Source organism: Chloroflexota bacterium (assembly GCA_034717495.1).
Taxonomy (GTDB): Bacteria; Chloroflexota; Anaerolineae; order JAAEKA01; family JAAEKA01; genus JAYELL01.
Map to the genome: position 1 here is coordinate 1 of JAYELL010000047.1, position 41,143 is coordinate 41,143.

Here is a 41,143-nt window from a genome sequence, read left to right on the forward strand (position 1 = left end):
TCATCAAAAAGGTGGCCCAGGTCTGACCTGAAGGGCTTGGCGTATCATTACGTGCCATATACTTCTGGACCGTGCGTTTGCTGACTTTGATGCCCGGTTTGAGGAGTTCGCCCCGAATGCGTTCCGCTCCCCAGGTCAGGTTGTCCGCGGCCATTTGCCGGATGAGTGAAATGGTCTCAGCAGGGATTCTCGGTGATTGTGACTTGGGATTGGACTTACGCCGCCAGATGATGCGGAACAGTTCACGGTGCCAACGCAGAAGGGTACCGGGTTGGACAATGAGCAGCGCTTGCTTCCAGAATGGAGTGGCTCGGGCGAGCAACAGCAGTTTGATGCGATCGAAGTTATTGAGTTGCGGATGCTTGCTCTGGCGTTGAAGGATAATGAGTTGCTGACGCAGGAGGGCGTTTTCGGCGACGAGATCGGCTTTGCCGCGCGTCAAGTCGGCGGTAGTACCACGCACAAGGGAAAGGGTGTTGGGTTTGAGCCAGCGTTTGAAGTGATATTGCGCGGCAACGAAGAATCGACGGCGGGATTGACGGACGTTTGATAGCATGTCGCTGCTGCTCCCGTTTTGGAGATGTGAAAGCGGGAGGATAGCAGTTTGTCGCCTGCAAATCAAGCGACTCAAGTGCTCAAACCGGAACGGATGTGCTAAGCAGCCAGCACGGCCGTCTTCGCACCGGACTAGGATCGAGTTGCGCTGTGATGGCCGGCATCAACCCTGTACACTTTTACAGAAACGAATTTGCATTATCCTTGATCTTCTTTGCACACGCCGTGGGCGTCCCGCGCAGGCCTCTAGCCAATTGTGTCCTGTTTGGATATAATAGGGACACTATGCTGCTCTTGCCCGACGCATCATTCCGTATCATTGCAGCCATCGCCGGGCCATTTTCCTTCTTCCAAAATCGCCCATCCCATTGCTGCGGATACACAGGAGAAACGCCATGACCATTGTCGAGCGTTTGGGCTCGTTTTACCTTGGCAAGGCCTACGATCTGGCGAATCAAACCCTGCTCGATTCCCAGATCATGTACGATGCACGCGACCTGACCACTCACGCGGTCTGTGTGGGCATGACAGGCAGCGGCAAGACAGGCCTCTGTATCGACCTGCTGGAGGACGCAGCGATCGATAAGGTGCCCGCCATCATCATCGACCCCAAGGGAGACATCACCAACCTTCTGCTGACATTCCCTGATCTCCTCCCTGAGGACTTCCAGCCCTGGGTCAATGTGGATGATGCCCGGCGCAAAGAGATGACGGTTGAGGAATATGCCGGGGCAGAGGCCGAAAAATGGCGCAACGGATTGGCGGACTGGGATCAAGGGTCCGAGCGAATTCGTTTACTCAAGGAAAGCGCTGACTTCGTGATCTACACCCCAGGTTCCAATGCTGGTGTGCCGGTCAGCATTTTAAGTTCGCTGGCTGCCCCTGATCTGGATTGGGAGGACTCTCAGGAAGTCCTGCGGGAGCGGATCAATGGCACCGTCAGCGCGCTGCTGGGCCTGGCAGGCATCCAGGCCGACCCTGTCACCAGCCGCGACCACATTCTGCTTTCCAATATCTTCGAGCATGCCTGGCGCAACGGTGAGGACCTGGATTTGCCCAAGTTGATCATGGCCATCCAGGATCCACCTGTGCGTACGCTTGGCGTCTTCGACGTGGACACCTTCTTCCCCCAGAAGGAACGCTTCACCCTGGCTATGGCCCTCAACAACATCATCGCATCGCCGGCCTTCGCCAGCTGGCTGGAAGGTGTACCGCTGGACATCGATTTGATGCTTTACGGGAGCGATGCCAGGCCCAACCACAGTATTTTTTACATTGCCCACCTGAGTGACGCCGAGCGCATGTTCTTCGTCACCCTGTTGCTGGAGCAGATGATCACCTGGATGCGGACCCAACCAGGCACCACCAGCCTGCGGGCGCTGGTCTATATGGACGAGGTCTTCGGCTTCTTTCCGCCCGTAAGTGAGCCGCCCAGCAAGCGCCCCATGTTGACCCTGTTGAAACAGGCGAGAGCTTACGGATTGGGCATGGTTTTGACCACTCAGAATCCAGCTGACCTGGACTACAAGGGGTTAACCAACGCCGGCACCTGGTTCATCGGCAAACTTCAAGCCGAGAGGGACAAAGAGAGGGTCCTTGAGGGACTGGAAAGTGTCTCGGCCGAAGCAGGTTCCAGCCTGGATCACCGGGCGCTGGACAAGATGATTTCCAGCCTGGGCTCGCGCGTCTTTTTATTGCACAATGTTCACGAGGATGGTCCGGCGACCTTCATGACCCGCTGGGCCATGAGCTATCTGCGCGGCCCATTGACTCGCACCCAGGTGCGAGAGCTGATGGCAGACGAGAAAAAAAAGCTGGATGTTCAACCAGCGGTCGGCCCGCCGGCTGAAGCGGGAATCGTTTCCTCAAAACCGGTGCATGTTGGGGCCAAAACCATCGACAGGCCCGACGGCATGATAACGATCCCGGAAGGCTTGCTGACGACCCCGCCGGCGTTGCCTCACGATCTGACCCGGGTCTACCTGCCTGTGACCCGTTCCAGGCGAGATGCCCTGCGCGAATTGCAGGATGAGTTGGACGCTACCCTGGAACCCGACGACCTCCTGCTGATCTATGAACCACAGCTTCTGGGAGCAGGTACGTTGCGCTTCGTCAATGAAAAACGAGGGGTCAACGAACGAAAAGAGATCATGGTGCTGGCGCAACCACCCAGAAGTGCCGGTTTTGTGGATTGGGAAGAGGGGGAACCTGTCGATCTGGATTTCGATGACCTGCAGGATCGGCCTGAGCCAGGCAGCCTGTTTGTTGCAGAAGTGCCTGATGCGGCCGATAGCGCCAGAGAACTCTCCCGAATCTCCAAGGACTTTTCCGACTATCTCTACCGCAATTTCAGCTTTCCACTGATGTACAGCCCGGCGTTCAAGCTCTACTCGACTCCCGATGAGAATGAACGGGCCTTCAAGATCCGTGTTCAGCAGGCCGCGCGCGAGAAACGAGATGCCCAGGTCGACAAGCTCGCGGCAAGATTCGAAAAAGAATCCTACAGGGTCACCACACGCTTGAAACGGGAAGAGCGTGAACTGGCGGAAGACCAGGAAGACCACGAGGCCCGAAAAAGAGATGAGTGGTTAGGTGCCGGCGAGTCGATATTCAACACCCTCTTTGGAAAACGTCGCTCAAGCACAATTTTCAGTTCCGCTTCCCGCCGCCGGCGCATGACGGCATCGGCGAAACAAGACATCCTGGAATCGCAAGAGGAGATTGAACGCCTGAAAGAGCAGTTGGCGGAGAACCGGGAAGACCTGGAAGAACAAATCGAGGAAATCCGTAACCTTTGGCAAGATGCGGTTGACGAGTTCGAGGAATATCACGTCAAACCGCGACGCGTTGACGTCGATGTCCACACAGTCGCCCTGGCCTGGGTACCTATGTGGGAAGCGTCCATAGAGAACCATCGCGGCCGATTGCACACGGAGACCGCAAGAGCCTTCTAAGAGACAATCATCGCCCGACATTGCGCTGACAAAATCAGGTCACGCGCATCCCGATTATGTAGCCTGACTAACTTTCAGAAACAGCGAGTTATGTTACGATACCATTGAAATCCAGGCTTTCGGACTCGCTTGAGAGCCGAATCCCGTGATCTTCACGAATCATCTAAAGGAGCCTTGCGTCCAACAACAGTGGACACTGGAGTATTTTTATGGCGACGACCCATCATACCCCGGGTGCATCAGCACCTGACCGCAGCAAACTGTCGTTGCTCCTGCGCACCCTATTGCTGGTCCTGGTAGCCGGCGTCTGGCTGGTGGCTATTGCCATGGTGGGTGGGATCATTGGCTCGCGGCTCATGTACGAGAACAGCATCTACCCCGGAGCGTCGGTTCGGGGAATCGACCTGAGCGGACTGAGTTTGCAGGAATCCATTGACCGGCTGCAGATCGAATTCGACCCCTATCCCCTGGCCCCTGTGACGGTTGCCCATGGCGACCAGTCGTGGACCTTGACCGCAGAAGACCTGGGTGTCGACTTCGACGCCTATTCAGCAGCCAGAGCGGCCTACGATGTCGGGCGACAGCCTATCCCGGTAGGAGACATTATGACACAAGTCTCCCAGATACAGACCAATCTCCAGGACACACTGTCTGCCTACCAATCCGGACACGAGGTATTGGCCCTGGAGACAGTGGACAAATCGGCTGGCCTTGATTGGCTGCGCGAAAGGGCCTACGAAATCGACAGTCCGGCCATCGAAGCGGCCCTGCGAATGGATGGCACGGAGATCATGTCGACTGAGAGTCAAACCGGTTATTCACTGGATATCGACGCCTCCCACCGGGCAATCTATGAAGCACTGCTGGCAAACCAGGGCGAGAGGGTAGAACTGATCATCAACGAACGCAAACCCCTCCTGTCCGATGTTTCACAGGCCGAGGTTTTTGTCCGGCAGGTCCTCAACGGTCCGATAACGCTGACCGCCTCCGATTCCGATCTGGACACCCAATCGCCCGCTCCTGCCTACACCATTCCCGTCGGTGATTTAGCATCACTATTGACGCTGGATATCGTCCCCCAGTTGGATGGCAGCAAGGAACTGATGGCAAGCCTGGACGTTCAGCCATTGCGGGAACAGGTTCAGCTCTGGGCTTTGGAACTGGCCAGAGAGCCACGCGAAGCCCGTCTGGATTTTGATCCCTCCAATGGTGAGATCAGTGTAGTAACACCCAGCCAGATTGGTCGTATGCTGGACATCGACGCTTCGATGGAGGCAATTCGGTCGGCAGCGCTAAGTTCGTCCCGGGAAGCCGAACTGCCCCTACGCCTGGTCGAACCATCGATCAATATGCACAAGATCGACGAAATGGGAGTTGTGGAACTGGTTGCCAAAGGAACCACCGATTTCGCCGGCTCAAGTGCCGATCGTATCCATAACATCAAGACAGCGGCAGCGGCTGTGGATAACACCGTCGTGCCACCAGGAGAAGTCTTCTCCTTCAACGCCGCCATCGGCGATGTCGATGCCGAGCATGGATACAAGGACTCGCTGATCATTTGGGGAGACCGCACAGCCGTAGGCATTGGCGGCGGAGTCTGCCAGGTGAGCACAACAGCATTCCGGGCCGCTTTCTACGGTGGTTTCCCCATCGAGGAGCGATGGAACCACGGCTACGTAGTCGGATGGTATGGCAAACCGGGGCTCGATGCGACCATCTACACCCCCGATGTCGATTTTAAGTTCCGCAATACCACCGACAACTTCCTGATCATCAAATCCGAGGTCAACGACGTCAAGGGCAAATTGACCTTCAACTTCTACGGAACCAAGCCCGACTGGAATGTGCAGGTCGTCGGCCCTGAGGTCATTGCCGAGAAACGGGCAGGAACCCCTGTTTACCAGGAGGACGCCAATTTGACAATCGGTCAGGTTCAACAGGTGGAGTGGGCCAAAAAAGGGGTAGATGTCCAGTGGAATCGTTTGGTCAAGGGTGCGAACGGGGAGATCATCAGTGACGAGACTCTGGAAAGCAGCTACACGCCCTGGCCTGCCTATTATCTGGTTGGGCCGGGGACAGCGGTTCCCAGTGGCGTGGACTTCCGCCCATTGAGAGACTCGCAATCGGGAGGATAATCGCTCAGAAGATCAGGGATTATGCCCTTTGTGACGGAGCGCTGGCATGGCCTGACAGGATGCGGAGCTTTTCAATAGCCGGTTGTCATGGCCCGCAGAGAAATGAAAAAGAGCCACAGGCTGACGATAGCAAACAAAATGGCCTCCCGGCGGGTATCCTTGCCGTCGATGTAGAGGAAAAGGGCGGGCAATGAGATGATAGCTGTGATCCCATAAAGCAGATGAACGCCGCCACGGCCGGGCCGGCCACCGCCTGCCCAAAGCACGACACCGATGACCATCTGAGCGATCATCAGTAGCTCGGCGATAGCCAGGGTCCCCCAATAGCTGCCGGATATATTGCCCTTGCGAAGAAAGATGATCAAGCCCCATATGGCGCATATGGCGGTGAAAATCACGGCAGTTATGGCCAGGCGATCGTGGATGATAGTCAATGTCATAGCTTGGCTCCTGTTCGTGGGCTATCCCGAGCAGTTTAGCCCACCGGGAAAAGGCTGTCAAGTCGCCCCTCCATTCAAACAACCACACACTTTCCCATTCCCCATTTGCCTTCCCCCATCTCCTGAGATAAGATAGCCATGGCTCGCGTTCCAGAGCTGCGAAGCAAGAAATAATACTCAAGTTTGGAGAATACAATGGCGAAAACCAAAGAGGTCACCGTGACCTGGGTCCAGAAGCAACAGTTCGTTGGTACCGACAGCTCGAAGCATTCCGTGGTGATTTCGAGTCAAAGTGAAGAAAATGGCACAGGGATGTCGCCTTCGCAGCTTTTATTGCTCAGCCTGGCATCCTGCTCTGCATATGATGTAGTGAACATCCTTGAGAAAAAGCGTCAGAAGCTATCAGACCTCGTTGTCAAGGTCGCGGGCGTAAACGCTCCTGAGCCACCGTGGCCGTACACGCACATCACAATGGAATATCAGGTGCGTGGTACAGGCCTCAAGGAAAAAGCGGTAGCTGACGCCATCCATCTATCCCACACCAGGTATTGTTCGGTAGCGGCAACCCTGCGCCCCGCTGTCGAAATCGTTACAAGCTACGAGATCATCGAGGATTCGTGATCCCTTCCTTACGCATTGCACTGGCTCAAATCAACGCTACCGTCGGCGATCTCGACGGCAACGCCGCTCGCATCCTCGATTTTGCCCAACAGGCGCGCGCCCGAGAGGCGCAGATCGTCGCCTTTCCGGAACTGGCTGTCACCGGCTACCCGCCTGAGGACCTGCTGCTAAAACCCGGTTTTGTTGCCGCAAATCTGGAGAGCCTTCACGACATTGCCCGCAATATCCAGGGAATCACTGCGATCGTCGGCTTTGTTGATCAGGACAGCGACATCTACAACGCTGCTGCCGTCATCAACGACGAAGAGGTTGTGGCTGTCTATCGAAAGATGTTCCTGCCCAACTACGGTGTTTTCGATGAGCAACGCTATTTCGGGATGGGCACCGTACCTGTCAATTTGCGCCAGGCAGGAGAGGAACAACTTGCCTCGGCATCGACGCCCCTCATCGGCATCAATATCTGCGAAGACATCTGGAACCCGGCTGGGCCGACCGAAGCCCAGGCCCTGGCTGGCGCTCAGGTTGTGATCAACATCTCCGCCTCACCCTACTATGCCGGCAAAGTACGAAACCGTGAGCGCATGATAGCCACCCGCGCCGCCGACAGTGTGGTTATCGTGGCCTTCTGCAACATGGCGGGAGGGCAGGACGAGTTGGTTTTCGACGGGGCCAGCAGCATCTTCAACCAGGAAGGGGACCTGATCGCTCGTGCCCGGCAATTTGAAGAGGACTTGCTGGTTGCCGACCTGGACCTGACAGCCGTTTTCCGGCAGCGCCTGCATGATCCCCGCGGCAGGCAGGAGCGCTCTCGCCAGGTGAACCTGACGGTTCACGAGTGTGTCCTACCTGTTGGCGAAAACACTGAGACCAGCGGCATCGCTACGGACACCGCAGAGTCGCAAACTGCGCAGCCAGCGACTCTGCCGCCGACCATCACCCCGCTACTCGATTCCCGCGAGGAAGTCTACCGGGCTCTGGTCCTGGGCACGGCCGACTATCTGCACAAGAATGGCTTCAACAAGGTTGTCATCGGCCTCAGCGGCGGCGTCGATTCCACGCTGGTGGCAGCCATCGCAGTCGATGCGCTGGGACCGGAAAACGTCACCGGGGTTTCCATGCCCTCCCGCTACTCCTCCAGTCATAGTCTGGAAGATGCCGAAACCCTGGCCACGAACTTCGGCTTTCGTTACATGACGATTCCCATCGACGATACCTTCCAGGCCTATCTGGAGATGCTCGCCCCCTCCTTTGAGAACAGCGAACCCGATGTGACCGAGGAAAACATCCAGGCCAGAATCCGGGGCAACATCCTGATGGCTCTGAGCAATAAATTCGGATGGCTGGTACTGACAACCGGCAACAAGAGCGAGATGAGCGTAGGCTATGCCACGCTCTATGGCGACATGGCCGGTGGCTACGCCGTGATCAAGGATGTACCAAAGATGCTCGTCTACGATCTGTGCCGCTGGCGCAACGATCAGGCCGGCTATGCCATCATCCCGGAACGGGTATTGAGCAAGGCACCCAGCGCAGAGCTGCGACCCGACCAGAAGGATGAGGACTCCTTGCCTCCCTACCATGTTCTCGATCCTATCCTGGAGGCTTATGTCGAAGACGACCGTAGCGTCAGCGAGATCATCGATATGGGCTTCGATCCCAAAACGGTCAGTGAGGTCGTCCGGCTGGTAGATCGCAACGAATACAAGCGGCGGCAGGCGGCGGTAGGTGTCAAGATTACCGAACGAGCCTTTGGCAGGGACCGGCGTTTGCCGATCACCAACCGATTCCGGGACCAGGGATGAGAGTGGTCGTCGTTTTCGACATATTCGGCGTCCTGCTCTCCCGCAGCTTTGCATCGTCGGCCGACAGCTTATCCCTCCTCCTGAATCGATCTGCCGCGGAAATCAAGACGGCCTACGTTCGCTGGGAGCACCCGTGGGACCGCGGGCAGATCACTGCGGTGGACTTTTGGAGCGAGGTTCAAGCCGAGTTGGGCACCGGTGTCGATTGGCAAGTCCTGGACAACGCGGTGCTGAACAGCATCCATCCCCTGCCAGGCAGCCTTCAACTCCTGGCCCGATGTGGCGAGAATACCGATACCTACCTGCTGAGCGACACCCGTCGCGAATGGTTTCAGACCCTTGACGACAGGTTCGGCTTGCGCCGCAGGGTGCGGCGTGCGTTTCTCTCCTTTGAGATGGGATTGGGCAAGTCGGACCCCGGCTGCTTCGAGTTCGTGCTGGCCGAAATCGGCTGCCAACCGGGCGACGTCACTTTTCTGGACGACCGGGCAACCAACATCACCGCGGCGCGGCGCCTTGGAATCAAGGCGATCAAATTCAGCACCGCAGCAGCAGTCGAAGAAGAACTTTGTTCGTGATTTTTCCAACCCACCGAAAGGTTCGCCTACATCACCAGCGATGACTATCTGCTGGTCTTCAAGCATACGAATTTTCCCGAGGCCTGCATCCAGGTGCCTGCCGGCACCCTTGAGCCTGGCGAAACAGCGGAGGCCGGCGTGCTGAGAGAGGCGTACGAAGAGAGCGGCAATGATTATCCGAAGACGCCGTTGAAAAACGCTACATCCCTTCCTTCTTCACCCGATGCCATCATCATCGGTGGTGGCATCAGTGGTACCGCAGCGGCCTTCTTTTTGACTCAGGCTGGCCTGAAGTCAACCATCATCGAGCGTCTGCCTGCCCTGGCAGCGTTGACAACCGCCCGCTCCATGGAGTCCGTGCGCGCCCAGTTTGTCGAGCCTGAGACTCTCCTGATGATGCGTGAGAGCATCACCTTCTACGAAGATTTCGCCGAAAACATCGGACTGTCAGATGTCGATATCGGATTGCACCAGGCTGGCTATCTGTTTTTGACGACGGAAGCTGCTGGCGCTGAGCGATTCCGCCAGAGGGTCAGGCGCCAGCACGCTTTCGGCCTGACAGATGTGGTCCTGTTGACCGGGGAGCAGATTCGCCAGCGCTTTCCCTTCGTCTCGGAGAAGGTTGTGGCGGGCACCTTTCGCCCGGGGGATGGCTGGCTGGCGGCCCACGAGGCTGCTTTTGGCTTCGCGCGCTCATCGGGCGCAAAGGTCCTGACCGGCACGGTTGTTTCCGGCATCCTCCAGGAGAGCGGGCGTGTAACAGGGGTTGAAACGGACCAGGGTAGAATAGCAGCACCGGTGGTGATCGTGGCCGCCGGCCCCTATTCGGGCAATGTCGCCAGCCTCGCCGGCCTGGATCTGCCATTGACCATCGTGCGCCGGCACCGGGTGACTATCGGCCAACACCCATTGATTCCCCAGGATGCACCCATGGTAATCGACGGGGATACCGGTGCCCACTGGCGTCCCGAGAGTCCCGGCGCAGCCTTGGCCTGGGCCCAGGCCCATGAGCCACCGGGAGAACCGTTGGATGATGTCCGTGCAAATCCCATGTTTGTCTTTGATGTGATGGAGGGGGTCTATAGACTCTGCCCCTTCTGGCTGGAGGTGGCCGAGTCCCTGAAGCGTGACCAGGTGTTTCTCCTGGCTGGACAGTACACCGTTACCCCTGACCACAAGCCCATCATTGGGCCCCACCCTGAGCTCGCCGGTTTATACGTCAGCGCCGGTTACAATGGCCATGGCATCATGGCCGCACCAGGTGCCGCACGTCTGCTGGCAGACCTGGTGACAGGAAAGGTGAACGACTCGGGCAACCCTTTTGGCGTCGCCAGGCTGTCAGCATTGGCCGGGGACTCTGAAAATCATGAACTCATGCTGTAAAGCTTTCTAAAACAGGCCCACTGTGGCAGGGTGCACAGTGCCGTTCGCCTGCTCTTTTCATTCACCAGTCATCCTCGTAGTCATCCTCGTCAAAGGGACTGCCCATCACAAGGATTTCCTTACCCTCCCCAAGGCGTACCCGGCGTCCAACCGTCTGTTCGAAGAACATGATCGATTCCGCGGTTTCTCCTGTACGACTGAGCTCTTTGAAATCCCCGGCTGTGAACGATGGGGTGTCTGGCTTGTCTGGCAAACAGAGTATATTTTCGACAAATTGGCTGCCAGCGCCAGCCAGTTCCTGTGGCAGCCAATTTTCTCGCGCCGATTGGCTTCCAGACTCTTCAGAACTTCCCTCTTGGCTTCAGCTGCTCCTGCTGACTCCAGGGGCATGCCCCGCTGGGCCCACACATCCACATAGTCTCGCATCGCCCGTCGTGGCGAGCGCGGCGGTAAAAGCATGATGTCTTTCACCGCTCCTTCCCATGGTGGGTTGAAGTCGATGAGAAAATTCATGCCCCGAATCTTACGCCGCCACCTTCCGGTATACCACAAGACAATGATCACTCCCTGTGAGTCGTCTGAGTACCTGAAAGCCTGGTAGAAAGACGTTTGTTCCTGGAGTTCCTCAAGGTCCGAAATGTCGACCCCTGCACCTTCCAGCCAGGTGTGGGCACTTTTCTGCTCCTCGCGGTCAATGCCTTGCTGCTTCAACATTTCGAGCAGTGCCCTTATGCTTCTCCGCTGCTCTAACCACTCGGGAACCACTTCGTCCAGACGAGCCTGAACCTGCGCAGGAGCATTCTGATAGGCCTTGAGCAAAATGGGCAGGATATCGGTCGCTTCAAGCCCCGTCACCAAAGCGTCCAGGTCTGCTTTGATTACTTGTGTCTCTTTCTCAACCAGGGACTCCTCTGCCAGCAGTTTGTCCAGGCGCGGGCGCAGCAAAGTAAGAGCTGAGATGTTCTGCCTGAAAGGCCTCCGTTTGCTCTTTTTTCGAGATTTACTCATGGATTGCTCTTCTACTCATCTGGCTCTCGATGCGCTGTTTGATCTTCATCCACCCAATCCTCTTCCTCCCACACCATACCACTCCGGCCTGGTACCTTCCGTACCGGCCCTGCCTTGTAATAGCTACACGACTTGGGTCCATAGCAAAACGTCTCAAATCGATACCTCTTCTTCCCCGGGTTCCAGTGGTCCACTATGATCTCCACCGGCATTCGGCATCCCCATACACAACTCCTGCACTTACTTTCATATGTGCGTGCCGACAATCGCCGATGCCCTCGCCATCTATACAGGTCAAGCTCGATAGCCACTCCATGCCAGGGCGGTGGTTCCTTTACTTCACCCTCAAAACGTCTTAACACCTTCAGCTTACTCGTTTTATAGAATTCCACCGGTTCTTTGCGCTCATCGGCAACAGGCAGAGATTCTCCACTGATCTCATCGCCAACTTGAAACTCGTGCTTTCTATATGCCGTCTTTCCAATACCAACCGAGTACTCGCGCATTTCATCCTTGATGATACCATGGATGAATAGACAATATCCCAAGTAGCTATGAGAGCGTTGATCGAACGAGCGGGTCAATCGGATTCGAGGCTGCACAGAAATAACCTGGCCAGACCAAACAATTTTCTCCATTTTCTGTCCCCTTTGACCAATTGTCACCGCTGCCCAACATTTGCATAATCAGCCGAGCGTATTGGCTCCGGGCGCCACTTACCCTCGGGCGAAGCCCGGTCTGGTGCATATGGGGTTGTGCAGCCTATCGTGTCGCCTTACTTGTCATCCAGGGCAGCGACCCCGGGTAACACCTTGCCCTCCAGGTATTCCAGGCTCGCGCCGCCGCCGGTGCTGATGTGGGACATCTGGCCTGCCAGGCCAGCCTGCTTCACTGCAGCGGCAGAGTCGCCGCCACCAATGATGGTCGTCGCGTCCAGATCGGCGAGCACCCCCGCGACGCTAACCGTTCCCTGGGCAAAAGAAGGAAACTCAAAAACACCCATGGGGCCATTCCAGACCACCGTCCTGGCGCCGGCCAGGTGGTTTGCGAAATGGGCAATGGTGGAGGGTCCGATGTCCAGGATGCGCCAGCCGGGCTCGACTTCGTCCACCCCGACCACCTTATGCTGAGCGTCGGCGTCAAAGGCATCGGCCACCACGACATCCACCGGCAGCACCAACTTGTCGCTGCCCTCCACAAGCAATTCCCGGGCTGTCTCAAGGCTGTCCACCTCCACCAGTGAATCGCCCATCTCCAATCCCTGGCCCTTCAGGAAGGTATTGGCCATACCCCCGCCGATCAGCAAGGTATCTACTTTTTCAAACAGGTTGCGGATGACATTGATTTTGTCCGACACCTTGGCGCCACCCAGGATAGCGACAAAAGGCCGCTCCGGGTCCTCAACCGCACGACCCAGGAAAGCGATCTCCTTTTCCAGCAGGAATCCCGCGGCTGACTCTCTCCCCTCCTCGCGCATGATGGTGGGCACACCCACCACACTGGCATGGGCCCGGTGGGCGGTGCCAAAGGCATCGTTAACATAAGCTTCGGCATGGACGGCCAACGCCGCTGCAAAGTCGGGATCGTTGCTTTTCTCACCAGGGTGAAACCGAAGATTCTCAAGAACGACGATATCGCCCGGCCTCAACGTCTTGACAAGCACGTCCACCTCCGGCCCGATGCAGTCGGTCGCCATTACCACACGGTTGTCCGGTAGCAGCTCCTGCAGTCGATGGGCAGTGGGCGCCAGGCTATAACTGGCCTCGATCCCCTTGGGGCGCCCCAGGTGGGAAGCCAGAATCAAAGCCGACCCTTGCTCCAGCAGATACTGAATCGTCGGCAGAGCAGCCTGGATGCGGGTGTCATCGGTGATCTGGCGATGCGCATCCAGTGGCACGTTGAAATCGACCCTCACAAAAACACGCATTCCTGCTACGTCGATATCCCGAACTGTTTTTTTGTTCATGTCCTTCTCCTGAACAAGAAATGCGTGATACGATTCCCGTGAAACCACGTGCGTTGATGCACCTCGCTTCACTTTTCACGTATCACGCATTTGTTTCGCGTCTCTCTTTGCCGAATTGCCTTCTGGAATCAACAATTCACAATTGGCAATTCACCAATTAACAATTAAAGCCCTTTGTCCGTCATCAACTTGCAGAGGTCGGCAACGCGAACGGAGTAGGCCCATTCATTGTCGTACCAGGTAACAACCTTGGCCAACTTGCCGTCAAGCACCTGGCAGAATTCCAGATCGACGATGCTGGAGCGGTCATCGCCCTTGAAATCCATGCTGACCATGGGACCGACGACCACTCCCAGGATACCTTCCAGGTCGCCTTCAGCGGCATCCAGGAAAGCTTGGCGGAGTTCCTCGGTATTCGTTTCCTTTTCCAACTCGGCCACAAAGTCCACCACTGAAACCGTGGGAGTGGGAACCCTCATGGCCATGCCATCGAACTTGCCTTCCAGAGAGGGGATCACCAGGGCAACAGCCTTGGCAGCGCCCGTGCTGGTCGGGATGATGTTCAGAGCTGCCGCGCGAGCCCGGCGCATGTCCTTGTGGGGCAGATCCAGGATCTTTTGATCGTTGGTGTAGGAATGGATGGTGGTCATCAGACCCTTGACAATGCCAAAATTATCGTTGACAACCTTGGCTGCCGGGGCCAGACAGTTGGTGGTGCATGAGGCGTTGGAGACGATGTGATGCCTGGCCGGATCGTATTCGTCATCGTTGACGCCCAGTACCAGAGTCAAGTCCTCGCCCTTGGCGGGAGCAGTGATAATAACCTTCTTGGCGCCAGCCTCGATGTGCTTGCCGGCCGTCTCACCCGTGCGGAACACGCCGGTAGACTCGACCACGATATCCACGCCCAGCTCGCCCCAGGGCAAGTTGGCAGGATCGCGCTCGGCAAAAACCTTGACAGTTTCGCCATCGACGACGATGTTGCCATCCTTGACTTCGATCTCGCCAGGATACTTGCCGTAGTTGCTGTCATACTGGAGTAGCTGTGCGTTGGTTTCGGCATCGAAAAGATCATTGATGGCAACAACTTCGATTTCGCCGTCGTATTTTTCCTGGATGGCTTTGAAGACCTGGCGGCCAATACGGCCAAATCCGTTGATACCAACTTTAACTGACATTGTATTTTTCCTCCTCGATGGAAAGGGTGGTTCGTAGCGCCTTTCGGCGCTGAATTATCGGACTGACAGAACTGCCAGCTAATCGCTTTTTGCTATCCAATCTACAAGTATACCATACTCTTGGAATCAGGAATATGACGCAGCGCATGTTACAGAGCAGGTTCTGCGTGAATATCCATGATGACTCGGGCCAATTTGGCCGGATCGTGACGCCATGGATGGGATTCATCGATTACGTCGGCCGTAAGCAGCAGGTACTCCTCGGGTGATGTGGCCGGCAATGCAACGGGCTCCAGGTGCGATTGATCTCCCGTGCTGGCGACGAGATGATCGTTGGCCAGGACAACAGGCAACAGGTCACCCACATGGCGGCGCAAGGCTTCGACGTGGGCCTCCGTATCGAAATCAGCGGTCTCACCCGGCTGGGTAGCGACATTGACCACGTATATCCTGGTCGCCGACGACGCCTGTATGGCTGCCGCGATGCTGGGAACCAGCAGATTGGGCAATACACTGGTGAAGAGGCTGCCCGGGCCGGCGACAATGATCTCCGCTTCCAGGATCGCCCGAATCGCTTCGGGATAGGCTGTTACCTTCTCCGGTTGCAAAAAGATCCGCTCGATCTGCTGACGGGCCGCCGGAATGGCCGATTCTCCCACAACACGACGCCAACCATGCCCATTGCTGCCATCGGCTACCCGCAAGTCGGCAGCCAATGTCACTTGCTGGAGAGTGGAAGGAATCACCCGGCCACGTACCGCCAGCACACGGCTCGATTCCATCACACCTGCCTCAAAACTGCCGGTTACGTCGCTCATGGCGGCTATGAAGAGATTGCCGAAATTGTGCCCCTCCAGTCCATAGTCATCGGTGAACCGGTATTCGAACAGGTTCCCCGTCAGCCCTTCCGCCTCGGAGAGAGCAACGATGCACTGGCGGATGTCGCCAGGGGGTAACATCCCGGTGGCCTGCCGCAACAGACCGGAACTGCCTCCATCATCGGCAACAGAGACGATGGCTGTGATGTTATCCGAGTATTCCTTGAGTCCCCGCAGCAGGGTTGACAGGCCAGTGCCACCGCCCAACGCAACGATGCGCGGGCCTCGCCGGCGCTGATGGTGTCGAATCATTCGCCGTGCCACATCCGAGTCACCAGGCCTGACAAAGGGGTTCAACAGGGAGCGACCAAGTTGGTAAAGAGACAGAACAGTCAGGCCAATCCCCAGGCCTCCCAGGAGCAGCGCACGTGCCGAACGGGGAAGAAACTGCAGGGTCAGGTAATAGACGACCGAAGGCAAGCTGACATCAGCGTACAAATAGCGCAGAAGATATGCCAGGCCCAGCGCCAGCAACACGATGCCCAGCACCAGCAAGATGAGCCAGCGCTTGATATGCATTCCCGGACGTAACCAAATCAGGGTCGAGTCGTGCTCGATATTAGGCATCTAAACTGTTTCCGCCGTAAACACACCGATGCTGCCGGCGACATACTTGCCGGCAGCACAAGGATTGACCAATCATGATTATAATCGAACCAATCGGGGAAGTCAAAGAAAATTGGCTCAATCTCGCAACCCCGCTATAATCGAACTATGAGAGTCATTGCAGGTATTGCCAAAGGACGCAGGCTTCAGAGTGTGCCAGGAGAGGGCACACGTCCCATATCCGATCGTGTGAAATCAGCTCTGTTCAGCATTCTGGTGTCTCAGGATGCGATCAGGGACAGCCGCTGGTTGGATCTGTTCGGAGGCACGGGCGCAGTTGGCATCGAAGCGCTCAGCCGCGGTGCGGGAACTGTCGTATTCGTCGAACGGTCGGGAAAAGCACTCGAGGTAATTGGACAGAACCTTAGCAGTACCGGACTGGGTGACCTGGGCAAATCCCATGTGGTTCGAGGCGATGCATTCACCTACGTGGACCGTCCTGATCTGGAAGCTTTCGACATTATCTACGTGGCGCCACCCCAATATCACGACCTCTGGAAAAAGGTGCTAACCATCATCGACCGGCGCCCCGACCTGTTGAGCGAATTGGGGCAGGTCATCGTCCAGATCCATCCCAAGGAAGATGATGAGGGTCTTCCTCTGGCCAATCTGGAACGCTACGACCAGAGGCAGTACGGCAGCACCCGCCTGATTTTCTTCGAGTTGAGCGGTGATTGAGTCAAACGATTGGTAAGATAGACCACCACCTCTTTATCCTCATATTCACCTGGTTTCGAGCCCAAAATGCTCGCAGTAGCGGTTGAAGAGGTTATGCGCCTGCAGGTAGCAGGAGTTTGGACTGAGGAAGTGAGAAAATTCAAATGTGATGGCCTTTTCCAACTGCGCTTGTCGGGCAGCCTCCAGTTTGAGAAGCAGTTTTTCCCATTTGATGGGAAGGAACTTGATCGGCATATCCCGGTCAAAGGTTTCGATGTTGGTCCAACAGTGTAACCGGTTCTTTTCTGCCAGGATTTTGTTGATGGCCAAATATTCCGGCAATTCGTGGAAATCGACATGTCCGTCTTGAAAGGCAACAATATCAACGGCCCCGGCAATACCGGCCATGATTTCGTTCCATTCTTGCTCATGTTGTCTGGGGGTGATGCGGTCTGTTTTTTCAATGGATGCATCAAAGCTCCAGACGGCCTTGACTCCATCAATCCAGGGCGAGATCAGTACCGGCAACCCCCCTGAGACCTGTTTGCACTGATGGCCCATTTTTGCGTAAATGTCGATGATTCCGCCGGTGCGGCGGCTTACTTCTTGCGAGAGATACCAGCCTTTGAATGCTGCGCGTTGGCCGTATTTTGCCCACACTTCATCAATGACAGCCAGGTTGATGTCCACCTCCTTTCGGTAGTCGCCCTGATGCCAGTACTGGCCAGAATCGTACAGGCCAAAATAGAAGGCCATGCCGTGCTTTTCGCTTAACCTCAAAAACAAGTCAACCAGATCAATGGGCGGGCGATAACAATTTTCCTTTTTTTTGCAATACTTCGGAGGAATAGGTTAGCCACCGTTTATGTCCGCAACGAATTAAGATGACTGTATCAATGCCAATCATTTTCATCGTCTGGAAATCACGATCCCACTCATCAGGCCCCCAATTTTGGTGGACAATGTCGTGGCTGATTTCATCCAGAAACGTTCCCGTCAATTTCATTTGTGATTTATCCTTTAACCCCGGTCAGGGCGATGCCTTCGGTAAACGTGCGTTGGGTGAAAAAGAAAAGGATCAAGATGGGCAGCATAGTTAGGGTATTATCACGGCTTTTCCCTGTTGTCAAGACTCTTTGTGAAAATGGCAGCACTTTTGAATGTGAGTCCCGCCTCCGTTGACGCCTGCGCAACGGCGTGGTACGATGATGCAGTCACTGAATCCTGTCTAGTTTCCGACCTGCCCGAAAGGACGCCCCATGAACGCCGATCTTCTCATTCTGAATGCTCATCAACTTCTGACCTGTGCCAGCCCCGCCGGACCCAAAAGGGGCCACGATCTGGCCGACCCAGGGCTGGTCGAAAATGGGGCGATCGCCGTTCTTGAGGGCCAGATTGTTGCCGCCGGCACGACGCCCGAGGTGCTGAAACAGGTCGACGATCCGGAAGCAGCCATCATCGTCGACGCCGCCGACCGAGTCGTTTTGCCGGGCTTTGTCGATCCCCATACCCATCTCCTGTGGGCCGGCGACCGGGCCGGCGAGTTCGAGATGCGTATCGCCGGTGCAAGCTATATGGAAATCATGGACGCAGGCGGGGGAATCATGAACACCGTGCGGGCCACCCGTGCCGCCACTATCGATCAACTGATAGAGGAAACCCTTCCCCGATTGGACAGCATGATCATGCACGGCACCACCACTGCTGAAGTCAAGACAGGCTACGGGCTGGATACCGAGACGGAGATCAAGATGCTGGATGCCATTCGCCTCCTGGACGAGCAGCACCCGCTAGACCTTATTCCCACATTCCTTGGCGCTCACGCTGTCCCCCCGGACTACGCGGATACCCCGGACAGGTTCGTCGATTTGCTGGTTGAAGAGATGTTGCCTGCGGTCGCCGAATTGCGGTACCGGGTCGAAACGCCCGATGGCGGTTATTATGTGCGGGCAGCCGATTTCTGTGACGTGTTCTGTGAGGTCGGGGCCTTCGATGTGGCCCAGAGTCGGAGGATACTGGAAACCGCCAGAGACCTGGGCCTGGGGCTGAAGATCCACGCGGACGAATTCGAACCCCTGGGCGGCTCGACACTGGCCGTGGAACTGGGCGCCATCAGCGCCGATCACCTGGTATGCACCACCGACGAACAACTGAGGGTCCTGGCGACTTCCGACACGGTCGCCGTGTCGCTGCCCGGCACCCCCTTTGGGCTTGGACATGATCGTTACACACGCGCCCGCACCCTGATCGATCAGGGTGCAGCCCTGGCCCTGGCGACCGACCTGAACCCGGGCACCTGTTGGGGAGAGTCGATGCAGTTCATCATCTCCCTGGCATGCCGCTCCATGCAATTGACCCCGGCCGAGGCAATCTGCGCAACCACCATCAACGGCGCGCACGCCCTGGGGCTCGGTGACTACCTGGGCAGCCTGGAGGTGGGCAAACAGGCCGATATCCTGGTCCTCGACATTCCCGATTTCCGCCACCTGGGCTATCGTTTCGGCACCAACCTGGTGGAGACCGTCATCAAACGGGGGGCTGTGATCTAAAATAAAAACGAGGATGCTTCCGGAAAGGGGCATCCTCGTTGCCGATGCTGAATATCGATCAGGCTATCGGGTATGGACTTTCACGTTACCAGCGTACACATCGTACGTACCTGAAGGATCGGACGGGTTGCTGCACCAGGTATCGAATTCTGACTGCGTCATGTTTTGAACGTAGACCATTTCGTCCACGCTGGGCTCCCCGTTATCGATTACCTTGATGGCGCGCCAGGACCAATCGCCTGATAGGCCGGTATCGCCGCCGAAATACGCCACGTTTCCCTCAATCAGTACGCATTCAACATCCTCGATCGTCCAGGGTGTTCCTCCCGGAGGATCTACCTGGTAAGTGGATACATACCCTTTTTCAGGCCGGTTCCCCTTGGCCTCATGAGCATTGAAGGACATTTCCCACTGCGAGCCATATACCGTCCGCCAGACCGTGCCCGTGGCCTTGTCTGCAGGACCGCCGGCGAAGGCTGCCGTTGACAGAACCAGCATGATCGCCATGGCAAGCATGGCCACCTGAAAAGCCTTTTTCATCGTTTCACCTCCTGAAACTAGACCTAAATGGAATTCTTTTGGAGCAAATCGCCCCGGGTCTCTTGACCCTATTCAAACATTCGCGCCGGGAAAAAGCAACAATTATGACAAAACTTACATCAAGAATCGGCTTTTCCAGATTTGGCGCTCCCTGGATGAACAGCCTTCAATACCAGGATTGCTGCTGTCGTCGGTTTGAACCGTTGGCGTGGGTCTGCACCTGTGCTATAATCGAAACTCTGTCATTAACCTTCACAATTGACAATTTGAAAGAGGTATCCCTTGATCAACACAGATCGACTCGTTGACACTTTTTTGGAGTTGGTTAGAATCGATAGCCCCAGCGGACAGGAAGAAACCATCGGCAAATACCTGGCCCAACGACTGCAAGGCCTGGGGCTGACAACCGGGAGGGACGAGCTTGGCAACCTCATCGGTCGATTGGAGGAGGGCACAGGCGAAACTCTGCTGCTCAGCGCTCACATGGACACGGTGGGCACCGACACAGGCATCGAACCAGTCATACGGGACGGAGTGATCTACAGCTCCGGCGACACCATCCTGGGCGGCGATGACAAATCGGGGGTCGCGGCAATTCTTGAAGTCTTGACCCTTCTGAAGGAAAAAGGGCTTGCTCACCCTCCTTTGGAGGTTGTTTTCAGCGTGGGCGAGGAGTTGGGTCTTTACGGCGCCCGAAACCTGGATACGAAGATACTTTCGGCAAAACAGGGGCTGATCATGGACTCCGGCGGGCCGACCGGTCATATCGTCGTCTGCGCTCCCGGCCAGGATAGCCTGGTCTTCACAGTGCATGGTGTGACTGCCCATGCCGGTGCTGAGCCCGAGAAGGGCATCAACGCGATCCGCGTAGCGTCCGAAGCTATCGCTGCCATGCCCATGGGACGGATAGATACCGAAACCACCTGCAACATCGGTATCATCTCAGGCGGCACGGCGCGCAATATCGTCCCGGCAAGTACGCGCGTGGTTGGTGAAGCCAGAAGTCGTGACCCAAAGAAACTGAAAGCCCTGACCGAAGAAATCGTCTTGTCCTTCCAACAGGCGGCAGAAAACCACGACGCCAGCGTTGAGATGGAGATCACCCGCGCCTATGACGCCTACCGGGTGCCCGAGAACACCCCTATTGTCCAGATCGTAAGCCAGGCAGCGCGGGAGTTGGGGCACGAGGTCATGCTGAGCGACAGCGGTGGCGGTACCGATGGCAACATCTACAACGCTGCCGGCATCCAATGCATTGTCTTGAGTACAGGAATGAAAGAGGTGCACACGGCCAACGAACATATCGCCATAGCGGACATGGCAGCGGGCACCGCATTGCTGCTTGAAGCAGTAACTCGACTGGCTTCGTAACGGAAGGAACCAGCCCACATGGACGACCTTCTCGGTCTCGACACCTGGGGCACCGATCTAATTTTGGCAGTCCAGTCGATCAGTAATGACACCCTGGATTCCTTTTTTCTGGCAATCACAGAACTGGGAAATGCTGAAGCCTTCCTTGTTATCATGGCATTGGTCTACTGGAGCATCAATCGTCAATGGGGGCTACGTCTGACGGTACTGGCGATGCTGTCTACCTGGACCAACGAGTTTTTCAAGGTTATCTTCAGGCTGCCACGCCCCAATCCAGCTATCGTACGCCAGCTGGTCCACGAGCAGACCTACGGCTTCCCCAGCGGACATGCCCAAACTGGTGCGGTAATCGTGTGGGGTTACCTGGCCGCCAAGGTTCGAAAAGGGTGGTTCACCGCGCTGGCAGTCCTGCTCATCTTCCTGATCGGGTTCTCCCGAGTCTACCTGGGTGTCCATTATCCCCAGGATGTGCTGGCAGGCTGGATTCTTGGAAGCCTGATTCTGGTGATCTGGCTGCACTACGAGGAAAGCCTCGCTGCCTGGTGGAAACAGCTGGAAGTCCGATCCCAAGTCATGGTCATCATCGCCGGTATATCGGCGATGCTCTTCCTGATGCCTACCGACGCGACAGGCCATTACCCGAACGAAACCGCTGCCACCCTTGCAGGCACGCTTCTCGGCGTTGGCATCGGCACGATCCTGGAAAACAAGATGGTTCAATTCCGCGTGGATGGTTCCGTGGGACGCCGCCTGCTTCGTTATCTGGTAGGCATCATTTTTGTTGGTTCCATCTATGTGGCGGGCTCCCTGCTGCCCGAGTTTGAACCCTGGGCGCTGGATATCGTAGTCCGGGTAACTCGCTACAGCCTGGTCGGGCTCACTGTGGCCTGGTTGGCACCCCTGCTATTCATCCGCCTTCGATTGGCTGACAGCGACCTTAACCTTAGTTGAAAGAGCATAGATTGACCTTGCCATGCGCTCCCTGAAAGTTATCTGGTCCAGCTTTCGCTCACTTTACGATGAGCTTTTTCTCATGATTGGCCTCAGCCTGCTCTGGTGGCTGGCCGTCGTCACGATTGTGGCAGGGCCTCCCGCAACTACGGCACTGGCATCCATTGGCTACCGACTGGGAAATGGTCAACGAGTCGGTCTGGATCACGCCAAGGAATCTTTTCTTGGCCATTTCTGGCTTAGCTGGAAGCTGGGTTTGGCAGGATTGGTGGGCATGGCGGTAATTTTCGGCAATATCTTCTTCTACAACAGTCTGGACAACTGGCTGCGAACCCTGGTCATCCTCTTCCTTTATCTGGCGATTGCCTGGATCGCCATCCTGTTGTATGTGTTCCCCATGCCAGAAGCCATGGAAACGCCTGGAGCGCTGGATATCCTGCGAAATGCAGCCATCATGGCCCTTGCCAGCCCGGGATTCACGTTTCTAATCCTGCTCGGCCTGGCAATCGTGTTAGCAATTTGTCTTGCCCTGCCGTTTCTTCTATTGTTGATCGCCCCGGGGATCATAGCGATCATCAGCGGTACGGCACTTGCCGACCGGATCGCAGTAGCCGAAGAGAAGCAGAATAGCTAGCTGCTGAAAAGTGAGTAACAGACATGCTTGAGAGTTTACGAATCATTCCGCTGGGTGGCCTGGGTGAAATCGGCAAAAACATGATGGTCTTTGAATATGGCGATGACATCATGATCGTCGACGCAGGAATCATGTTTCCCTCCAACGATATGCTGGGGGTGGACCTGGTCCTGCCGGACTGGAGCTATCTGAGAGACAAGGTTGATCAGATTCGCGGAATCGTCATCACCCACGGCCACGAGGATCATTTGGGGGCGCTGCCCTATTTTCTCCACGACCTTGAATTGGATGTTCCCATCTATGCCACTCGCCTGGTACAGGGTCTCATCGACCGGAAGTTACGCGATGCCAAGCTTCAAAAGCAGTGTGAGCGGGTAGAAATCAAGGCGGGCGAGCCCTTCCTCCTCGGCCCATTCGAGATAGAGGGAATCTCCTTCAATCATTCCATTCCCGACGGCGTTGCGCTGGCAATCCGCACCCCGGCTGGCATGGTTCTGCATTCGGGTGATTTCAAATTCGACTATTCACCGGTACATGGCACAAGCCCCGATTTCGGTCGCCTGGCCCAGTTGGGCGCTGAAGGCGTCATGGTACTGCTGGCAGACTCGACCGGCGCCGAGCGCCCTGGCTGGACTCCGTCGGAAGCTATCATCGCCGATGCATTCGATCGCATCTTCCGGGACGCACCTGGCCGCATTATCGTTTCTACCTTCGCCTCCCTGCTCAGCCGGGTTCAACAGATTCTTGACGCAGCCCACGCGCACCGGAAAAAGGTTGCCCTTGCAGGCTACAGCATGCTACAGAATGTCAAGATCGCTCGCAAGCTGGGCTACCTGAACGTGCCCCGCGGTACACTGATAGAGCTGGAGAAGATCAAGTCCCTGGATCCAAAAAAGACGGTAATCATTACCACAGGGGCCCAGGGACAACCGGAAGCCGCTCTGGCACGGATCGCAACCAACAAGCACAGGGATATCAAGATCATTCCCGGAGACACCGTCATTCTCAGTTCGCACCCGATTCCCGGTAACGAAGAGATGATCTCCGAGATGATCAACCGCCTCTTTCGACGCGGTGCAGAAGTCATTTATCCACCCCTGGCGCCAGTGCACGTGAGCGGACATGCGGCACAGGAAGAAATGAAGCTGCTGTTGACCCTGACCAGTCCGGAGTACTTTGTGCCGGTACACGGCGAATTACGCCATTTGAAGGCCCATGCCAGACTGGCGAAAGAGGTCGGCGTTCCTGAAGATTACATCCTGACGGTGGAGAACGGCACCGTACTCGAATTTGACGAAGATGGCGCCCTGATCAGGGAGCGAATTCCTGGCGGCTACATCTTTGTGGACGGTAGCCGGGTCGGGGATATTGGGCCCTCAGTACTGCGCGACCGCGACGTTCTGGGATCCCACGGATTCGTTATGGTGGCTTTCGTATGGAACAGCGAAACGCGCAAGGTCGAGGGCCAGCCCGAGATTATCTCCAGAGGATTCATTTACGAAAAAGAGTCCCAGGACCTTCTTTCCGGCGCCCGCGATCACCTGATCGAAACATTGGATGACACATCTCGTGTCAGCAAACGAGGCATCGAGGAGGCTTCCCGCCTGGCTCTTTCCCGCTACTTCTACGAGCAGACCGGCCGCAGGCCACTTGTGGTTCCCATGGTCGTGATTGTCTAATCCACTCCCTCCACCTTAGCTCGATTCCCGCCGCGGCATTCCACATTCGCGACAGAACCGGTCATTACTAGCATACTTGGCTCCGCAGGTGGGACAGAATTTATCGATGCCCGGACCGACAGATATCGACCGATCCACAGGTTGGGTGGATTGAGGTCCTGCTTCTCTTGCCATTCGCCGCCGAGCCTGTCTCGATGTAGGTTGCCGACGACTTCGCAGGAAGTTCAGAGCGAGGAACAATAGTCCCAACAGCGAGGCAACGCCAATAGCTCCAACGGCGTATGGCAGCCACTCCGGCGAGGAAGCCGCGTCGGTCGTTACTTCACCTTCCCGATCAACAGGAATCGCCGAACGTATCGTGGGATCCGAATCCGACTTGACGTAGCTGACAGAAACTGGCACCTCTGCCCCTGCCACCTGCGACCCAAGACTCTTGATGAATTCAGGATTGCCTGAAGAGTCGCTGCCTGGCTCCAGTGAAGGAGATAGCGTCAAATCGCTGGATCGGGCAGGTTGGCGAAATCTGAGGATCGTTTCCTGGCTATCCAGGGGAACAACAAGGGAAAGATCGAACTGGCGATCGGGAGGTGAGGAGAGCACATCTGCATAAAATTCGACCACAAATTGGGCAGAGTCTACATTGAAGGAAAGCAGTTGCCCTTGACCTGTCTCTTCGCTCTGCCAAGGCAGGTTCAAGAGATTTCCGTCCTCAGCCCGAAAGGCCACAGCATTGACGATAGCATCCTCCGGTACCGGAATACGAAGCGACTGAGGGAATACCGTCCCCTCGTCAAGAATCCCCTCATAAATGACAAGCACCGACGGCTGGTCATGCTCGGGCCAAACGGACATCTGCCAGAGTTGGAGCTCAGCATCCAGGGGTTGTGCTGTAACTGGGATCACAAGAAGGATCAAGGCAAGGATTAGCCCCAGGGATTTCAATCCCTGTTGCCTGCGATCAACGATCCTGGTTGCCATACTTTTTTCCTCTCAAAATGAAGTCTTGTTCTACTGCAACGACCATTGTACTCGTAGAGAGGATCATCTGCAACCTTTTCTGCCCTGAACATGGCTCATCCTGACGGGGACCCCCGAGGACAGAAGCGGTTCCGGCGGAAGCCGTCGCTTCGGTCTTTCAGAGCCTTTTTACTTTACCCTTTCTCTTTATTAATTGAATCCAGTAGCAGCAGTAGGGGCTGTGGAAATGTGCAAAAGAGGGAAACCGGGTTTTCGTGGCACAACATGTCGGCCCGCTGAGACGTAAGGACACGAGAGATGGATATCTCTCAAGGGAGCGTTATCCCGTATCTCTGTTAACAGACAGGGGAAAGCGTTGCTGGTCATCCACAGGTCTTCCAGTCTCCGATTCCGGCATTTTTTGTGCGATGAGAAATCTATTTAGTTGTTGCCTTCATCGGCGTAACTAGATAGCGCTGAACTCGGGCGAATCGATCCGACAGATGAATTTTATTGGGAGGATTCTTTTCCACCACGCGCATCGGGTTGTTCCCTGCCGCCTGGTGGATAACCGGGTGAGCTGCCTGGAGCTTTCTGGATGGCGCTTCTCTGCAAGCCTCAACCTCTCCCCTTCCCAACCTGGGAAGCCCATCGCTTCGTTCTGGGGGCTGCGCACGGGGCTGGGGGGTGGGTAAAAAGCATCAAAAAGAGAAGTGAAAGCTCTTCCCTGGAGTGGTTGACAAGACTTGCTCTTCTGAATTACAATGCCACCGCTGCGTAGTCCACCCATCTTATTGAATTGAGAGAGTGACAGGTGAAGGTTCTGACGTATAATGTTCATATGTGGGAGGGGATGGATGGACGGATGGATGTTGAGCGCCTGGCCGTCATCATCGAGGAGAGTGGCGCCGACATCGTTTCCCTGAACGAGGTATTGCATCCGGTCTATTCCCACTCTCAGGAACGTTGGCTTCTGGCCGAGCTTGCCGAATTGCTGCGAATGAAATGGGCGTTCGGTGAGAGTGGTCGCATTGTGCAGACTCCTGGCTGGTGGGGTCCGATAGGCAATGCCGTTCTGAGCCGCCAACCCATCGAGTCTGGTGATAACTATTCTCTTCCCTCCTTTCCCTTAACTCAGAATAGAAACCTGCTCATTACCCGAACGACCGCCGACTCTGGGAGAGCCTTTACCATTTACTCGACCCACCTCGACCATGCCTTTGAGGGAACGCGCCTCTGGCAGATTCGAGGTGTCCTGGATCAACTGCGATCAATGGTCGATACCAATCATTTGTTGATGGGAGATTTCAATACCCCGGGGCCAACGGGCCCAAATATGCGTCGTTTTGCGCCTCCCCTCATCAGAGTTCTTCGAAGAGAAGGCTATGTGGATGCGTTCCTGGCGGCTGGTCGTGGCGATGCAAGTACGTTTTATTACGGATGGCCCTTTCGGATCGATTATATTTTCGTTCCTCAGCCCATTGCCGGGAAGCTTGTATCCTGCCGGACATTGAGTGGTCCCCTTGTCGACCTGGCTTCTGACCACCGGCCGCTTCTGGCTGAATTCGATTGGTCGATTGGCCATTAGTCATGCGACTACTTACCTACAACATCCACGGCTGGCGAGGCGGTGATGGCGCCTTGAACCTGGATCGATTGCTTCGGATCATTGAGGCCAGTGATGCCGATATTGTGGCATTGAACGAGGTTTTCCATCCATTCTCGCTGCCCGACTCGGACCGGACAGCATTGGATATTCTTGCCGATGCTTTGGGTATGAGCTACGCCTTCGGAGTTGCTCTCACTCCTCAATTTGCATTTTCACCTCTATCCTCTTACGGCAATGCATTGCTTTCCCGTTTCGACATTCTGGCCCATGCGGGACATCACCTGACGCCAATTGGAGGGCACGAGCAGCGAGGCCTGCTGGAAGCCCGGTTGCTTCTGCCTGATAGCCCTTCTCCCCTGTCCGTTTATGTTACCCACCTGGACCATCGAAGCGAAGCTGTCCGGCTCCGGCAATTGAACTCAGTACTGCAGTGGACGAACCGGGATAGGGAACGCCGACATCTGTTGTTAGGCGATTTTAATGCGCTGGCGCCGCAGGATTACGAGGGCCGGGCCGGTGATCTGGATGATCTGAGGGACCGTCAGGAAACAGCGCATATGGTCGCTGACGGCCTGCAGGTCGTTCCCCATATTCTGAGCCGGGGCTATAGCGACGCTGGCGCCTCTGGCGAGGAGGGACGCCAGCCGACCTTCCCTGCTGAAAGACCGGTGATACGGATCGACTATGTTTGGGTCTCTCCGGCAATGGCTGGAGCGATTCGTTCCTGCGGACGATGGAGGACCGATGAAACGGCGATAGCGTCCGATCACCTGCCCGTCTTCGCTGATTTCGAAGGCTGGCGCTGACGAGGAAAAGTCCAGAGGGTGGAGAATTCTATGGCATCGACGAATCCGCAAGAGCATGTAGATCGTCTCAAACGGGTCACCAGGCGCCCCGACCACGATCTCGGTGGGCGCGTTCCTCCCGGTCAGTTTCTGACCGAACGCTTTCCCGTTTTGCACTACGGAGAGGTGCCTGAGATCAACCTTGAAACATGGGATTTCCATGTTTCCGGGCTGGTCAAAAAACCGCTTCGGCTGACATGGCAGGAGTTTCGTTCGTTGCCCGAGACGACCCTCACAACAGACATTCACTGTGTGACCCGGTGGAGCAAATTGGATACCACCTGGAGTGGCGTTCGCTGGCAAGATTTTCTGTCTGCCCTGGGGATCAGGTTTTCTCTCGATGCCAGCCATGTAATGGTTCATTGCGAGCATGGTTTCACGACAAATCTGTCCCTGGAAGCGCTGAACGATGATGAAACTATGTTTGCCTGGTCATATGAGGGCCAGCCGATCACGCCAGAACATGGATGGCCCTTGCGGCTGCTTGTCCCGAAACGGTATTTCTGGAAAAGCGCGAAGTGGATTCGGGGCATCGAGTTCATGGCAGCGGACCAGCCAGGGTTCTGGGAACGCAATGGCTATCACATGGAGGGTGATTACTGGAGGGAAGAGCGCTTCGGTTGGTAGATCGACAGAATTGATCTCTGAGTCAGACTGCAAGGAGGACCAACATGGCCAAAGGCAAAAAGAGATCGAACACCAAGGTGGAGCAAGACAAGTACCTGTTAGGATTGGATCTGGGCGGCACGAAGATTCTGGCCGCAGTTGTGGATTCCGACGGCAAGATCGTGGGAGAGGCCAAAAAAAGGACCCAGGCTTCTCTGGGACCGGACAAAGTCATTGACCGGATCGTCGAGACTGCATCCGAGGCTATCACAGATTCGGAGGTGAGGCCCAAGGATATGCTGGCGGCAGGCATTGGCGCGCCTGCGCCGGTCGACGTCCAAACCGGCACTGTCTTTGCTCCCCCTAACCTGCCAGGCTGGGATGTGGTACCATTGGGAGACCTGTTGGAAAAGGGCCTTGGCATACCGGTGATTGTCGATAACGACGTCAATCTGGGTACCTTTGGCGAACATGAACTGGGTGCTGGGCGGGGTACCCGGCATATGGTCGGGATTTTTGTTGGCACCGGGGTTGGCGGTGGCGTGATCGTGAATGGCAAGCTCCACAGAGGGATTCGCTACTCAGCTGGCGAAGTTGGGCACATGATCATGGTGCCCGACGGACCTTTGTGTGGATGTGGTCGCAGAGGTTGTCTCGAGGCTCTGGCCAGCCGGACGGCAATGGAGCGAGATGTTCGCGCTGCCATGGCTGCTGGAAGGCCGACGGTGGTTGGTGATCTGATGGCCGCCTCCGGTCGTGATCGACTGACCAGTGGTACGATCAAAAAGGCAGTCAAGGCCGGCGATGAGGTCATGATCGAGGTAATTGGGAAGGCGCAATACTACCTGGGTTTACTGTCAGCCAACCTGGTGGATTTTATGGATCCTGAAATGCTTGTGTTTGGTGGCGGTGTTGTGGAAGCCCTGGGAGAGAGTTTCCTGGAGCCCATTCGAACGACGGCTCGCAGCTATTTTCTTCAGCAGCGCGATATGGATAAGGTCAAGTTTGCACCTGCTACCCTGGGCGACTATGCGGGAGTTCTGGGGGCAGCGATGCTTGCTGCCCAAATGGTCGACGGAGAAGTCTAACCTGGATCAACCCGCGCTGAACGCAAAGGGTGATCTTGTCTTGAGGAGGATTCGATAGGGTATGAAGGCCGTTGTGATGGCCGGAGGTGCGGGATCACGGCTACGTCCCTTGACGGTGGGGCGGCCGAAGCCGATGGTGCCTTTGGTAAACAAACCGGTTCTTGCTCACATTCTCGATCTCCTGCGACAGCATGACATCACAGATGTGGTTGTCACGCTGCAGTATATGGCGAGCATGATAGAGGACTATTTCGGTGATGGCAGTGCCCTCGGAATGCGAATCACCTATGTGGTCGAAGATAGTCCCCTGGGCACGGCCGGCAGCGTTCTCAATGCACGGCAACATCTGGATGAGACCTTTCTGGTCATCAGCGGCGATGCTGCGACCAACTTCAACCTGCAGGAAATCGTTGAAAGCCACAGGAAAAATGATGCTCCTGCAACCATCGTGCTTCACCCGGTCCGGGAACCGCGGGACTACGGCGTGATCGTAACCGATGGTGAAGGCCGCATTACCCGGTTTCAGGAAAAACCAAGTTGGGGCGAGGTTGCATCGGATACGGTCAACACCGGAATCTATGTCCTTGAGCCGGAGGTCCTCGATCTGATTCCTGGTGGGCAGCCCTATGACTGGGGCAGCCAGGCGTTTCCTTCTATGTTGTCTGATGGACTGACTCTCTACGGCTGTATTCCTCACGGCTATTGGTGCGATATCGGTAACTTCGCCGAATACCGCGGCGCGACCGATGCTGTTCTGGGAGGACGGGTATGTGATCTGGCTACCCTCGGAACCCACATCGGCGGCGATATATGGGTAGGGCGAGATGTCCAGATCGCTCCCGATGCCCAACTCTTCGGCCCGATCTATCTCGGCAACGAGGTCCAGGTCAAGGGAAAAGTGGTCATACGCGGTCCCAGCGTCGTGCGGGATTATTCGATCGTAGACAACCGTGCTCAAATCGACCGAAGCATCATCTGGCGAAACTGCTATATTGGAGAGGATGCGGAGTTGAGAGGAGCTATTGTAGGGCGCCAGTGCAGCATCAAGGCCAAAGCAGCGCTCTATGAAGGTGTGGTAATCGGCGAAAGTTGTCTCATTGGCGAAGGTGCCTTATTGCACGCCGGTATAAAGCTGTGGCCAGGCAAGGAAATCGACGCCGGGGCTGTGGTCAAAACCAGCATTATCTGGGGGTCGCAGGGCCGGCGGGTTCTGTTCGGGCGCTACGGTGTGACGGGTGTAGTAAACGTGGATCTGACACCTGAATTTGCCGCTCGCCTGGGTGCTGCTTTTGGTGCTACGTTGCCTCGAGGTTCAATCGTAACAATTAACCGGGACCCCCATCCCGGGTCCCGGATGCTAAAACGGGCCACTATTTCGGGCTTGCCCTCCGCAGGATGTCATGTGAGCGATTTGCGTTCCGTTCCTATTCCTGTGGCACGATTCTACACGCGCTATAGCCCGTCATCGGGTGGTGTGCACGTTCGCATTTCACCTCACGATCAACGGGTGGTCGACATTCGATTTTTCGGAAGCGACGGCCTGAATCTCAGCAACCACGAGGAGCGCACCATTGAGCGCGTCTTTTTCAGGGAGGATTTCCGCCGGGCCTATCTGGATGATGTGGGAACCATCGATTATGCGCTGGATGCGATTCCCCTATACCAGCAGGAATTTCTTGCCCACATCGATCAAAACGCCATTCGAGAGGCTTCCCTGGATGTCGTCGTGGATTATGCGTTTGCTTCGACCTCTCTGGTTATGCCCGAGCTTTTTCAGGAGCTGGGGGTCAATACGACCCCTCTTGGTGCCCGAATCGATGCCTCCTACATATCTCTGATGCGCGAGTCTTTTGAACAGGAGTGCAGCCGGCTGGCCACCATCGTCGCTGCCCTGGGCAGCGATTTGGGCGTCCGGCTGGACGTCGGCGGCGAGAAGATGTTTGTCGCCGATGAGAAGGGATCGTTGGTCTCTGATGGTATCCTGTGCGCTGCAATGGCAGAACTGGCCTTGCGAGCCAATCCCGGGGGCGTTATCGCTGTTCCGGTGAATCAATCGATGATCTTCGAGGAGATCGCCAGGAAGTATGGTGGCAGTGTCTTGCGTACCCGGGTAGACCTGGCCTCGCTGATGCAGGCGGGCAGCCAGGCGAAGGTGATCATGGCAGCCGATGGAATCGGCACCTATGTATTCCCGTCATTTGTTCCGGTTGCCGACGCGATGTTTGCAATGGCCAAGCTGCTCGAGTTTCTGGCTCAGCAGAACGTGCGCCTTTCCGAGGTTGTCTCAAGCCTCCCCTCTTTCCATGTCCAGTCTTCAATGGTGGATTGTCCGTGGAACGAAAAAGGAACCGTGATGCGACGACTCCATCAGAAGTACGCCGGATCAGATGTTCAGGTTGTCGATGGGATCAAGATTTTTCTCTCGGAGAACGAGTGGGTATTGGCCCGCCCGGATCCGGACCGCGCTCTGTTTCGCGTGACAGCGGAAGGCAAGACACCGGAACGGGCTCAGCAACTCCTGGACGAGCACACTCAAATGGTCGCCGCCCTTGCAGATGCAGCGGATTGACCCGCTGGGAAACGAATTTGTATCCGGTCCTGTTTTCTTTAGGAAGGCGAACCATATCGACCTATAGTGTCGTCATGGGGCTGTTCCTGCTGCTGGCGTTAATCTGGTTGGCCCGGGAGGACCACCGGCATAGGGACGGACGACTGAATGCAGCATTGATTGCTCTTTTCGCTGGTCTCGTTGGGGCCCGTGTGATTCACGTGTTCAGCAATTGGATCTACTTCAAGCAGCGTCCGGACGAAGTGTTCTCATTTGCCAGCGGCGGGCTGTCCCTTCATGGCGGTCTATTGATTGGAATAACAGGTCTGGCACTGGGTGCCTGGTGGAAGTACCGGACTGAAGGAGATGTGATTGGCCGCATATGGCAGTTAGCGTCGGCATTGATGGGGCCTTTTGCTCTGGTCTATTTGGGCGGCTGGCTGGCATGTCTGCTGGCAGGCTGTGCTTATGGCCGGGCGGTGGCGCCACCCCAGCGGGTTTATTCGCTCGATTGGCCAGATATCTATGGTGTGGTTGCCTTCCGGTGGCCAAGCCAGCTGATGGGGGTGGTTTTAGCATTTGCACTGCTGGCAATTGCCTTGCGCTGGCCTGATCGCCCCGGGTTATTTCTGGTTATCCTTGGATTGGGCGATTTTTTCATTGCATTCACTCGTGGTGACCTGGCTGTAAGTTGGGGTCCCCTGCTGGCGACGCAGTGGGCCGATCTGGTGATCGTTGCCACCGGACTTATGTTGACAATCTACCGACGACGACTGGCGACATCGCCGGTCTTTGGCACAACATCGACGACACATTGCTGAGGAGGTAACTATGTCGGTTAAGCGACTGGGAGAACAACGATGGGATCGAAAGCAGCTGGCCTTGACGCTGGTGTTTTTTCTGCTGGTGACGTTTTTTGCCGCACCGCTGGTCCATGCACAGGATGAAGAGCCAGAAGAGCAACCCTCTCAGGTGCACGTTGTCGTCCCTGGGGAGTCTCTCTATGGCATTGCCGCGCGCTATGGCGTTAGCCCCGGCGCTATAATTTCCGTGAACGATATTGGCAATCCCAACTATATCCGGACCGGTACCCGGCTGGTGATCCCCTCCAGAGAGGGGCAGACGGGGCTGGTGCACAGCGTCAAGCGAGGGGAAAGCCTGAGCAGCATCGCAACTCGTTATGGTGTCACAACCCTGGATATCATACGGGCAAACAATCTGATCGATCCCAATTATGTGTTTTCGGGCCAACGACTGATGATTCCTGTGGTTGAAGAGGGCAGCGAGGAAACACCAACCTTGGAGGATACGGTCGTTGTGCTGGAGGGAACCCCGCAACCGGGAGAGACTCCGCAATCTGAAGAAACGCCCGTCGCTACGTTCACGCCGCAGCTGGCGGCGACCGAGACACCCGAAGCCGTGCCGGCCCCCGAGCGGGCAAGCGGGGCTGCCTTCTGCCCAACGGGCTGCGAGTCGATAAGTATTTCAGCTCCATTCCCGGACGAGGTCGTCGACAGCCCTCTCTCAGTTAGCGGCTTTAGCAACGGCTTCCAGGAGGACCTGGTGGTGCGGGTCCTCGATCAGACCGGGCAGGAGATCGGCATCACCAACGCCGCGGTGAGGGATACTGACAGCAGTTTCTCCGCTGTCATCAACTACGTTCTGCCCGCGGAGACACAGCTGGGAAGGGTTCAGGTCTACAGCCTCAGTTCCCTGGATGGCGCCATTGAGCATTTATCCTCGGTGGTTGTGATTCTGCATGGCGCCGGCCTGGAGGAACAACTCAGTCTTCTGGAAAAGGCGGTCGAGGAGAAGGACTATGAGCAGATTGAAGAGCTCTTGATGGATGAATGGGTGATCGGTTTCTATCGATCTGAAGGGTTGGTCCTCAGGGCTGACGAAGCCATCGAGCAGCTCAAAGCCAACTACCTGGGGCCGGGCCAGGTGGCTGTCGATCTTGCTGTGGATGGCAGAGAGTTGTTGGCCGACCGCATCGCCTTTCCTGACAACGTGACGGCCGTGGTTTATTCCTCTGGCTGGGGGCCGGACGGTGTCGATGATGCCTTCCTATTGATGATCGCCGCCGACGATGGCCGAAGTCGCTGGGGTGGTATGCTTTACGTCTACGATGCCCTGCGGGATTACGAATTTTAGGGTAGGCGGTGGTTACGCTTACTTCTTTTTCTGGCGACGCTCGGCAAAACGACCCATGCCAAACATTTCCATCATCATGTTGCGCTTGGCCGGCTTGGGGGATCCTGGCTCCTCCCAGTGCCCGGTGCGACGTTCGGCCTGCCATTGATGGCGTGCTTCGACCGCACTTTCGAAGGCCTGCGCCAGAGCATCGTCGTCACCGGCCTCAATGAGGTCGCGCCACGCCTGCAAGTTTTCCATGTAGGTATCAATCCAGCGCAGCACATGCTCCTGGTTGCCCGCGATGGCACTGCGAAAGACGGCAGGATCCTCTGAGACCAGTTGGGTGGTATTCTCAAATTGACCACCGGCCAGTTTGCGCATCTCTGCCCAGGAAGGCTGACCCATGACGCTGGAAATCAGCGCCATGCTAATCGTGGCAGGAAGGTGTTCCACAGCCGCCATCATGCCATCATGTTCTGTGGCATCCAGGAAAAGCGGATTCGCACCCAGCCGTTCTGCCAGGTCGGTCGCCATCTTGACGGCAGCCTCACTGGTCGTCGAGGTTGGGCAAATGGCCCAGGTGGCCTTGTCGAAGAGGTCAGCCCTTGCGGCTGCGCCACCTCCTCCCTCGCTGCTGACAATTGGATTGGTGCCGACGAAGGTTACTCCTGGGGGCAGCAGCTCGTCGGCCCATGCCAGCACCAGCCCCTTGGTGCTGGCAGTATCGAGTAACACGGTCCCCGGCTGCAACTCAGGCGCCAGGGCCTCCAGGGTGCTGCGTATCGCTGAGACCGGCAATGCCAGAATGATCAGATCCGCGTCATCGGTAGCATTGATCAGATTCCAATCGGTTTTGTCAACAGCTTTCATCTTCTTGGCTTGACTGGCAGCGTTATTGTCCTTATCGTGACCGACAACCTCGAAATCCCGCTTCCCGCCGACCAGGCCAAGGCCTATGGAGTTTCCAATCAAGCCCAGGCCGACAATCGTTATCTTGGGTTTTGCCATGACAAAGGTCCTCTCCTTTTGAAGCCTGGATCAATTCATGTCGTCCGCCGCCTGCAACTGGGCCAGCAGCCGGTCTGTTTCCTCGATCACTGGTGCATCGATTTTATCCTGGTGCCGCCTGATAAGAGCCACTGTGCGTTCGCTGCAGCCAGCCTCTTGGGCCAGACGGGCGCCCAGGTCGGGGTGGTTCAGGTGGAGGTAGAAGGGAAATCGCCAGCTATCCGGTTCAGGGCTGGCTATTTGCTGAACCAGGCCCGGTTTTACGGTATTCATCAAAACAATCAGGACTCTGTGGGGCAGCCGTAATCTTCGTCCGGTGCCAATCGATTTTCCCGCGTCGTGCAACAGGGCTGCTGCCAGAAGATCCGCATTCTGGTATCCCCGAGTCTGAAGGGCTTGAAACACATTCAAGCTGTGACGCTGGTCCCGTGGGATCATCTCCCGAAAGAGCGTAGTGGCGTCAACCGGCAGAACTGTCTTCAGCGAAGCTATCTCGTCAGCACTGATACGGGGACGAAAGGACCCGGTGAATTGCCTGATCCTGTAGCTAATTCGTTGCAGTATCGCCACTGGTTTGTCGGCTTCCCCGTTTTCTGTTCAATCAGGATAACAGCATGCTGACCAGAGCCTCAGTCGGTTTCCAAACGATCCAACCCAGCAGGTCAACACCCGGGATGAAGCTGCCCAGGATAATCAAACCAAAAAGAACCATTGGTCCAATCTGCGCCGTCTTTGCCAACGCGTTGGCCCAGGATACAGGGAGAATTCCCAAGGCTACTTTGAAGCCATCCAGAGGAGCAACGGGCAACAAATTGAAGAATAGCAGCGCTATGTTCAGATAGACAAAGGTGATCAGTATCATTCTCACCAGTTGATCGCCAGCGAAGTCCGTCAGCCCCCAGAGAAAGGCCACCAGGACCGCCATAATCAGGTTGGAAAGAGGGCCGACCACCGCCACCAGAGCCATGTCTCGCCGGCCGTGTTTCAGGTTATAGGGATTCACGGGAACAGGTTTGGCCCAACCAATACCAACCATGAGAACCATCAGCGTGCCCATGACGTCCAGGTGCTTCAGGGGATTGAGCGTCAAACGGCCCAGGTCCTTGGCGGTCGGGTCGCCAAGTCGATTGGCTGCCCAGGCATGGGCGAATTCATGGACCGTGAAAGCCGGGATAAGGGCGATCAATAAGGCGATTATCTCTTCGGTGGAACGACCAAGTAACATAAGGGAATCCTGTCTGCAAAGATTGTTGCGGCGATTATAGCACACAAGCTATCCCCTCGAAAGCCAGCAAACCTCCAGGTCCGCCTGCCGCAGTTTGACCGCAGGTGGATTCCGCAGCATAATCGCTGCATGGACTCGATTCCGCAGCGACGCCACCGAGATCTGGCGACACTGACCTGGATGTTTAGCCAGGTACCTTCCCGACCGTGGCCCTCTTCCCGGCAGCATGTGGAATTCGACATGGCCAGCGTGGCAGGGTGGTTGCCTGCCACCGTGCCAGGCAACGTTCGCAGTGATCTGCTTACTGCGGGCTTGATTCCCGATCCCCTTCTCAGCGACGGATTGGAGTCCAGCCGGTGGACGGAGGGCGTTGACTGGTGGTACCGGACCCAGTTGCCTCTCGACATGCAGCCGGGAGATCGGGCCTTTCTCGAGTTCGATGGCATTGACTATCTCAGCGCTATCTTCGTTGACGGCCAGCAGATTGGCCTCCATCAGGGCATGTTCAGCCGCCAGATCGTCGAGCTTCCTTCCAACCTGTGTGAACGCTCCAGTGTTCAACTGGCCGTGCGTATCTGGGGATCCGACAGCTTGCCCGAGTACAGCACAAATTTGTGGCAGTCCGCCTGGGCCCGGATAGCAGCGAAGGCCCAGGATAGCTTTCCCCCCTTCGACGACCGGTTGGCGTCCCTCAAGGCGCCCATGCATTCTGGCTGGGACTTCGCTCCCCGCCTGCGAACCATGGGGATATGGGATCTCTGCCGCCTGGTAATCTGTCGCGGGGTCTACCTGGCCGACCTGCAGGTCGAGGCTGAGCCCGTCGCGCCGATCACCGATCCGGGGCCAGCCCGGCTTCAGTTAAGCCTGACGCTCAACAGCGACAGTGCGCGTATTGTGCAGGCGGAGATTGTCATCGCTCCCTCGGACGACACATCCAACATCCTCGAACGGTTCACTTTGGACCTCCAGGTTCCAGCCGGATCGAGCAGGCATCAGCGGGAGGTTCTTCTGCCGTCGGCCCGCCTCTGGCAGCCATGGGACCGGGGCCAGCCCTGTTTATACCAGGTATCGATCGTTCTGCGGGAAGCTGCGGTAGAGGGTTCTGAGAAGTCACAGGTACTGGACAGGGTTGGCGTGCGGGTTGGGGTTCGAAGGATTCAGCGGGAGTTGACTGGCGATGGCGCACCCTGGAACGTGGTTGTCAATGGACACACTCTTTTCCTGCGGGGAGCCAACTGGGTACCGGTGGATTCCCTCCAGGGACGGTCAGGCCTGCAGAACTATGGTCCCCTTTTGCAGCTTGCCAGGGAAGCTGGGCTCAATTTCCTGAGAGTGTGGGGAGGTGGCGGCCGCGAGAAAAAACTCTTTTATGACCTGTGCGATGAGATGGGCTTTCTTGTCTGGCAGGAATTCCCGATAGCCTGCGTATTCCTGGATCACCTGCCGCGGGATCGGGCTTATCTGGAGGTGTTGCGTCAGGAAACTGCCGGGATTGTCCGTGCCTTGCGCAATCATCCGTCGCTTTTCCTCTGGTGTGGGGGCAACGAGTTTAGTCCCCTGCGTAACCGTCCGGCGATCCGAACCATGGCTGAGGTTGTGGCGACAGAGGATCCGGAAAGGCCCTTCATTTCGGCTTCGCCCAGCATGGGGGACTCCCACAACTGGAACGTCTGGCACGGACTGGCTCCCCTGGCTGCCTATCGCGGGGAACATGCAGCGTTTGTCAGTGAGTTTGGCCTGCAGGCTGTTCCCCACATCGACTCCTTGCGGCGTTTCCTGCCCGCGATGCAATTGTGGCCACCGGGCACGGGGTGGGAACGCCACAAGGCCGACCTGGACAAGCTGACCCGCTATGCCCAATGGTTTCGCGACTCCGATAGCCGTGACGCGCCGGCAGACGAGGCACTGGAGTCTTTTGTCCGGGCCAGCCAACGCTGCCAGGCTGCCGGACTGCAGGTAATGGTGGAGCATGTTCGGCGACGCAAGGGACAAACCGGCGGCCTGGCGCTATGGCAGTGGAATGAGCCCTGGCCCGCCATCAGCTGGAGTGTCATCGATTACTTCGGGCAAGCGAAACGAGCTTATGATGTGCTGGCTCGTATCATGCAGCCGGTTCTGGTCAGCCTGTTATTCCCGCTGAAGCCAGTCAAAAGGGGTGATCAGTTGACGAGCGAGATATGGCTGGTGAATGATCGCCTGACGGAATTGGCAGGATGCCGGCTCGAGGTTTTCCTCGACGAAAAACTGGTGCATGAACAGGCCTGTTCGGTCGGCGCCAACAGGGCGTCCCCTGTTGGAAAAATGAGCATCGCGATGCCCTCGACAGCGGGGGAACTGCGGGTTGCATTGTGGCAGGGGAACCGGCGGTTGGCAGAAAACGTCTACGACCTGCGCCACGTGGATGGTGGCACTGCCCCCGCGACGGCGACAATCCTGCGCCAGGGGGTTGATTGGCTATTGCGTTAAGAAAAGAGTGAGGCGAGGAGTCGCAGTGCCCCATGATGAATTCCCAACGACGTACAATCGCTCTTGTTGCCTTCGTGTTGGTGGCGATCCTTGTATTGGCGGCTGTCTGGCTTTTTATCGGTAGACAACCTTCCGCACAAAATGCTCAGGCGCCGGTTGCCCCCTCGGAGCCCTGGACGCCATCGTTGCCAGCCGAATTGGAAACGCCGGCGCAGGCTTCACCGACTGCGCCTATGGGACCTTCACCCCTGGCTTCTCCGAGCCCCACCTTGGGCTTACAGACTCCCCTTTCCCTTGAACCCTCTGAGCAGCAATCAGAAGCTGATAAGGCTCTCTATTTGCCCAGTGTGGGGCAGGGGGATTCGCTGGGAGAGGTGCCTTCTCCGGCAGATGAACCGACTCGAGAAGAGCCAGAAGATGAGACGGAACCAACCGTTCGGGCTGCCGGGGTCGAGCCTGTTGAAACGGTCAAACCGATGATCCTGGCAGACCTTCCGCCCCTGAGTCTGGCCGACTGGCCCCGGCCCGTCCGCGACAACGGCATTTGCATCCACAATATCACCGAAGCCTACTATCATGAGGAGAATCTGGACATGCAGGTCCGCCGGCTTCAGGAAATGGGCATGCGCTGGACCCTGATGCTCTATGCCGATGAAAACCAGATCATGAAGGCTGCTCCTCGTTTCCGCGATGCCGGCATCATGGTTGTCTGGCGCAAGATGCTGCGACCTTATGAGCGCTACTACGACTGGGGGCGGGATATCGCCTTGCTGCGCGAGCTGGGTATGGAACCCTACATGCAGATCTACAATGAACCCAGCCTGTCAGCCGAATGGCCCGACAAGCGCATGGACCAGGAGCAGTTTCTAAAGAATCTTGTCAATGCGGTGGAGCAGGTCTACAACGCTGGCGGCTATGTGGGCCTGCAGTTTGTGAGCGATGAGTGGCTGATTGCGGCCATCGATGAGATCCAGCGTCGCCAGGGTAATGCGGTTTTTGATCGCATGTTCCTGGTTCCCCATCCCTACGGGTTGAACCACCCTCCCGACTACATCGAGGATGCCAATTCGGTCCTGGGTTTCTTGGATCAGGCCGATGTCGTCCGGGAAAGGCTGGGCTTCGTGCCTCCTATGATTGCCGGGGAAGGGGGCTGGAAATACAACGCCAGCGACGACAATCGGTTCCCGCGCATCGACGCGCCGCTCCACCGGGATTACCACGTGGCAGCCTATGATTGGTTCCGCAGTGGTACCCTCTCCAACGGTGAGCCCCTGCCCGACTACCTGCTGGCCTTCTGCCCATGGCTCCTGTCGTCCAAACTGGAGGACAGCGCCTGGTTCGACAGTTTTGCCGGCGATCACCAACTTACCATCGATGGCGTGAAAGGAATGTCCAATTTCGAGAGGCGGTTTAGTTGGGAATGAGGGGACGCGGAGACGCGGGGATACGGGGACGCGGAGACACGGAGACACGGGGACGCGGGGACGCGGGGACGCTGGGATGCTGGGACACGGGGACGCGGGGACGCGGAGACACGGGGACGCGGAGACGCTGGGACGCGGGGAGTTGGAAATCTAGTGAAGGGGGTAGATCATACCGAATATTCGCAGTTATCGTGAATTACGCGTGTACCGGGCGGCATTTGAAGCTGCAATGCAGGTGTTCGAGTTGACACGGAGTTTTCCTGCCGAAGAAAGATACGCATTGGTTGATCAAGTTCGGAGATCATCGCGATCGGTTTGCATGAATATCGCAGAAGCATGGCGGAAACGCCGATACCCAAGGCACTTCGCCAGCAAGTTGAGCGATTCGGAGGCAGAAGCTGCCGAGACTCAGGTTTCTCTTGAATTCGCACTGCGATGTGGCTACATTGACCAGGAGATATTCGACACCATCGACGATAGTTACGACAAGATACTTGCTCAACTCGTCACCATGGGCAAGAATCCCGAGAAATGGACCATTCGACGATAACAATCTGGCCGGGCAAAGCCCCGCCCACTTCGCTTCACAGGGTCGAAAAGTTGCGTCCCCCACTCGCCGTGTCGCCCCTCCGCCCTCCCCACCCGCAGCGTCCCCCCTCGCCGCGTCGCCCCTCCGCCCTCCCCACCCGCCGCGTCCCCCTCCGCCCTCCCCACCCGCCGTGTCGCCCCCTCCGCCCTCCGTAATC

At 56.7% G+C, this 41,143-nt stretch carries 35 protein-coding genes; 22 read left to right on the forward strand and 13 right to left on the reverse strand.

From position 1 onward, the window contains the following. A partial coding sequence (locus U9R25_09125) for an integrase (protein ID MEA3336055.1) occupies window positions 1-556 on the reverse strand: 556 nt, incomplete at its 3' end. A gap of 394 nt (window positions 557-950) precedes the next feature. Here U9R25_09125 and U9R25_09130 point away from each other — a divergent pair. Beyond that, window positions 951-3,509, forward strand: a complete 2,559-nt coding sequence (locus U9R25_09130) for a type IV secretion system DNA-binding domain-containing protein (GenBank protein ID MEA3336056.1) — start codon at window positions 951-953, stop codon at window positions 3,507-3,509. Between the two features lie 209 nt (window positions 3,510-3,718). Next, complete coding sequence (locus U9R25_09135; protein MEA3336057.1) at window positions 3,719-5,644, forward strand: VanW family protein; 1,926 nt, start codon at window positions 3,719-3,721, stop codon at window positions 5,642-5,644. Between the two features lie 71 nt (window positions 5,645-5,715). On the opposite strand, the gene U9R25_09140 is transcribed toward U9R25_09135, so the two are convergent. Continuing rightward, window positions 5,716-6,084 carry a hypothetical protein gene (locus U9R25_09140; protein ID MEA3336058.1) on the reverse strand — a complete coding sequence of 123 codons (369 nt, stop codon included), beginning with the start codon at window positions 6,082-6,084 and terminating at the stop codon, window positions 5,716-5,718. A 195-nt stretch (window positions 6,085-6,279) separates the two neighbouring features. Between U9R25_09140 and U9R25_09145 the strand changes: the two genes are divergently transcribed. From U9R25_09145 to U9R25_09160, 4 genes are read left to right on the forward strand one after another with little or no spacing between them, the layout of a single operon-like run. Then, the gene (locus tag U9R25_09145; protein MEA3336059.1) at window positions 6,280-6,705 is read left to right on the forward strand and encodes an OsmC family protein; all 426 of its coding nucleotides are present in this window, start codon (window positions 6,280-6,282) and stop codon (window positions 6,703-6,705) included. After that, window positions 6,705-8,507, forward strand: coding sequence for an NAD+ synthase (locus U9R25_09150; protein MEA3336060.1), 1,803 nt, complete (start codon window positions 6,705-6,707; stop codon window positions 8,505-8,507). Before U9R25_09145 ends, U9R25_09150 begins: the two co-directional genes overlap by 1 nt. Further along, window positions 8,504-9,085, forward strand: coding sequence for an HAD-IA family hydrolase (locus U9R25_09155; GenBank protein MEA3336061.1), 582 nt, complete (start codon window positions 8,504-8,506; stop codon window positions 9,083-9,085). Before U9R25_09150 ends, U9R25_09155 begins: the two co-directional genes overlap by 4 nt. Window positions 9,086-9,115: 30 nt before the next feature. Further along, window positions 9,116-10,468: an FAD-dependent oxidoreductase gene (locus U9R25_09160; GenBank protein MEA3336062.1), complete on the forward strand. Its 1,353-nt coding sequence runs from the start codon at window positions 9,116-9,118 to the stop codon at window positions 10,466-10,468. A 105-nt stretch (window positions 10,469-10,573) separates the two neighbouring features. Here U9R25_09160 and U9R25_09165 read toward each other — a convergent pair whose 3' ends face one another. The 4 genes from U9R25_09165 to yvcK all read right to left on the reverse strand — a co-directional run bounded on the left by U9R25_09165 (window position 10,574) and on the right by yvcK (window position 16,065). Further along, on the reverse strand, window positions 10,574-11,476 hold the full coding sequence (locus U9R25_09165) for a hypothetical protein (GenBank protein ID MEA3336063.1): 903 nt from the start codon (window positions 11,474-11,476) through the stop codon (window positions 10,574-10,576). A 775-nt stretch (window positions 11,477-12,251) separates the two neighbouring features. Further along, complete coding sequence (locus U9R25_09170) at window positions 12,252-13,442, reverse strand: phosphoglycerate kinase (GenBank protein ID MEA3336064.1); 1,191 nt, start codon at window positions 13,440-13,442, stop codon at window positions 12,252-12,254. Window positions 13,443-13,606: 164 nt separating this feature from the next. After that, on the reverse strand, window positions 13,607-14,620 hold the full coding sequence (gap, locus tag U9R25_09175; GenBank protein MEA3336065.1) for a type I glyceraldehyde-3-phosphate dehydrogenase: 1,014 nt from the start codon (window positions 14,618-14,620) through the stop codon (window positions 13,607-13,609). A 149-nt stretch (window positions 14,621-14,769) separates the two neighbouring features. Next, window positions 14,770-16,065, reverse strand: coding sequence for a uridine diphosphate-N-acetylglucosamine-binding protein YvcK (gene yvcK / locus U9R25_09180; protein MEA3336066.1), 1,296 nt, complete (start codon window positions 16,063-16,065; stop codon window positions 14,770-14,772). Window positions 16,066-16,212: 147 nt separating this feature from the next. Between yvcK and rsmD the strand changes: the two genes are divergently transcribed. Next, entirely contained in the window at window positions 16,213-16,782 is a 570-nt protein-coding gene (rsmD, locus tag U9R25_09185; protein MEA3336067.1) for a 16S rRNA (guanine(966)-N(2))-methyltransferase RsmD, read from the forward strand. 45 nt (window positions 16,783-16,827) lie between these two features. On the opposite strand, the gene U9R25_09190 is transcribed toward rsmD, so the two are convergent. Both U9R25_09190 and U9R25_09195 read right to left on the reverse strand, forming a co-directional pair. Then, the gene (locus U9R25_09190) at window positions 16,828-17,547 is read right to left on the reverse strand and encodes a DUF4434 domain-containing protein (GenBank protein MEA3336068.1); all 720 of its coding nucleotides are present in this window, start codon (window positions 17,545-17,547) and stop codon (window positions 16,828-16,830) included. 10 nt (window positions 17,548-17,557) lie between these two features. After that, the gene (locus U9R25_09195) at window positions 17,558-17,767 is read right to left on the reverse strand and encodes a DUF4434 domain-containing protein (protein MEA3336069.1); all 210 of its coding nucleotides are present in this window, start codon (window positions 17,765-17,767) and stop codon (window positions 17,558-17,560) included. A gap of 253 nt (window positions 17,768-18,020) precedes the next feature. On the opposite strand from U9R25_09195, the gene hutI reads away from it, so the two are divergent. Continuing rightward, window positions 18,021-19,310 (forward strand): imidazolonepropionase, encoded by a 1,290-nt coding sequence (hutI, locus tag U9R25_09200; protein MEA3336070.1) that lies wholly within the window; start codon window positions 18,021-18,023, stop codon window positions 19,308-19,310. Between the two features lie 63 nt (window positions 19,311-19,373). Here the strand turns inward: hutI and U9R25_09205 are convergent, their stop codons facing one another. After that, a complete protein-coding gene (locus U9R25_09205) occupies window positions 19,374-19,850 on the reverse strand; it encodes a hypothetical protein (protein ID MEA3336071.1) in 477 nt (158 codons plus the stop codon). A gap of 282 nt (window positions 19,851-20,132) precedes the next feature. Between U9R25_09205 and U9R25_09210 the strand changes: the two genes are divergently transcribed. The 4 genes from U9R25_09210 to U9R25_09225 are packed head-to-tail and all read left to right on the forward strand — an operon-like array spanning window position 20,133 to window position 24,485. After that, complete coding sequence (locus U9R25_09210) at window positions 20,133-21,221, forward strand: M20/M25/M40 family metallo-hydrolase (GenBank protein ID MEA3336072.1); 1,089 nt, start codon at window positions 20,133-20,135, stop codon at window positions 21,219-21,221. Window positions 21,222-21,239: 18 nt separating this feature from the next. Beyond that, window positions 21,240-22,172: a phosphatase PAP2 family protein gene (locus U9R25_09215; protein MEA3336073.1), complete on the forward strand. Its 933-nt coding sequence runs from the start codon at window positions 21,240-21,242 to the stop codon at window positions 22,170-22,172. A 22-nt stretch (window positions 22,173-22,194) separates the two neighbouring features. Next, window positions 22,195-22,806: a hypothetical protein gene (locus U9R25_09220; GenBank protein ID MEA3336074.1), complete on the forward strand. Its 612-nt coding sequence runs from the start codon at window positions 22,195-22,197 to the stop codon at window positions 22,804-22,806. Window positions 22,807-22,829: 23 nt separating this feature from the next. After that, window positions 22,830-24,485: a ribonuclease J gene (locus tag U9R25_09225; protein ID MEA3336075.1), complete on the forward strand. Its 1,656-nt coding sequence runs from the start codon at window positions 22,830-22,832 to the stop codon at window positions 24,483-24,485. 15 nt (window positions 24,486-24,500) lie between these two features. On the opposite strand, the gene U9R25_09230 is transcribed toward U9R25_09225, so the two are convergent. Further along, complete coding sequence (locus U9R25_09230; protein ID MEA3336076.1) at window positions 24,501-25,463, reverse strand: zinc ribbon domain-containing protein; 963 nt, start codon at window positions 25,461-25,463, stop codon at window positions 24,501-24,503. Between the two features lie 844 nt (window positions 25,464-26,307). Here U9R25_09230 and U9R25_09235 point away from each other — a divergent pair. From U9R25_09235 to U9R25_09265, 7 genes are all read left to right on the forward strand, one after another. Beyond that, window positions 26,308-27,030, forward strand: coding sequence for an endonuclease/exonuclease/phosphatase family protein (locus U9R25_09235; protein MEA3336077.1), 723 nt, complete (start codon window positions 26,308-26,310; stop codon window positions 27,028-27,030). Window positions 27,031-27,032: 2 nt separating this feature from the next. Next, window positions 27,033-27,857, forward strand: coding sequence for an endonuclease/exonuclease/phosphatase family protein (locus U9R25_09240; protein ID MEA3336078.1), 825 nt, complete (start codon window positions 27,033-27,035; stop codon window positions 27,855-27,857). A 30-nt stretch (window positions 27,858-27,887) separates the two neighbouring features. Further along, window positions 27,888-28,523 carry a sulfite oxidase-like oxidoreductase gene (locus tag U9R25_09245; GenBank protein MEA3336079.1) on the forward strand — a complete coding sequence of 212 codons (636 nt, stop codon included), beginning with the start codon at window positions 27,888-27,890 and terminating at the stop codon, window positions 28,521-28,523. Between the two features lie 44 nt (window positions 28,524-28,567). After that, the gene (locus U9R25_09250) at window positions 28,568-29,590 is read left to right on the forward strand and encodes an ROK family protein (GenBank protein MEA3336080.1); all 1,023 of its coding nucleotides are present in this window, start codon (window positions 28,568-28,570) and stop codon (window positions 29,588-29,590) included. Between the two features lie 61 nt (window positions 29,591-29,651). After that, window positions 29,652-32,159, forward strand: a complete 2,508-nt coding sequence (locus tag U9R25_09255) for a sugar phosphate nucleotidyltransferase (protein MEA3336081.1) — start codon at window positions 29,652-29,654, stop codon at window positions 32,157-32,159. 17 nt (window positions 32,160-32,176) lie between these two features. Then, entirely contained in the window at window positions 32,177-32,959 is a 783-nt protein-coding gene (locus U9R25_09260) for a prolipoprotein diacylglyceryl transferase family protein (protein MEA3336082.1), read from the forward strand. A gap of 10 nt (window positions 32,960-32,969) precedes the next feature. Further along, window positions 32,970-34,292, forward strand: coding sequence for a LysM peptidoglycan-binding domain-containing protein (locus tag U9R25_09265; GenBank protein ID MEA3336083.1), 1,323 nt, complete (start codon window positions 32,970-32,972; stop codon window positions 34,290-34,292). A gap of 18 nt (window positions 34,293-34,310) precedes the next feature. Here the strand turns inward: U9R25_09265 and U9R25_09270 are convergent, their stop codons facing one another. The 3 genes from U9R25_09270 to U9R25_09280 are packed head-to-tail and all read right to left on the reverse strand — an operon-like array spanning window position 34,311 to window position 36,507. Next, window positions 34,311-35,282, reverse strand: a complete 972-nt coding sequence (locus U9R25_09270) for a prephenate dehydrogenase/arogenate dehydrogenase family protein (GenBank protein MEA3336084.1) — start codon at window positions 35,280-35,282, stop codon at window positions 34,311-34,313. 30 nt (window positions 35,283-35,312) lie between these two features. Beyond that, entirely contained in the window at window positions 35,313-35,852 is a 540-nt protein-coding gene (locus U9R25_09275) for a hypothetical protein (protein ID MEA3336085.1), read from the reverse strand. A gap of 31 nt (window positions 35,853-35,883) precedes the next feature. Continuing rightward, on the reverse strand, window positions 35,884-36,507 hold the full coding sequence (locus U9R25_09280; GenBank protein ID MEA3336086.1) for a site-2 protease family protein: 624 nt from the start codon (window positions 36,505-36,507) through the stop codon (window positions 35,884-35,886). A 129-nt stretch (window positions 36,508-36,636) separates the two neighbouring features. On the opposite strand from U9R25_09280, the gene U9R25_09285 reads away from it, so the two are divergent. The 3 genes from U9R25_09285 (at window position 36,637) to U9R25_09295 (ending at window position 40,947) form a co-directional block, all read left to right on the forward strand. Then, a complete protein-coding gene (locus tag U9R25_09285; GenBank protein MEA3336087.1) occupies window positions 36,637-38,973 on the forward strand; it encodes a glycoside hydrolase family 2 TIM barrel-domain containing protein in 2,337 nt (778 codons plus the stop codon). Window positions 38,974-39,005: 32 nt separating this feature from the next. Further along, window positions 39,006-40,397, forward strand: a complete 1,392-nt coding sequence (locus tag U9R25_09290) for a hypothetical protein (GenBank protein ID MEA3336088.1) — start codon at window positions 39,006-39,008, stop codon at window positions 40,395-40,397. A gap of 202 nt (window positions 40,398-40,599) precedes the next feature. Further along, window positions 40,600-40,947, forward strand: a complete 348-nt coding sequence (locus U9R25_09295; protein ID MEA3336089.1) for a four helix bundle protein — start codon at window positions 40,600-40,602, stop codon at window positions 40,945-40,947. Window positions 40,948-41,143: the final 196 nt, after the last annotated feature.

Excerpts from the sequence above, each read along its gene's own strand:
- U9R25_09145 (MEA3336059.1), top strand. The coding sequence starts at position 6,280 with ATGGCGAAAACCAAAGAGGTCACCGTGACCTGGGTCCAGAAGCAACAG.
- U9R25_09165 (MEA3336063.1), bottom strand. The coding sequence starts at position 11,476 with ATGAGTAAATCTCGAAAAAAGAGCAAACGGAGGCCTTTCAGGCAGAAC.
- U9R25_09290 (MEA3336088.1), top strand. The coding sequence starts at position 39,006 with ATGATGAATTCCCAACGACGTACAATCGCTCTTGTTGCCTTCGTGTTG.
- U9R25_09205 (MEA3336071.1), bottom strand. The coding sequence starts at position 19,850 with ATGAAAAAGGCTTTTCAGGTGGCCATGCTTGCCATGGCGATCATGCTG.
- U9R25_09220 (MEA3336074.1), top strand. The coding sequence starts at position 22,195 with ATGCGCTCCCTGAAAGTTATCTGGTCCAGCTTTCGCTCACTTTACGAT.
- yvcK (MEA3336066.1), bottom strand. The coding sequence starts at position 16,065 with ATGCCTAATATCGAGCACGACTCGACCCTGATTTGGTTACGTCCGGGA.
- U9R25_09250 (MEA3336080.1), top strand. The coding sequence starts at position 28,568 with ATGGCCAAAGGCAAAAAGAGATCGAACACCAAGGTGGAGCAAGACAAG.
- U9R25_09225 (MEA3336075.1), top strand. The coding sequence starts at position 22,830 with ATGCTTGAGAGTTTACGAATCATTCCGCTGGGTGGCCTGGGTGAAATC.
- U9R25_09195 (MEA3336069.1), bottom strand. The coding sequence starts at position 17,767 with ATGAAATTGACGGGAACGTTTCTGGATGAAATCAGCCACGACATTGTC.
- U9R25_09255 (MEA3336081.1), top strand. The coding sequence starts at position 29,652 with ATGAAGGCCGTTGTGATGGCCGGAGGTGCGGGATCACGGCTACGTCCC.
- hutI (MEA3336070.1), top strand. The coding sequence starts at position 18,021 with ATGAACGCCGATCTTCTCATTCTGAATGCTCATCAACTTCTGACCTGT.
- gap (MEA3336065.1), bottom strand. The coding sequence starts at position 14,620 with ATGTCAGTTAAAGTTGGTATCAACGGATTTGGCCGTATTGGCCGCCAG.
- U9R25_09155 (MEA3336061.1), top strand. The coding sequence starts at position 8,504 with ATGAGAGTGGTCGTCGTTTTCGACATATTCGGCGTCCTGCTCTCCCGC.
- U9R25_09215 (MEA3336073.1), top strand. The coding sequence starts at position 21,240 with ATGGACGACCTTCTCGGTCTCGACACCTGGGGCACCGATCTAATTTTG.
- U9R25_09280 (MEA3336086.1), bottom strand. The coding sequence starts at position 36,507 with ATGTTACTTGGTCGTTCCACCGAAGAGATAATCGCCTTATTGATCGCC.
- U9R25_09230 (MEA3336076.1), bottom strand. The coding sequence starts at position 25,463 with ATGGCAACCAGGATCGTTGATCGCAGGCAACAGGGATTGAAATCCCTG.
- U9R25_09245 (MEA3336079.1), top strand. The coding sequence starts at position 27,888 with ATGGCATCGACGAATCCGCAAGAGCATGTAGATCGTCTCAAACGGGTC.
- U9R25_09285 (MEA3336087.1), top strand. The coding sequence starts at position 36,637 with ATGGACTCGATTCCGCAGCGACGCCACCGAGATCTGGCGACACTGACC.
- U9R25_09235 (MEA3336077.1), top strand. The coding sequence starts at position 26,308 with ATGGATGTTGAGCGCCTGGCCGTCATCATCGAGGAGAGTGGCGCCGAC.
- U9R25_09240 (MEA3336078.1), top strand. The coding sequence starts at position 27,033 with ATGCGACTACTTACCTACAACATCCACGGCTGGCGAGGCGGTGATGGC.
- U9R25_09135 (MEA3336057.1), top strand. The coding sequence starts at position 3,719 with ATGGCGACGACCCATCATACCCCGGGTGCATCAGCACCTGACCGCAGC.
- U9R25_09130 (MEA3336056.1), top strand. The coding sequence starts at position 951 with ATGACCATTGTCGAGCGTTTGGGCTCGTTTTACCTTGGCAAGGCCTAC.
- rsmD (MEA3336067.1), top strand. The coding sequence starts at position 16,213 with ATGAGAGTCATTGCAGGTATTGCCAAAGGACGCAGGCTTCAGAGTGTG.
- U9R25_09140 (MEA3336058.1), bottom strand. The coding sequence starts at position 6,084 with ATGACATTGACTATCATCCACGATCGCCTGGCCATAACTGCCGTGATT.
- U9R25_09270 (MEA3336084.1), bottom strand. The coding sequence starts at position 35,282 with ATGGCAAAACCCAAGATAACGATTGTCGGCCTGGGCTTGATTGGAAAC.
- U9R25_09265 (MEA3336083.1), top strand. The coding sequence starts at position 32,970 with ATGTCGGTTAAGCGACTGGGAGAACAACGATGGGATCGAAAGCAGCTG.
- U9R25_09170 (MEA3336064.1), bottom strand. The coding sequence starts at position 13,442 with ATGAACAAAAAAACAGTTCGGGATATCGACGTAGCAGGAATGCGTGTT.